This is a genomic window from Pontibacter sp. SGAir0037 (assembly GCF_005491705.1).
Classification (GTDB): domain Bacteria; phylum Bacteroidota; class Bacteroidia; order Cytophagales; family Hymenobacteraceae; genus Pontibacter.
Genome location: NZ_CP028092.1, coordinates 2,248,945 through 2,306,615, shown reverse-complemented (window position 1 = coordinate 2,306,615; position 57,671 = coordinate 2,248,945). Strand labels below are relative to the sequence as shown.

The 57,671-nt window shown below is 46.4% G+C and carries 51 protein-coding genes (2 of these 51 only partly in view); 33 read left to right on the top strand and 18 right to left on the bottom strand.

Annotation, left to right across the window (positions count from 1 at the left end; genetic code table 11):
* Positions 1-199: the end of an alpha/beta hydrolase gene (locus tag C1N53_RS09350; protein WP_137759052.1), read on the top strand. Its footprint begins 596 nt before the window's first position; 199 of the gene's 795 nt are visible here — the last part of the coding sequence; its start codon lies beyond the left edge, outside the window; the stop codon is at positions 197-199.
* Positions 200-309: 110 nt separating this feature from the next.
* On the opposite strand, the gene C1N53_RS09345 is transcribed toward C1N53_RS09350, so the two are convergent.
* Positions 310-648: a hypothetical protein gene (locus C1N53_RS09345; protein WP_137759051.1), complete on the bottom strand. Its 339-nt coding sequence runs from the start codon at positions 646-648 to the stop codon at positions 310-312.
* A gap of 422 nt (positions 649-1,070) precedes the next feature.
* Here C1N53_RS09345 and C1N53_RS09340 point away from each other — a divergent pair, with 422 nt between their 5' ends.
* From C1N53_RS09340 to C1N53_RS09325, 4 genes are all read left to right on the top strand, one after another.
* Positions 1,071-2,819, top strand: coding sequence for an ABC transporter ATP-binding protein (locus C1N53_RS09340; protein WP_137759050.1), 1,749 nt, complete (start codon positions 1,071-1,073; stop codon positions 2,817-2,819).
* 240 nt (positions 2,820-3,059) lie between these two features.
* Positions 3,060-3,368 (top strand): hypothetical protein, encoded by a 309-nt coding sequence (locus C1N53_RS09335; protein WP_137759049.1) that lies wholly within the window; start codon positions 3,060-3,062, stop codon positions 3,366-3,368.
* Between the two features lie 59 nt (positions 3,369-3,427).
* A complete protein-coding gene (locus C1N53_RS09330; protein ID WP_137759048.1) occupies positions 3,428-3,619 on the top strand; it encodes a hypothetical protein in 192 nt (63 codons plus the stop codon).
* A 380-nt stretch (positions 3,620-3,999) separates the two neighbouring features.
* On the top strand, positions 4,000-5,217 hold the full coding sequence (locus tag C1N53_RS09325) for a PQQ-dependent sugar dehydrogenase (protein WP_137759047.1): 1,218 nt from the start codon (positions 4,000-4,002) through the stop codon (positions 5,215-5,217).
* Between the two features lie 100 nt (positions 5,218-5,317).
* Here the strand turns inward: C1N53_RS09325 and C1N53_RS09320 are convergent, their stop codons facing one another.
* On the bottom strand, positions 5,318-5,983 hold the full coding sequence (locus tag C1N53_RS09320; RefSeq protein WP_137759046.1) for a hypothetical protein: 666 nt from the start codon (positions 5,981-5,983) through the stop codon (positions 5,318-5,320).
* A 333-nt stretch (positions 5,984-6,316) separates the two neighbouring features.
* On the opposite strand from C1N53_RS09320, the gene C1N53_RS09315 reads away from it, so the two are divergent.
* Together C1N53_RS09315 and C1N53_RS09310 are read left to right on the top strand one after the other, a co-directional pair.
* On the top strand, positions 6,317-7,015 hold the full coding sequence (locus tag C1N53_RS09315) for a hypothetical protein (protein WP_137759045.1): 699 nt from the start codon (positions 6,317-6,319) through the stop codon (positions 7,013-7,015).
* 257 nt (positions 7,016-7,272) lie between these two features.
* Positions 7,273-7,902, top strand: coding sequence for a DUF4403 family protein (locus C1N53_RS09310; RefSeq protein WP_137759044.1), 630 nt, complete (start codon positions 7,273-7,275; stop codon positions 7,900-7,902).
* 65 nt (positions 7,903-7,967) lie between these two features.
* Here C1N53_RS09310 and C1N53_RS09305 read toward each other — a convergent pair whose 3' ends face one another.
* The 6 genes from C1N53_RS09305 to C1N53_RS09280 form a co-directional block, all read right to left on the bottom strand.
* A complete protein-coding gene (locus tag C1N53_RS09305; protein WP_137759043.1) occupies positions 7,968-8,804 on the bottom strand; it encodes an alpha/beta fold hydrolase in 837 nt (278 codons plus the stop codon).
* Positions 8,805-8,908: 104 nt separating this feature from the next.
* Complete coding sequence (locus C1N53_RS09300; protein ID WP_137759042.1) at positions 8,909-9,814, bottom strand: NmrA/HSCARG family protein; 906 nt, start codon at positions 9,812-9,814, stop codon at positions 8,909-8,911.
* 214 nt (positions 9,815-10,028) lie between these two features.
* On the bottom strand, positions 10,029-10,538 hold the full coding sequence (locus C1N53_RS09295) for an OmpA family protein (protein WP_137759041.1): 510 nt from the start codon (positions 10,536-10,538) through the stop codon (positions 10,029-10,031).
* Between the two features lie 90 nt (positions 10,539-10,628).
* Positions 10,629-12,131, bottom strand: coding sequence for a hypothetical protein (locus tag C1N53_RS09290; RefSeq protein ID WP_137759040.1), 1,503 nt, complete (start codon positions 12,129-12,131; stop codon positions 10,629-10,631).
* Positions 12,132-12,328: 197 nt separating this feature from the next.
* Positions 12,329-12,739, bottom strand: a complete 411-nt coding sequence (locus C1N53_RS09285; RefSeq protein ID WP_206077636.1) for a spore germination protein GerW family protein — start codon at positions 12,737-12,739, stop codon at positions 12,329-12,331.
* Positions 12,740-12,880: 141 nt separating this feature from the next.
* Entirely contained in the window at positions 12,881-13,783 is a 903-nt protein-coding gene (locus C1N53_RS09280; protein WP_137759039.1) for a DUF4393 domain-containing protein, read from the bottom strand.
* 120 nt (positions 13,784-13,903) lie between these two features.
* Between C1N53_RS09280 and C1N53_RS09275 the strand changes: the two genes are divergently transcribed.
* The 4 genes from C1N53_RS09275 to C1N53_RS09260 all read left to right on the top strand — a co-directional run bounded on the left by C1N53_RS09275 (position 13,904) and on the right by C1N53_RS09260 (position 18,289).
* On the top strand, positions 13,904-14,371 hold the full coding sequence (locus C1N53_RS09275; RefSeq protein WP_137759038.1) for a LexA family transcriptional regulator: 468 nt from the start codon (positions 13,904-13,906) through the stop codon (positions 14,369-14,371).
* Positions 14,372-14,462: 91 nt separating this feature from the next.
* A complete protein-coding gene (locus tag C1N53_RS09270) occupies positions 14,463-15,551 on the top strand; it encodes a DUF3616 domain-containing protein (protein ID WP_137759037.1) in 1,089 nt (362 codons plus the stop codon).
* A gap of 155 nt (positions 15,552-15,706) precedes the next feature.
* Positions 15,707-16,921, top strand: coding sequence for a hypothetical protein (locus tag C1N53_RS09265; RefSeq protein WP_137759036.1), 1,215 nt, complete (start codon positions 15,707-15,709; stop codon positions 16,919-16,921).
* Positions 16,922-17,371: 450 nt separating this feature from the next.
* Positions 17,372-18,289 (top strand): DUF5996 family protein, encoded by a 918-nt coding sequence (locus C1N53_RS09260; RefSeq protein WP_137759035.1) that lies wholly within the window; start codon positions 17,372-17,374, stop codon positions 18,287-18,289.
* Positions 18,290-18,480: 191 nt separating this feature from the next.
* On the opposite strand, the gene treF is transcribed toward C1N53_RS09260, so the two are convergent.
* Positions 18,481-20,016 (bottom strand): alpha,alpha-trehalase TreF, encoded by a 1,536-nt coding sequence (gene treF, locus C1N53_RS09255; protein WP_137759034.1) that lies wholly within the window; start codon positions 20,014-20,016, stop codon positions 18,481-18,483.
* Positions 20,017-20,786: 770 nt separating this feature from the next.
* Positions 20,787-21,224 carry a helix-turn-helix domain-containing protein gene (locus C1N53_RS09245; protein ID WP_137759032.1) on the bottom strand — a complete coding sequence of 146 codons (438 nt, stop codon included), beginning with the start codon at positions 21,222-21,224 and terminating at the stop codon, positions 20,787-20,789.
* Positions 21,225-21,353: 129 nt separating this feature from the next.
* Between C1N53_RS09245 and C1N53_RS09240 the strand changes: the two genes are divergently transcribed.
* The 5 genes from C1N53_RS09240 (at position 21,354) to C1N53_RS09220 (ending at position 25,010) form a co-directional block, all read left to right on the top strand.
* Positions 21,354-22,259, top strand: a complete 906-nt coding sequence (locus C1N53_RS09240) for a hypothetical protein (protein WP_137759031.1) — start codon at positions 21,354-21,356, stop codon at positions 22,257-22,259.
* Positions 22,256-22,939: a hypothetical protein gene (locus C1N53_RS09235; protein WP_137759030.1), complete on the top strand. Its 684-nt coding sequence runs from the start codon at positions 22,256-22,258 to the stop codon at positions 22,937-22,939. Before C1N53_RS09240 ends, C1N53_RS09235 begins: the two co-directional genes overlap by 4 nt.
* 503 nt (positions 22,940-23,442) lie before the next feature.
* Positions 23,443-23,655: a helix-turn-helix domain-containing protein gene (locus C1N53_RS09230; RefSeq protein WP_137759029.1), complete on the top strand. Its 213-nt coding sequence runs from the start codon at positions 23,443-23,445 to the stop codon at positions 23,653-23,655.
* Between the two features lie 3 nt (positions 23,656-23,658).
* The gene (locus C1N53_RS09225; protein ID WP_137759028.1) at positions 23,659-23,982 is read left to right on the top strand and encodes a HipA N-terminal domain-containing protein; all 324 of its coding nucleotides are present in this window, start codon (positions 23,659-23,661) and stop codon (positions 23,980-23,982) included.
* A gap of 5 nt (positions 23,983-23,987) precedes the next feature.
* Complete coding sequence (locus C1N53_RS09220; RefSeq protein ID WP_137759027.1) at positions 23,988-25,010, top strand: type II toxin-antitoxin system HipA family toxin; 1,023 nt, start codon at positions 23,988-23,990, stop codon at positions 25,008-25,010.
* 427 nt (positions 25,011-25,437) lie between these two features.
* Here C1N53_RS09220 and C1N53_RS09215 read toward each other — a convergent pair whose 3' ends face one another.
* Positions 25,438-25,995, bottom strand: a complete 558-nt coding sequence (locus tag C1N53_RS09215; protein ID WP_137759026.1) for a transposase — start codon at positions 25,993-25,995, stop codon at positions 25,438-25,440.
* A 649-nt stretch (positions 25,996-26,644) separates the two neighbouring features.
* On the opposite strand from C1N53_RS09215, the gene hrpB reads away from it, so the two are divergent.
* Positions 26,645-29,095, top strand: a complete 2,451-nt coding sequence (hrpB, locus tag C1N53_RS09210) for an ATP-dependent helicase HrpB (RefSeq protein ID WP_137759025.1) — start codon at positions 26,645-26,647, stop codon at positions 29,093-29,095.
* 211 nt (positions 29,096-29,306) lie between these two features.
* On the top strand, positions 29,307-29,675 hold the full coding sequence (locus C1N53_RS09205) for an endonuclease domain-containing protein (RefSeq protein WP_137759024.1): 369 nt from the start codon (positions 29,307-29,309) through the stop codon (positions 29,673-29,675).
* Positions 29,676-30,078: 403 nt separating this feature from the next.
* On the opposite strand, the gene C1N53_RS09200 is transcribed toward C1N53_RS09205, so the two are convergent.
* On the bottom strand, positions 30,079-30,369 hold the full coding sequence (locus C1N53_RS09200) for an isoamylase early set domain-containing protein (RefSeq protein ID WP_137759023.1): 291 nt from the start codon (positions 30,367-30,369) through the stop codon (positions 30,079-30,081).
* 273 nt (positions 30,370-30,642) lie between these two features.
* Between C1N53_RS09200 and C1N53_RS09195 the strand changes: the two genes are divergently transcribed.
* Together C1N53_RS09195 and C1N53_RS09190 are read left to right on the top strand one after the other, a co-directional pair.
* Positions 30,643-31,767, top strand: a complete 1,125-nt coding sequence (locus C1N53_RS09195; RefSeq protein ID WP_137759022.1) for a sensor histidine kinase — start codon at positions 30,643-30,645, stop codon at positions 31,765-31,767.
* 52 nt (positions 31,768-31,819) lie between these two features.
* Positions 31,820-32,518: a LytTR family DNA-binding domain-containing protein gene (locus C1N53_RS09190; protein WP_137759021.1), complete on the top strand. Its 699-nt coding sequence runs from the start codon at positions 31,820-31,822 to the stop codon at positions 32,516-32,518.
* A gap of 31 nt (positions 32,519-32,549) precedes the next feature.
* Here C1N53_RS09190 and C1N53_RS09185 read toward each other — a convergent pair whose 3' ends face one another.
* From C1N53_RS09185 to C1N53_RS09175, 3 genes are read right to left on the bottom strand one after another with little or no spacing between them, the layout of a single operon-like run.
* A complete protein-coding gene (locus C1N53_RS09185; RefSeq protein ID WP_137759020.1) occupies positions 32,550-33,245 on the bottom strand; it encodes a hypothetical protein in 696 nt (231 codons plus the stop codon).
* Complete coding sequence (locus tag C1N53_RS09180) at positions 33,242-33,745, bottom strand: hypothetical protein (protein ID WP_137759019.1); 504 nt, start codon at positions 33,743-33,745, stop codon at positions 33,242-33,244. Before C1N53_RS09180 ends, C1N53_RS09185 begins: the two co-directional genes overlap by 4 nt.
* Before the next feature lie 54 nt (positions 33,746-33,799).
* Entirely contained in the window at positions 33,800-34,531 is a 732-nt protein-coding gene (locus tag C1N53_RS09175) for an intradiol ring-cleavage dioxygenase (RefSeq protein WP_137759018.1), read from the bottom strand.
* A 316-nt stretch (positions 34,532-34,847) separates the two neighbouring features.
* Between C1N53_RS09175 and C1N53_RS09170 the strand changes: the two genes are divergently transcribed.
* The 3 genes from C1N53_RS09170 to C1N53_RS09160 all read left to right on the top strand — a co-directional run bounded on the left by C1N53_RS09170 (position 34,848) and on the right by C1N53_RS09160 (position 38,270).
* Positions 34,848-35,060 carry a twin-arginine translocase TatA/TatE family subunit gene (locus C1N53_RS09170; protein WP_137759017.1) on the top strand — a complete coding sequence of 71 codons (213 nt, stop codon included), beginning with the start codon at positions 34,848-34,850 and terminating at the stop codon, positions 35,058-35,060.
* A gap of 475 nt (positions 35,061-35,535) precedes the next feature.
* A complete protein-coding gene (locus C1N53_RS09165) occupies positions 35,536-37,995 on the top strand; it encodes an outer membrane beta-barrel family protein (RefSeq protein WP_137759016.1) in 2,460 nt (819 codons plus the stop codon).
* Positions 37,996-38,090: 95 nt separating this feature from the next.
* Entirely contained in the window at positions 38,091-38,270 is a 180-nt protein-coding gene (locus C1N53_RS09160) for a hypothetical protein (protein ID WP_137759015.1), read from the top strand.
* Positions 38,271-38,319: 49 nt separating this feature from the next.
* Here C1N53_RS09160 and C1N53_RS09155 read toward each other — a convergent pair whose 3' ends face one another.
* The 3 genes from C1N53_RS09155 to C1N53_RS09145 all read right to left on the bottom strand — a co-directional run bounded on the left by C1N53_RS09155 (position 38,320) and on the right by C1N53_RS09145 (position 43,580).
* Positions 38,320-40,176, bottom strand: a complete 1,857-nt coding sequence (locus C1N53_RS09155) for a response regulator (RefSeq protein ID WP_137759014.1) — start codon at positions 40,174-40,176, stop codon at positions 38,320-38,322.
* Between the two features lie 107 nt (positions 40,177-40,283).
* On the bottom strand, positions 40,284-41,651 hold the full coding sequence (locus tag C1N53_RS09150) for a sigma-54 dependent transcriptional regulator (RefSeq protein ID WP_137759013.1): 1,368 nt from the start codon (positions 41,649-41,651) through the stop codon (positions 40,284-40,286).
* Positions 41,652-41,702: 51 nt separating this feature from the next.
* Positions 41,703-43,580 (bottom strand): ATP-binding protein, encoded by a 1,878-nt coding sequence (locus tag C1N53_RS09145; protein WP_137759012.1) that lies wholly within the window; start codon positions 43,578-43,580, stop codon positions 41,703-41,705.
* Positions 43,581-44,699: 1,119 nt separating this feature from the next.
* Between C1N53_RS09145 and C1N53_RS09140 the strand changes: the two genes are divergently transcribed.
* From C1N53_RS09140 to C1N53_RS09095, 10 genes are all read left to right on the top strand, one after another.
* A complete protein-coding gene (locus C1N53_RS09140; RefSeq protein WP_168193997.1) occupies positions 44,700-46,562 on the top strand; it encodes an ATP-binding protein in 1,863 nt (620 codons plus the stop codon).
* 145 nt (positions 46,563-46,707) lie between these two features.
* On the top strand, positions 46,708-47,481 hold the full coding sequence (locus C1N53_RS09135) for an Hpt domain-containing protein (protein WP_137759010.1): 774 nt from the start codon (positions 46,708-46,710) through the stop codon (positions 47,479-47,481).
* A 606-nt stretch (positions 47,482-48,087) separates the two neighbouring features.
* Positions 48,088-48,471 carry a response regulator transcription factor gene (locus C1N53_RS09130; RefSeq protein WP_137759009.1) on the top strand — a complete coding sequence of 128 codons (384 nt, stop codon included), beginning with the start codon at positions 48,088-48,090 and terminating at the stop codon, positions 48,469-48,471.
* Positions 48,472-48,478: 7 nt separating this feature from the next.
* Positions 48,479-49,657 carry a sugar transferase gene (locus tag C1N53_RS22925; RefSeq protein ID WP_137759008.1) on the top strand — a complete coding sequence of 393 codons (1,179 nt, stop codon included), beginning with the start codon at positions 48,479-48,481 and terminating at the stop codon, positions 49,655-49,657.
* Positions 49,657-50,436, top strand: a complete 780-nt coding sequence (locus C1N53_RS09120) for a TolC family protein (protein WP_137759007.1) — start codon at positions 49,657-49,659, stop codon at positions 50,434-50,436. Before C1N53_RS22925 ends, C1N53_RS09120 begins: the two co-directional genes overlap by 1 nt.
* A gap of 3 nt (positions 50,437-50,439) precedes the next feature.
* Entirely contained in the window at positions 50,440-52,719 is a 2,280-nt protein-coding gene (locus C1N53_RS09115) for a hypothetical protein (RefSeq protein ID WP_137759006.1), read from the top strand.
* A 27-nt stretch (positions 52,720-52,746) separates the two neighbouring features.
* Entirely contained in the window at positions 52,747-54,195 is a 1,449-nt protein-coding gene (locus tag C1N53_RS09110) for an O-antigen ligase (RefSeq protein ID WP_137759005.1), read from the top strand.
* Positions 54,188-55,141, top strand: coding sequence for a glycosyltransferase family 2 protein (locus C1N53_RS09105; RefSeq protein WP_137759004.1), 954 nt, complete (start codon positions 54,188-54,190; stop codon positions 55,139-55,141). Before C1N53_RS09110 ends, C1N53_RS09105 begins: the two co-directional genes overlap by 8 nt.
* Before the next feature lie 20 nt (positions 55,142-55,161).
* Entirely contained in the window at positions 55,162-56,370 is a 1,209-nt protein-coding gene (locus C1N53_RS09100) for a glycosyltransferase family 2 protein (protein ID WP_137759003.1), read from the top strand.
* 231 nt (positions 56,371-56,601) lie between these two features.
* On the top strand, positions 56,602-57,671 hold the 5' portion of the coding sequence (locus C1N53_RS09095; RefSeq protein ID WP_137759002.1) for a glycosyltransferase family 2 protein. Its footprint extends 127 nt past the window's final position; the window shows 1,070 of its 1,197 coding nt (coding positions 1-1,070); its start codon is at positions 56,602-56,604; its stop codon lies beyond the right edge, outside the window.

The window sequence follows — 57,671 nt, the reverse complement described above, 5'->3', positions numbered from 1 at the left end:
CCAGATTATACCAGCTTCTCTAACCGAGAAGAATTACAAGGCTTATTCCGATGCAGGCAGCGTTACAGCTTACAAAATGTTCCCCGACAGAAGCCACTTTATCTGTGGTGAGCCTGGCTGGGAGGCTGTGGCTGCTTATGTATATGACTGGCTGCAGGCAAATGATACACCTGCCGAGCCGGTTACCAGAATGGTATAAATAACTTATATTACCTATTAAAACAGCGAAGCCTGCCGGTTTAGACCGGCAGGCTTCGCTGTTTTATGCGTGGCTGCTCTTGGTAAGCCTTTCTTGCGCTACTACTTAATTTAATCCAGCGAAATCTTCTTGCCCAGCAGGTAGATATCTTTTTTAGATAACACCAGGTACAAAATGACATAGGCAAAATATAAGTGGTACAGTATTTTGGGAAGGAAATTGAATTCATAGGTAACAGATGAATTCATTTGCAGGAAGTCAGGGTAATACAGCAGGATGGCCTCAACCAGCAGATTGCCTACAGTATAAGGCAGCACACATATCAGAACATAGTAGAAGAGAATCTGGAACTCGTTTACGCTCTTCGACTCGAAATACCTCTTATAAAATATCAGGTTAATAAGACTAAAACTGGCTACATGACAGGCAAAGAAAACAATAGGTGTCATAAGACGCTAGGTTTATATATTTCTAAATAATATAAGTACATTCCAAAAATAATATATATGAAAATATAAAGCAATAATCTTTCGCTCTATGTTCATATTTTTAGCAAATATACCCATTTTTAGGTATGCCTTTTCGTTTCAAACTTCAGTAACTGCTTCATGAGTCACCTTATGGTTTAACCAAGAATATATAGCATCTGTTTGCTAACGTATACAGGTATACGTATCGTATGTAAAACCGCTGACCGGGGGAGCCGCTTTTATTTTAACGGTACTTTATAATATCTGGCAGCTATCAGAACTTTTTCAGGAGGATAAAAAAGTGGAGCTAAATTAATTTGTAGTAAATTTCACAGCGCAAGCAGCAAAAGAGCCTTGGCTCTACAACATGATGCACTCAAATTCTTGCTTCCGCTACGCCTATGCCGAAATCAAAAAAGCTTCAGAATGTCACATTAGGGGAGGTTTTTAAAACCATCATCTGGCCCCGAAGAAAATATCTGGTCGTAGGGCTGGTACTGATCGTGATAAGCCGCCTGGCAGGCCTGGTAGTGCCGGGAGCCAGTAAGTACCTGCTCGACGATGTAATTCCGAACCGCGACCTGAACATGCTCTGGTGGCTGCTTGGCGCTGTGGTAGCGGGTATTGTTATACAGGCGGTTACCTCTTTTGCCTTAACGCAGATTCTGAGTGTGGAGGCACAGCACCTGATTTCGCAGCTGCGGGCCAAAGTACAGCGGCATATCATCCAGCTACCTATCCGCTTTTTCGATAATACTAAAACAGGCGAACTGGTATCACGCATCATGACGGATGTGGAAGGTGTGCGAAACCTGGTAGGTACTGGCTTTGCCCAGATGATCGGTGGCGTACTGACTTCGCTTATCTGCCTGGTGCTGCTCATCGTTATCAGTCCGCTCATGACTTTGTATGTGCTGTTCCCGGTGGTTATTTTCGGGCTGATCTCGCTGAAGGCTTTCGGGAAGATACGGCCAATCTTCAGAGAGCGGGGTGTGATTAATGCCGAGGTAACGGGCCGCCTGACTGAAACCTTGGGTGGTGTGCGGGTGATCAAAGGGTTTAATGCGGAGGAGCAGGAGATCAGGACCTTTGAAGATGGTGTAACACGGCTGTTCCTGAACGTGAAAAAGAGCCTGATCACCACCAGCCTGGTTACCTCCTCGGCTACCTTGCTGCTAGGGCTGGCTTCTGCCGGCATTATGGGCATAGGCGCCTATCAAATCATCAGCGACCAGCTTTCTTATGGTGATTTTGTAGCCTTTACGCTATACCTGGGTTTCATGATTGCTCCTATCTTGCAGATGAGCAATATCGGGAGCCAGTTTACCGAAGCCTTTGCCGGCCTTGATCGTACGCAGGAAATCCTTAATACACCTCTGGAAGATGCCACCGGGCAAAGAACGCTGCAACTCAACCATATCCAAGGCGATATTGTTTTTGAAAAAGTTGCCTTTGCCTACGAAACAGGAAAAGACGTGGTGAAAGGCGTAAGCTTTAAAGCACCTGCCGGTTCAGTGACAGCTCTGGTTGGTACCTCTGGCTCGGGTAAAACTACCATTGCCGGTCTGGCTGCTTCTTTTCTGAATCCGGATAGCGGTACTATTACCGTAGACGGACAAGACCTGCAAAGCATCAGTTTGCAGAGCTACCGCAGTCAGCTGGGGGTGGTACTGCAGGACGATTTCCTGTTTGAAGGTACGATCCGCCAGAACATTCTTTTCCCGCGCCCCCGGGCCACCGAAGCACAACTTATGCAGGCGGTAGAGGCAGCGCACGTGCAGGAGTTTACCAATCGCTTTCCGGAAGGGCTGGACACCCTGATCGGGGAGCGGGGTGTGAAGCTTTCGGGAGGGCAGCGGCAGCGCATTGCCATCGCCCGCGCCATCCTGGCCGATCCGCGCATCCTGATCCTGGACGAAGCCACCTCTAACCTCGACACCGAAAGCGAAAGTTTGATACAGGCCAGCCTTAAAACCCTGATGCAGGGCCGCACCACCTTCGTCATTGCCCATCGCTTGAGCACCATCCGTCAGGCCGACCAGATACTGGTAATTGAGCAGGGCCGGATTGTGGAACAGGGCAGGCACGAGGAACTGCTCGGGAAGCAGGGGCGGTATTACCAGTTGTATACGTACCAGGCCAGGATCTGAAGCCTGTGCCCTTTACCGGCCCAGGCTTCACAAGACCTCGCGGCGTGCGTAGCTCCCGCGAGTGTCTGCACTTGTGGCGGCGGCTATAAGTTTGAAAACGAAAAGGGAACGCTACAAATTTAAGGCTTTAACGCTCTTAATAACTCTTTTGCGTATGTTAGTGCAAATGCTAACTACATTGGATTCATGTTTGTCTTACCGCAGCCAGCTACCAGGGCGCGTAATTAAAATTTTATTTCATTGAAAAATGTACACAAGCAGAGGCTTCCCAAACAGCACATCGATAAGAAGCTGATTTTCCGGTTGCGCATGTTTCTGTGCATCCTGATAGTTATGTGCGGTATTGTATTGTATGATGTGGCGACAGAGGTAATTGGCTGGCTGCTGGCATTCGGAGGTGTGGCAGTAGGAGTGGTTACCAGCTATGTGGTGGGGCATCTGTCGGATGTACGCTGGCACGAAGAGACCAGCAAAGTAATGGCGCGCATAGACCGCTTGGGTGGTGTGGTACTGGTGCTATACATCGCTTTCTCTATATCCCGCCGCTAAACAATACATCTATTAAGCTTTAAGAACGTATCTAGAATAAAACATTAAAACATTTAACTATGGAAAACAACAGCGAAAAAACACTTCAAAGCCTTGTGGATGAGCCGGCGCAGGTAAAAGAAATTATGAATGATCCGACCAAAGGGCTTGATTTCTATAAAAAGCTGCCTGTTAAGCAGAAGCAATATTTATTGCTAGCTGCTGCAGCAGGATTAGTAGGCTACAGCATCTACCTCGGTAAAAAAGGCTAACCAGAGAGCAATCTCTGTGGTGTTAGTCCTGTGATGGGCTGATTGCCTGCACAACCAGTGCTAATGCTTTTTTATCAGAATAAGCCTAAAAAGAGTACGAAGCAGGCATTGCTTCCTCTTTAGTCATAAAAACAGCCGCTGCAGTTTGTAGCGGCTGTTCTGTTTAAATAGCAGGATTTGCTACAGGTAGTGCCAGGTCTGGTGCTACCTTTTTTTCAGCAGCTTCTCCTCGCCACAAATAGTTATCTTTGTACGTATTGTTACAGCTATAAAAATGCTATTAAGCCTACATCTTCGTAGTTTTGGAGCTGTTATTCTTTTTATTGATCATTTAATCGGGAATACACACTGCTATTTACGGATATATAATTCTTTTCACTATGATAAAAACCCTTTCAGTTTGCACCACTGCGGTAGCGCTGGTGTTTAGTGCCTGTCCTGTTGCCTTTTCGCAGCACAGTGGCGGATTGCCTGCTGTTGAAACTAAAACTGCTAATTCACCTGAAAACACTCCTTCTTTTGCCGGGCAAACCCGTGTGGCGGGTGTAAAAACTACTGCCAGCTACGAAGGCAAGGTGGTAACCAGCTCGCTGAAACTACCCTGGGGCATTACCAGTTTACCAGACGGACGCCTGATCCTGACTGAAAAAGCCGGAAACCTGCGCATCGTAACCCAGGATGGAAAAGTGAGCGAACCAATTACTGGTTTACCTGCGGTGCACCAATCGGGCCAGGGAGGGTTACTGGGTATTGCCCTTGATCCGAACTTCAGTAAGAACCGGATGGTATATTGGGTATTTTCAGAGCCTGGAAACGATGGTAACCTGACGGCAGTAGCCAAGGGTAAACTTTCTTCCGACGAAAAAAAAGTGGAAGGTGCAACCGTTATTTACCGCGCTACACCTGCCTATAAAGGCAACCTGCACTATGGTGGTCGTATTCTGTTCGATCGCCAGGGCAACCTGCTCGTAAGCACCGGCGAACGCTCCGACCTCGAAACACGGCCACAGGCACAGTCGCTGGAGTCGGGCCTGGGCAAAATTATCCGGATTACAACTGAGGGCAAGCCAGCAGCAAACAATCCATACGCCAAAACACAGGGAGCCCGACCAGAAATTTATTCATACGGACACCGCAATGTGCAAGGGTTGGCTTTTCACCCGGAGACCGGCGATTTATGGGAAAACGAGTTCGGCCCCCGGGGTGGAGATGAACTGAACCGAATTGAGGCTGGCAAGAATTACGGATGGCCGCTGATTACCTATGGGATCGAATATGGCGGCAATAAGATAGGAGAAAACAAACAGCAGCAGCAAGGCCTGGAGCAGCCTGTCTACTATTGGGATCCTTCTGTATCGCCCAGCGGAATGACGTTTTATGCGGGCAACCAGATTCCTGAATGGAAGAACAATCTCTTTATCAGTGCCCTCAGTGGAATGCACATTGTACGGCTGGTGCTGGAAAACAACCGTGTAACAGGCGAAGAACGTTTGCTGACCGAGGAACGCCAGCGCTTCCGCGACATTACTCAGGGCAAAGACGGTGCCTTATATGCTATTACCGACCAGGGCAGGCTATACCGTATTGCTAAAAAATAAACCAGTCTCTGCCTAAGTGCAACAGGCAATCAAAACAGGAAGTCCCGGTTTGCTCCAGAGCAAACCGGGACTTCCTGTTTTGATGTATACCTGGTAGCTATTACACCTGCTGCTTTTTAACGGTAGAAAGTTGTTGCTGCAGTTCTTCCACCAGGTTTCGTTCTGTTTGAAGCTCACGTTTGATTTTCAGTTCCCGCTCCCGGGCATTCTTCATATAGTCGTTCAGCTCCTGGGCTACCTGGTCGTAAGCTTTGCGCTTTTCGGTAGCCACACTTTTGCTGCTCTTGTGCTGCACCGCTATAACGCCCAGCGCAATCAGCAAGGCCAGAATAATGCCACTGTTCAGGATAATGTACAGTTGTTTGGGTACATCTATGCCCAGCACCGAAATATGGGTGATGTCGTGCATGCTCTGCTGAATATCCGCTTCCTTTTGCTTTATCTCATTTTGCATAGTTTGCAGTTGCTGCTGTTGCCCTGCTACATCTTTTCGGGCTTCCTGTAGTTTGGCTTCGGCCTCTGCTTCAAAATTGTTTAGCTTCTGGTCTTTGGCAGCTACTGTTTCCTGTACGCTTTTCCAGAAAGACTCCAGCGTATTAATGTTTACCACCTTATAGCCCTGCCAGGTATTGGAGTTGCTTTTCAGGCTTTCGTATTGCTTTTCTAGCTTGGTATTGGCTGCAGGAGCTTTTTCTGCTTTGTTATTCTGTGCCTGTACAAATGTGGCAGAACACAAAAGAGCGACGGAGAAAAAGAATGCCTTCATAGTTGAAAAATTTAGTTTGTAATCAATTTTAGTGTTTTTGTTACGGATAATCCGGCAGGTACTTACGCTGGTAAAACCACCTTTACTAACCTGTTAAACCCTGCCATTGGTAAATTATTGCTTTTGAAATTTAAAAAGATCTGCTATAGCAGCAAAAGCATCTAACAGTATTATGGTTAAATGAGGTTCATTTCAGGTGTCTTTTTACACTATGAAAGACTAATAGATTATCATGTTGGTCTGTGCGCGCTTATTTGCAGAATTAAACCATGCTGCCTGAGAGTCGTTTATAACATAAAGCGAAACTTATTCTTTGAACAAACCTGATAAACTATGAACAGAAGAGACAGAGATCGCGAAGATTATGGCTACTACGACGGCTATAACAACGACGACCATTACCACAGTGCCAGAAATCTGACCAGCGAGTTTGAGCGCAACTACGAGCGTAGCAGAGGCAATGCAGACTATAGCCGTGACCGGATGCCCAGAAGTTACCACGAAGGGAACGATATGGAAGATACCTATCAGCGATTAAGAAGAGACGAAGACAGCTTCAGAGACCGCTCCGATTATACAGGCAATAACAACGACAGAAGCCGAAGCTATTACAACAACTCCGGCCGAGATAACTACAGGGATAACCAGGGCGATTACCGCGGCAATATGGGCAGGTACAAAAGCGACCGCGACATAGAAAGGCAAGGTAACCAGCGCCAGTATGATGGCTCCGGCTACCAATCCCAAAGCCGTAACGATGGCTTCCGCAGTGGGAGCATGAGCAGGTCGGGCTACAGCCGCGAATATGACCAACCCAACTATTCCGACAGGCGCAACTACGGAAATGACAAGGGCTACGGAGAAAGAAGCTATAGAGACGAGTTCGGCTACAGAACCGGGCAGCAGGGCCAATCCTCCGGCAACTTCGGTGGTTACGGCTCCAGAGACGAGCGCAGCTACGACCGCGATGACAGACGTAGAAATGACTGGCGATCTTCCGACCGATACAGAGGTGATGCAGATGCCTATTAAGCTGCAGTAATCATTCTGAAAGCAGCCGCTGCATGTAGTAGCGGCTGTTTTTGTTTTAGATATCCTTTCTTCTCCTGAAACAAAATAGTGTACTATTCTGAAGTTATGGCGGAATCAGATTTGCCTCGGCATGCTTCTCTGCTTAACTTTAAGCGGCTTGCTGCTGCCATCCCACGCTTCGTGCTTATTTGCCGGCTCCAGCCCTTATGACTGTAACAACAGCAGCTCATACCTGTTTGCTGCCTATACGCTACCTTATGGAAAGTCCGATAAAACTGAATATCCCCCTTTCTGTTTCTTATGCCGCCCTGGAAACCGTGCTACAACAACAGTTGGTGGGAGAGTATATTCCCAAACCTGAAGACGGTACAGCCGCTACTCCTTATGCCCAGGTGTTAGGTGTAGGCATAGCGGGAAGCAGTGCCGGTGCCTATAACCTTCTGCTACGGGTGCAACTGAAAATATTGCGCACGGTGCTAAAGCGGGATAAAGTAGATTTATATGCCTCGGTTGCCTTAGCCTATGATAATGCTTCGCAGCAGGTTTATGTGCGGCAGTTTACCATGGAGTCGCATACATCCAGTGGGTTTTACAATACGGCGCTGCAGGTGCTGGTTAACAAAGTAGCCTATAATCAGATCATCCAGAAGGCGAGAGTGAATTTGAAGGAGATTATCGGGCCGGAACTGGATAAAGTGAATCAGCAACTGGCGCAGGGCCTCGAACTGAAAGGGCTGCGGCTGAAAGGTGCTGTAGAAGCGGTGGGAATACAGGACATAAGCCCGCAGGCCAATGGTCTTTCGCTACGAGTGGAAGCTCAGGCAAACCTGGAAGTAGCCGTATATTACCTGGCTAGCCTTTTACCGCCGAAAGAAGCAACGAATTAGCCGGAGCGACATTAAAATCCCGACGGGTTTCCGGAACCCGCCGGGATTTTGTTACCCGTTGTCTCTTACTGACGCAGGAAATCCAGGAGCGCACTGTTCAGCTTTTCCTTGTGTGTCAGGAACAAGCCATGCGGTGCACCCTCTATTTTAACATACCTGTTGTTCCGGATTGCTTTGGACGATTGTTCGCTGCTGGTTTCGATAGGTACAATCTGGTCCGCGTCTCCATGCACGATCAGGGTAGGCACGTTTACATTGCGCAATTCTGAACGGAAGTCGGTATTAGCCCAGGCTTTTGCTGTTTCAATCGTAGCGCGTGGCGAGGCACCGGAGGCAATACCCCAGTCATACTTCAGTTGCTCTTCACTAACAGTATCTTTGTTGTCGCTGTAGTTGTAGAACTGCTTGCCGAATTCCGCCAGAAAAGTTACCCGTTTGGTCTTGAGCGCTTCCATAATCTCGTTCAGCTTTTCTTCCGGCACACCGTTCGGGTTGTCGTTTGTCTTTTTCACAATAGGAATGATCGAGCTGACAAGTACTGCCTTGGCCACCCGGTCGTTGCCGAACATAGAAAGGTAACGCACCACTTCGCCGCCTCCCATTGAGAAACCCACCAGCACACAATCCCGCAGGTTAAGTTGCTCGATCAGGGTGCGCAGGTCTTGTGCCAGCGAAGTATAATCATAGTTAAGCCAGGGGCGGTCGGAGTCGCCAAAGCCACGGCGGTCGTAGGCAATGCAGCGGAAGCCGGCATCAACGATTGCCTGCACCTGGTTCTCCCACATCTTGTGGCTAAGTGGCCAGCCGTGTATCAGGATTACAGGCTGTCCGTCGCCATAGTCCTGGTAATTCAGGTATACATTTTCTCCTCGCTGGATGTCTTCGGTTTCAATAAAAGGCATAATAAGTTTATTTAGTTGGTTAAAAAATAAAATCAATAAGCTCTATCCTTTACTTGATGTAAAACCTAAATGTTTAGCGAGTGGCAAGGTTAACCATATTGTACTCACGACAATACCTTAGTCGCAAAGCCAGCAGCCTGTAAATGTGCCTGTATTGATATAGTGTCCGGTAAATTTTCTTTGGCTGCATGTAAGGCCTGCGTTACTTCCTGCGGGTATGGTGCCCGGCCGTTCTTTTCGAACAAGACGCGCATCGTATAAAATTCAGGGGCAAAAAGCCGCAGCAATAGTTTAGGCGCCGACTTATATGTAAACTGCTCCCCGGTTCGTAGTTGCCCTAAGAGCTGCGCCAGTTCAGTACCCGAAATAAAGTCGCCTACCAGGTTAATGGTTCTGCTCAGATATTTTTCTGGTTGTGCAAAAGCCAGCGCGATAAATTTTCCTATATCCTGGCACGATACATAAGGCACTTTGGCATCGGCATCTACAAAGCCTTTAACCACTCCTTTTTTTACCGGAAAAAAGTCCGAGCCGATATTTTCCATAAACTGGGAACAGCGGACAATGGTATACGGCAGAGACTGCGTCTTGATATATTGCTCCATTTCCAGTTTGCTATCGGCATGGGAAACGCCTGTGGCAGTATTGGTAAGATTCAGCACAGAACTGAACACCAGGTGCTGAACACCGGCCATTTTGCTTGCCGAGGCAATATTTTTGCCTTGCCTGATTTCTTTGGCCGTATCGCATTTTTTATAATCGGAAGACCAGGGTTGTGTAATCCCGAAAACCCCATCGGCTCCGGTAAAGGCGTGCAGGAGTGACTGTTCGTTCAGCAAATCTGCTTCCTCTATTTCAGCTCCCAGAGAGTGTAACTGTCGGGCTGCCTGCGATTGAGGTTTACGTGTTAAAGCTGTTACCTTAAAATCTGTGTTTTGTAACAAGCTTTTAACCACGGCACTTCCCTGGTTACCAGTAGCACCGCAAACAACGATTCTTTGCTTTTTCATGTTTATTTTGTGTATAAGTAGTTATGATATAATAATTTTGATACACAAAATTAGCATCAGGCCCGGCCCGGCAGGGAACGCAGGCCGGATTATAAGCTACGCGAGACGGATTACTGCATTCCAGCTCGGATTATGAGCTGCAGGGGCAAGCGGAGCAGGAGCTGTGCAATAGGTAAGGTTTATAAAACAACTAGAAAAATTGATTGACCGGCTTCTAGTTAAATTCAATTTCAACGCGCCTGTTTTTTTGCCGCCCCTCTGCTGTTTTATTAGAGGCAATGGGAACCGTATCGCCAAACTCCGTTGCTGCAATACGTGTTTCATCAGCTCCCTTTTTTACCAGATAAGCTTTTACAGCGTCAGCCCTCGACTTAGATAACTTCCAGTTATACACATACTCCCCAATATTATCGGCGTGGCCACCAAGCTTTAAGGCAGCATTATTAGCTATAAGTAATTCGGCCACCCGATCCAGCTCTTCATAAGATTCGGGGCGTATGGTGGATTTATCAAAATCAAAAAGTACGTTTTGTACTTTAACTTCAGATAAGTCTGCCATGGCTGGTGGAGCGACTTCTTTTACAGGAGAAGCAGCATAAGCTACAGGTGTTACAGGATCAGCTTTAACTGTCGGTCCTGTTTGAAAGGCATAGTTGCTGCATGCCAGTATGCCGCCACCCACAAGTAAAAATACTTTTTTCAAATCATGCTTGTTCATTGTCATCAGATTTACATGTTATACAATATGCTCCAGTTAAAATGTACTTGATGGGCATACATACGAATCATTTTATGAGATTGGATTTAGCAGTGATTATTTAGTAACGTATTGTTGATGCATTAACTTTAGCAGCGTGGGATTTGTAATCAGCAGTGGCAGGCTTAGCCCCAGAATGGCAGCTAACAGGTAAATGAAGAAAGCTTTTGCCTTAATTGGTAATACCGATGTTGCAGGCGCTTGTAAAGCTGCCACCTGCTCTTCAAGCGTCGAAATACTGGAAATTATTTCCTCCCGCTTCTCCAGCAAACGGCTGTAAAGGTTTATCTTACTATGTCGCTTTAAATCGGTCAGCAGCCTTTCATTTATATCATTAATTGCTTCAGGTCCAGGTTCTGCCTGCTTTTTATTGTTACCGGATAAGTCTTTTTCGAGGGTGGTTATTTTAGCTGTTAAATCATGTTGCAGCGCGGCTAATCTCTTATTACTGTCTGCCACCAGAGGGGAGTTGGTGTTGTTAGACTTTAGAAGCAGCTGTTTGGCCTCTTGCCTGCTATTGTACTCCAATATCAGGTTTTGCAAGGCCGTATCCTGAAGCCCAAAACCAGCAGGTATAAGCGTGTATTCATGAACCGGCCTTTTGATATAGGGCTTCAGGGCATTCAGAATATGCAGCTGTTTCGTCTGGGGAAGAGATCCTGTTATAACTGCAGCTTCAGTATTCTTTTGCGTGTGGCGCAGGGGTTGATGTATTGCTGTCAGGCTGTCGAGTACCAGAATCTCATGATCTAATTGAGCCAGTTGCGCATCAATTACTTTTACGGCTGTTCTCAAAGGTCTTTCATTTAACCTGGTCTCTTGCAGGTATGCAAAACATAACTTTTCAAGAAAGTCTCTTCCTTTTTCAGGTGAAGTTTCTACCAGGCTTAGCGAAACTTTGTAAGGTTCGTGATCACTGACAGCTACAGATAAATGCTGCCGGAAGTCCTCGGCCAGGGAATTAATATCTTGGTAATCTACCTGAATTAACTGAGCCTGTCCGTTGAAAGCAGGTCCAGGTTTTACTTTCAGCGTTGCAAAGCTTGTAGAAATGCTTTCTCCAAACGTATGGAGAGTCTCTTTTCCGTTTTCCTCCAGTATAAATTTTTGTTGGTCCATTATGCCAACCTGTAGCGACAGATGCCGGATGTTGGCATGGGGCTGTAGAATAATAATACGGATGGGTAAATAGTAGCCATATACTTCTGTGCTTCCCAGCAGCGTATTGGTGGAGTATTTCAGCGGAACCCCCATACTGGCAACTGCTCTCCATATCAGGCTTTTCGATTTTAATAATTCAGCCCTGTTATCCTGTGCATCCGAACTGATTTCAGAAGTTACTCCGGTACCTTTACCAGCTATATCTTCTACATGAGAAAGCACAAGCTCAGTTGTAATCCGGTAGCTTCTACTTGCTCTCTGCTGATACAAAAATGCCAGGAACAAGAATAGTAGAAGAGAGCCCATGAAGAGGTACTTGTAGTTGCTGATCACCTGCAGGTACTTCTTCACGAACTGGCTGTATCCAGATTCATATTTTAAGTGATTTCTTTCAGACATGAAGGCTTGGCTAAGTGATAAGCAATCCAGATGCACCAGCGGGTAAAAGCTCATGTCTACTTACGAAATCAATTACAAACCAGATTGGGGGGAATTAAGCTACTGGTCGTGTTTCTGGTATCCGGAAATTATGGAGCAGGCGGGAAGTGAAGCTTAACCTTATGGCCGCCTGGCTGCTTATCCGGGATAGCAGAATTTCACTTCTTCAAAAGCTTTACGATTTTCTTGTTTTTGAATATTTCCACAATGCTCTTTGTGGTTAGCAATAGCGCCAGACTTCCGATGGCAACTACTTTTACCACCGTTTGCGGGTCGCGGATGGGGCGAAAGCGGGTGCTTCCCTGTTTTATCTCAATATAGCCTACTGGGGTTACTGCCATGCCGCCGCCGCCGCCACTGCCAGCGCCTGCCTCATCTGCTTTGGCGCCACCGCCACCACCCCCGCCAAAACCATACATAGCTTTAGAAACAGGAATAATTGTAATGCCCTCCCGTTCTACCGGCTCCCCATAAATGGTAGAGCTTTCAGCTGCCATGCCCAGCTTTTCGGCCAGCCGTTCCACAAATGTGGGGGCAGCAGCATTTAAAGGTTTATTGTTGTCTTCCATAGTTGGATATTTGCCAGCATTTAATTTTAAACTATAGGTACGACTGTCTGTAACGGACGTTGCGCACCAGTTTCCGTACACAGGAAAAGCCTCCCTGCGCAGCTGCAAATTGTAACCCTTCGACGGGGGGCTAAGAGAGTACTAACTCTTTTCGCCGGTTTCGTTGAGTTCTTTTATACAGGCTTTCATAAACATTTTGCCATAGGCTGTAAAGTAGTAATATCCTTTTTTAGGATACAGGCTGTAAAGCACGTCCGGGTGTTTCTGGTTAAGGCTATCTACCCACTTCTGGCTTTTCAGAATGTTGGCTTGGTAAATATCCTGCTCCAATTGTTGGAACGTATCCAAGTCCTTTTTCAGTAGTACCTCTGTTTCAAGTGCTATAATGCCGAGCTTTTCCAGGTTCTCCGTGTACACGTCCACATTCTCAGGGAAGTCCAGCTTCACGAAAGTTTCTATACCTGTCAGGTTCCAGGCCACTTTTATGTGCACCTCCTGTGCCAGGTTAACGCTTTGCTCTCCCTCCAGGGGCCTTAGCTCTGCATGAAAAGGAAGAACAGGGTTTTGGCCTGTTAAGCTATGCTTATGAATGTACAGGTCCATTCTGGGTATACTTTCTGCCTGCTTATAATGAAACAGGATCCTGGCTTCGTCGGCACAGAGGTTGCCCAGGGTGTTTATAAAAGAAGGATGCGCCAGGTGAATAGTCGCCTTTGTGGATGCTTTTGTAAGCAAATTGATAAAAGCTTCTGATAGCTCGTGCTGGTCTAAATAAGTGAGTTTGTCTAAAATGGGTAAACCTACATATGGTGGCACTTCGCAGATGTCTTCAGCCTCACTTTCCTCTAACTTTTTAGCAAACCGCTTCAGGTTCGCATCAAACTTCATTCTGGCTTTCTGCTCATGAAGCTTCAAGGGAAGCAGGATCAGGTTTCCCATGCTGAACAGGGTTCCTAAAGCTTCTCCCACATTTTTGAAGCTTGGCTGCAGAAGCTCTTCGTAAATTTTGTCAGTAGGTATCTTATCTAAAAATTTGTCTAACATAGTGGTAGAGGGCTTTGATAATATTGTTTGACTATTTAAAGAAGGAATTGAATTTATATTTGCTAATAAAGTTAGTATTTACTAGTATTGTATACTAAAATTATTAGTAAAAGTTAAGCTATGAAACAAAACACTATTATTTATTTACTTCGTGATGAAGGACATGAGCTGTACCAGATCGAAGCGTTTGACATACTGAAGGTGCCTTACTATGCCTCCAGCATATCGGCTGGTTTTCCTTCGCTGGCCGAAGATTACCTAGACGAGCGTATAAATTTGAATGAGTTCCTGGTGAGGAATCCCGCTGATACATATATGCTGAAGGTGCGTGGAAATTCCATGGAGGATGCAAACATCAAGGATGGCGCTATTCTGTTAATAGATCGGCTGCTGGAACCTGAAAATGGCCGTATTGCTGTCTGCTACCTTGAAAATAATTTTACCGTAAAGACTATCCGCAAAAGAGACGGCAGGTTATTTCTGGAAGCCGCCAACGCTGCCTATCCTGCCATAGAGGTGACGGAATCTATGCGCATGCAGGTTCTCGGAGTTGTTACCTTTATCATTTTAAAGGCTGAAGAGCAATAGCGGGGATAAGAACCTGCTGAATTGGAAAGGATATACTGCAGCAGCTGTTTTAATGATTTTTAGATTTTGTAGGAATAATATAGCATACTGCATGAACGATCAGATTAAACTTTGTTTTTCACCGGATTTGAGCCTGAATGCCGAAGGCAAACATGTGCGTGAAGGCCTTTCTACCGCCATGCTTCTTGGCGATAACCTGTGGTTGAGTTGTGATGAACGCACCACCATTGAGCGTCTTACCCGTTTACCCGACGGCTCTTTTGGCAAACACCACTCTTTTGATGTGCATGCATACCTGGATCTGCCTGCACAGGACAATAGCGAAATCGACATAGAGGCCATGGGAATGGATGATCATTACCTTTGGCTTGTTGGCTCCCACAGCTTAAAACGAAAGAAGCCCAAACGGCATGATTCTGTCACCAAACAAATCAAGTCCCTGGCAAAAGTCAGGAGTGACCCGAATCGCTACCTGCTGGCACGCATTCCTGTTTTACAGGATCGGGCAATAGGGGAGTATACCTTATACAAAGAAGTGGAGCACCCCGACCAGCCCGGAAAAGTGCTGCGTGCTGGCCAGGTGCGGGGCGGCAAAACCAGCAATCTATTAACAGAATTGATGGGACAGGATGAGCATATAGCACCTTTTATGAACATACCCGGCAAAGACAACGGGTTTGACATAGAAGGACTGGCCGCACACGGCAGCCGCCTCTTTATAGGGCTGCGTGGGCCGGTGCTCAGAGGCTGGGCCATTGTGCTGGAAGTAGAGCCTGAGGAAGACGAAACCGGTATTCTGCACCTAAAGCAGCTGACAAATGAGAAACCTTACCGGAAGCATTTTCTGAACCTGCGGGGCAAAGGTATACGGGAGCTGCGCATTTCCGGGAATGACATTTACCTGCTTGCCGGGCCCACCATGGATCTGGACGGTGTGATTGCCATCTACCGCTGGCCCGATGCACTGAGCAAGCAGGGGGAGCAGGTGGTGCATAACAAGGAACTGGAGCGCCTGCGCGAGGTACCGCACGGCACCGGCGAGAACACCGGGAAAGACAAAGCGGAAGGACTTGCCATACTCGATGATCAGCGGGTGCTGGTGGTGTTCGATAGCCCGACGGATGCACGTGTTGTGGGCGAGAACGATGTGCAGGCAGACGTGTTGCGGCTAGGGGAATAGGTATGTTATGAGTGCCAGATGTGCGGATAGTATAGTTGTGTGGAAAAGAGAAGGCACAGTAACATTAAAGATTTTAATATATGCAATAGTGTTGCAAAATTGAATTGAGTGTCTATATTTGCAACATTGTTACATATATAATAATCCACTATTCTATGAATTACAGTGTTACCTTTCGAAAATTAGCTGTGGGTCTTCTTGCGGCACTTGTTTTCACATCCTGTCAGAAAGATGAAGAACCGGAGCCGATTGCTGCGGAATCGGAAAAAGAGTTTAACTATGTACGTGTGCTTGTGACAGACGAGGTGTCGACAAAACTGACACAACTGAATCCCTCTGATGCTGCCATCAGCACATTTGACACTCAATATCCGATGGGCAACCTGTTTGCTACCGCCTCCGGGCGCTATGCCGCTGTAATATATGGCAGCAATAACTTTGTACAGGTTTTTGATACTGGCCTGGAGCACCACGTAGATCATGTGGATGTAAAAGGATCTGCTAAATGGGCAGCCATTACAGCAAACGGATTAACACCGGCCCACTTTAAAAGCAAAGGCACCGAGTCAGTTATTTTTAACGACGGACAAGGCACCTTAAGTGTGGCTAATGAGGCTAGCTTTAACACACCGGGCGCTACTTTTGGAGTAATTAATGCCGGTCTGACACCACATCATGGCGCCATGGCGCAATTTAGCAACGGCACCTATGCCATAACAGAGAGCAGGGGCAGGGTTCGGATTATCAATAGAAGTGGTGGTTTAGTACATGCCTCTCCTATAGAGGTTGCCAACATACACGGTAATGCCACCGATGGCGAAACAGCCGTGTTCGGTAGCTTTACAACACCTCAGGCTACCACAGGTGGCGTACTGGTGGTAAAACAGAACGGGGAGCAGCGCGTGATTGCGAATCCGGACGGATTCGGGGCTGTACGACTTGGAACTATCCTGTATGCCCAGGAAGCCAAAAAGTTTATAGGCTATGGAGCCACAAAAGGAGCATATTTTATTGATCTGGCAGGTAACCGTATCACACCGATCTACGAAGGAAGCGACTCATATCAGTGTAAAGTCGACTATGCTGGCAATAACCTTTTGATACTTACTCTGGATGGTAAACTCAGAATTTATGACCTGGCATCCGGAACGCTGAAGAAGGAAGGTTCTGTCATAAGTTCTGTCGCTTCGAGCGAAACGTTTAAGCCTGTGCTGGAGGCTACCTCAAAGTATGCTTATATCGCGTTACCTGCCACAGGCGAAGTACACCAGGTTAGTCTAAGTGATTTTACAAAAGTAACGAAGCACAAGGTATCAGACAGACCTGTTCGACTTGCTGTACTGGGCTTTGAAACAAACGAAAGCCACTAGTACTCATCAAAATTAGAAATCAGAAATCTAGAATTAGGAATGATCCTCCGGTGTACTTTATCCCTTACAAATCTAAAAATGGTTTAGAAGAGCACTCGTTCACGGTCAGGTTAGAAAATTATAATTAGAATCTGATATTGCTCTAAAAAGGAATAGAGTTTCATGATGCTTAATCTGGGAAAGCACTGGTATAACCTGGTTTTGCAGGTAGAACAGTAGCTGTAAGATATTGCCAATAGAAGAAGGCTGGCGAAAAGAACGGCTGCAGGTTTTGTAACCTTACAGCAGCTCTTTTCGCCAGCTTTGTCTTTTAATTTTCTTCTGCAATTCCTGCTACAGCAAACTATAATTTTTATGCTACAAAAGGATATTGATTTCTTCCAATAAATAACACCATTGTCTGGCTAACATACGTAAACCACTTAATTTCAGTAATTTAATAAGAATATTATGAAATCAAGCTGGCCTGTACTATCCTATGCAGAAGCAAAACCCACTTACGAAACCATACACCTATGGACACAGGTCGTGGGAAAGATAAAACTAAGTAAAATGCCCTGGCTCAACCACTCTTGGCATGTTACGCTGCAGGTAACCCCCACTGGTCTCAGTACCTCCGGCATCACCGATGGTAACAACCATTTTCAGATTGATTTTGATTTTGTGGACCACAAGCTGAAGATTCGGAACCATCTGGGGCAGCATCGGCAGTTTCAGTTGCAGGGCATTTCGGTGGCCGACTTTTACAAAAAGGTGCTGCAGGGCCTGGAGGAATTGCAGATAAAAGCTGAAATTAACAAAACGCCGTGTGAGCTGATAGATTCCATTCCGTTCGACCAAGACTACACCCACAACACTTATCATGCCGAACACGCCGCTGCTCTGCACCGGGCACTGCTGGAAATGCAAAACGTTTTCCAGAAATTCAGGGCCGGGTTTAAGGGCAAGTGCAGCCCGGTGCATTTTTTTTGGGGAGCCGCCGACCTGGCCGTTACCAGGTTTTCGGGCAGAAGAGCTCCCAAACACCCTGGCGGTGTGCCTAACCTGCCGGATTGGGTGGCGCAGGAAGCCTACTCGCACGAGGTGAGCAGCTGCGGTTTCTGGCCGGGCAGTGAGCCTGTAAACTACCCCGCTTTCTACTCCTACGCCTATCCGGAGCCGGCAGGCTTTAAAGAGGCTCCCGTAGAACCCGAAGCTGCCTTTTACCACCCCGAACTGGGCGAGTTCATCCTGCCCTACGATGCCGTTCGACAGGCCGAAGATCCTGAAAAAGCGCTGCTCCAGTTCCTGCACAGCACCTACAGCGCCGCCGCCGATCTGGCGGAGTGGGACCGGGAAGCCCTGGAGCTAGATATGTCGAAGCCGTAGCTGGCTGGCTGCTAAAAATACAGCTAACACTCGGCTATGTTTTTTTGCTTTGCTTGAAAGTATAAGTTATCAGCTCCTTCAGCAGCACGCTCGGGTTTTTTCTCCGTCCCGGAAGATAAAGTGCACTTGGCAAGGCATGATGCGAAGCAATTACCCATGAAGCATTTGTGCTGCTATCCTGTTCTTGATCATTAATTATTTATCATCCAGAGATAGATGCCGTTCGTCCAGCCAAAGCCATCCTGGTTTGGGTATTCTCCTCCTCCGGCTTCCGAGTCGGGGTCTACCACATTGTATTTTTCCATCATCTTGCCGGTTGCTTTAAAAACCTGGTCGTTTAGGGCAATCCATCGCCTTTTTAATTCTTCAGCGGTATCATCAAAGACATAATTTCGAAGCCCCACATATGTCATGTACTGCAGCGGGGCCCAGCCGTTCGGATAATCCCATTGCTGGCCACTCTCGTGGAGAGAAGAAACGACGCCACCCTTTTTCAAGAAACTGCTGACGATCTGTTCGTGCACCTGCTGTGCCTGTTCTTTGCCGGCAATTTTGAAAAACAGCGGAAATACCCCTGCCAGCGATAGGATAGTAGTGGACTTGTTCGATTCTGAATCATAATCCATGTAAAATCCCCTGTCCTCATTCCAGAAGTACTTGAGCATGGCCTTTTTACGCTTCTCTGCCTTTTGGAGGAAATAAGAAGAAGGCTCAGAAAAAGAGCTGTGCGCATACGCTTCCGATAGAGTTACTTCAAGATCGTACAGCAGGCAGTTTAGATCGACAGGTACTATATCGGTTGTGTGAATAGTTTCCATATTGGTCTCTTCTCTGAACCAACGGCAGGTAAAGTCCCAGCCAGATTCACAGGCAGCCCTTATATGCCGGTAAAGTGTTCCGGGCTCCACGCCATCCGAGGCTGCATGATGGGCCATTTCAACATCCTCCACATACGATTCAGGACGAGGGGCCGGAAGGTCGTCCCAGTAACGGTTCAAAATACTGCCATCTGGGAGCCGGATTACTCTGCGAAAACAAGTCTCCTTTTCCGAAAGGCGAAAGTACCCGTCCATCCAGTAATTATATTCTTTTTGCATGTGGGGAAGGTATTGCGTCAATGCATCCGGTCCATCAATTTCAGCAAGCAGCCGTATCATCCGGGCAAAAAACGGAGGCTGTGAACGTGTCAGGTAATAACTTCGGTTTGCATTCGGAATATGGCCATAGGCATCAATTAAATGAGCAAAATTTTCTACCATGTCCCTGATCAGTTCATGCTCCCCGGCACATTGCAGGCCTAAAATGGTAAAGTAGCTGTCCCAGTAATACAAGCCTCTAAACCTTCCGCCAGGAACGATGTAGGATCTGGGGACAGGCAACATAGAGCAATTCGTTTGTGAGGAGCGCGTTAGCAGAGGCCACAGTTGTTTTATATGCTCCGTAACCGGCAGTTGCTGGTTACTTTCATAATCAGTTTTTATAGGAGAGGGAATCTCAAAATACTCATCAACAAAATTCCCCAGATCGAAATCCTTCTTATGCTTTTCGATTTCATATAAACTTAGAATTTCTTCCGGGGCACGCTTGGGAAAACAGTCTGCAAACGTGATGGAATCAGGGAAAACATGATTCATCTGCACATCGTGAAATAGAGGTCCGAATAACTGATCGGGTGGTAAAATGGCCGGAACGACGCTGTAAATCTGTGGGGGCTCTATAGCTCTCATTTATTTTCGTTTTTCATTATTCACGCATTACCAGCTTTTAAGTTAATATATTTTCATTTTTAAAGCTATTGGCGTGGTATAGTGCTCCCTCCGCTAGTGTGAGTTTGCAGCTCGTGCTTTCATGCTTCAGGCAATCAAAGCGTGCCATGTTAGTGCGAGCTAGGAGCGCGTACTGTTACTTTAGCTGAAGGTATAGCTATTTGGTGACGAAAAGGCACGAGCTGCAAGCTCGCGCCAGCAAGGGGATTAGCCCATATTTGTTTAAGCGCATTTTGCCCACAATCACCTTTCCAAAAGCATGTACCCGATCCTGAACACACGACGTTACAAAATACAGCCCTTCGCTGCTATAATCATACCCGCTTAACCTGTTTCGCTTTCGTTCCGGATGCGCCATTCTAAAATATACGAGCCCCACCCGGAATTGTGGATCTAAAAAAGCTCATAATATATTGAAATTACTCCCCCCATTGCACGAATTCATTGCAAGATTCATTGTAGGGACAGGTCGCGACCTGTCCCTACATATTCCCGATTACACAATACGGTGTACATGATACCGAATGCAGGATGCTACGTACGGGATTTCAATCAACATGATACCCGTATAATTTTGTAAATCTGCTTATTGAAACTTTGCAATTATAACCGACAAACCTTGCCCTTCACCCCATTTACCATCTACTTACCCGTTCAGAAAATTATTCCTGCTGTTAGGGAGCACCTGGCGGCGCAGAACAGATGAAAAACCGATAAAACAAACAACAAACTTACTCTTTCTTCAGCAGCCGCTCCATCAATTCCACCTTCTCCCGCTCGAACTGTAATTTCTCCTTTTCACTCTGCAGTAACCGCTCGTAGAGCTTTTTGTTTTCCTCCATTACATCCATTAACTTTTCAATCGGATTGAAAGCTATAGAGCAGTGATTATTGAATGATGGGCCACTAATTGTAGTGTCATTAAACGTATTAAAGAAATTGACAACAGCATCATCGCTATAATTTTTTATAGCTTCGGGATTAACATCCAGCACTTTCGCAATTTTTGCCAAAGTCTCTTCCTCTACCGCCTCGCTTGCCTCAATGCGCGACACCGTTTGCTGGCTCACGCCCAGCTCGTGGGCAAGGCTTTCCTGCTTAATTCCGCGAAGCTCCCGGATGCGGCTGATTTTTTTTCCGATGTGCACCGGTTTCATAGTCGTTTCCATGTATCAAATATAGTGTTTTCACCTGAGTATGAAAAACAATAAGATGAGTAAAGTACGCGGGCTTTGAGTTCGATACACGGACATATTGAAGTAGCTTAGGGTATAGCAAACCTTTATCCTATGGCCAGCATGAAACCAACACCAAAACCTGTCGTAACTTGCCTGTCTTCAAAAGAGCAAAAGGATCCTCTTCTCGCTATCACGGATCTTTTTGAGCAGATTACAATAGATAATTTACAAATAGACCTGCGCCTATATCTGAAAACAGCGACCACAGAACCCGGCTGGTGGATATACGGGCAACCCTGGGAGGTGCATGAACTACAACAAAGGTTGGAAAAACTCATGGAAGCATGCTGGTTGCTGCTGCAACAGCATGAAGAAGTACTTGGAGAAGTGCAGCTTCCGGGTGTGGCAACTTGCTGGAAGCAATGGAAGGATGATACCGATGACCTGCGGCAGGAGTACCAGGCCATACGGCTCATGTACGGCGGGCGCGTCCGCCTGTTACGAGACAGCGAGTTAGATGAGCCTGTTACAGTTTTGAAGCAGTTGTTCCATGTCCTGTCCCTCCCGGATTGGAAAATCGTGCTAACCAAATGGACGGAATATGCCCTGTGTGGTTCAAGTATCCTTCGTGAGGGCGACATTCACTTGTTCCTGCACTACGAGCAACTGGAGAAGCTGTTGGAAGTGGCGTGGGTTATACATTACGATCCGGATGAAGCAGCAGCGCCGGAAAGAGAAGCAACAAGAAGTATAGCAGGGGAGAAGTCGCCAACACCTGATTTGCTGGAAGAATTTTCCTCGTTTCTGCAGGAAGTGCCACCCGAGCGGCTGACCCGTAACCTGTTGCGCATCTATGTAGATTACCTCCAGTATCATGGTCATAATCTCCCTGGGGATTATGAAACAATCCGTACTGATTTTCTGAAGCTATACAATTTGTTTCGCTCGGCAGAACTGGATGCGAAGGGACTTTACAGGGAACTGAAAAAACCGGAACAGGTACAGGCTAAAACGGAGCGCACATGATGGAGAATCTTCTGAATCAATTGCCGCCTGAAGCGCTGGATGAGTTGCAGGGCCTTATTGCCAAACTGGTGCAGCAGTATCAACCTGAAAAAATCATCTGCTTTGGCTGTAACCATCACCATAACCGGTTGCAGAGCTGCTTTACCGAAGCTTCTTCCCAAGCGCAAGCAGATTATTACCTGCTGGTAATCGTCGCCTCTGCCACCCGCCGTGAGCACGACATGCAGGATTTCATAAATGCCTACTATACGGGCGGTGCCGTTACCGTTCTGCCGCACCCGCAGGAAATGATCGTGCGGGCTGTGCAGGAACAGAACACCTTTTTTGTGCAGGTATTGCAAGACGGGCTGCTGTTGTATGCGGCCACAGGCTTTGTGCAGGCACAGGCTTTTCCTGTTATCGACCCGAAGCAGCAGCTAAAAAAAGCGGAGCAGGCTTACCGCTGCCGCCACGAACGCGCCTACGGGTTTCTGTTCGCTGCCAGGAAATGCCTTTCGCAGGGCTACCTTCAGCTGGCAGTATTTCAGTTGCACCAGGCCGTAGAGCAGTCGTGTTGCATGCTGGTGAACGTGTGCATGGGCTACCGCTCCGACATCCATAACATTGGCCGCTTGCTCCGGCTCTGCGGCTGCTTTTACCCCGGGGCAGCCGCCCTTTTCCCGCAGCGCACGCAAGAGTAGGAGCGTTTGTTCCGGCTGCTCTGCAAAAGCTATACCGAGGCCAGGTATAAGTACGAATTTAAGGTAACGGAGAAAGAGACCAAGAGCTGACGCAACAGGCCCATTTGTTTGTGAAAAGGGCCGAAGAGCTGTGCCAGCTCAAATTGCAGCAACTCCAAAAGCAGGCACAGGTGGTGGAAGTAAAAACCGAGGAAAGTTAAAGCATTTAATCTAAACTATATGACGGAAGAAACAAAACGCCCTATGCGCAATGCGCCCTTACTTTTATCTGAAATCGGAGTGGAGAATCCCCATCTGGTGCTGGAATCTATCTTCATCAAAGAAATGCTGACCTAATACAGGATGCTGTTACACAAAGCATTGATAGCAGGTATGGAAGACCAGTATACTTGGGAGTATCTGGATGTAGTAGAGTATTTATTTTATAATAAAACCACATTATAATGTGAAAATGGGTTTAATTCTTTATTTTTGTAAAGCTATACACACCAAATCACATTATAATGTTGGTAAAAGAACTTGGGGAGCAGATTAAGCGCAGGCGCGACATGCTGCACATCACGCAGCCCGACTTGGCAGAACTAGCCGATATCAACGTTAATACCCTGTATCGGATCGAAACAGGCAAAGCCAATCCGACGCTCAAGGTCTTGCACAAGCTGGCAGAAGTGCTTGGTATGGAGCTAAAGCTGGAAGTAAAGAAACCCAACCTGTAAGCGATGCGGCAAGCGGAAATATATAGAAACGGTACTTTAGCCGGAGTGATCACCCAATACCCCGAAAAACGGTACGAATTCAGGTATACAGATGAGTGGTTTCAGAACAATGCGCTACCCGCCATCAGTCTGACCTTGCCCAAAACGCAGCAGGTATACCAGTCCGATCATTTGTTTCCTTTTTTCTTCAACATGCTTTCAGAAGGGGTAAACCGCCAGCTGCAGGCCCGTCAGCTCAGGATAGATGAAAAGGATTATTTCGGCCTGCTCATAGCCACTGCAGGAGCCGATACCATTGGGGCTGTTACCGTAAAACCATTAGTTTAAATTATATGGCTTTCCCTGAAATAACTACTTGTCCGGGTACATTGGCAGCGGGTTTTCATAGCTACAGCCGTACGAGCTTGGTGCGCGTTTTCGACGGCAAAAAGGTAAGTCATGTATTACCCTATAATGCACCGCAGGCAAGCGAAGAAGATGCGGAGAAGTTTATAGAGAACCGCAAGCGCATCTCTATTTCAGGCGTGCAGGAGAAACTCTCGCTCGTGTTGGACAAAAACAAACTGAGGCTGACACAGCCAGATGAGCAGGGTACGTATATTCTAAAACCCATTCCCCGCGACCTCCGGAAGGTGCAGCAGGTGCCTGCCAACGAGCACCTAACCATGCAGATCGCACGGCAGGTATACGGTATACAGACAGCTGAAAATGCGTTAACCTTTTTCCAAAACGGAGAGCCAGCCTACATCACGAAGCGCTTCGATGTGAAGCCGGATGGAAGTAAATATGCCGTAGAAGACTTTGCCTCGCTGGCCGGCAGGACCTCCGAAACAGGCGGGCCCGATTTTAAGTACGACTATACCTACGAAGCACTGGCTGGGCTGGTCAAACGTTACATAGCAGCTTCCGTCGTAGAACTGGAAAAGCTATTTTCATTGATCGTGTTCAATTACCTGTTCTCGAATGGCGATGCGCACCTGAAGAATTTCAGCATCATCGAAACACCCAACGGCGATTATGTGCTAAGTCCTGCCTATGACCTGATTAACACCCGGATTCATGTAGATGATTCGTATCTGGCCCTGAAAGGAGGCCTGTTTGAGGACGATTATGAAACAGAAAGTTTTGCAGCTAACGGCTACTATGCCTACGACGACTTTTATGAGTTCGGACTGCGCATCGGCATTCGGGAATCCAGAGTCATCAAACTATTAAACTTGTATCGGGCAGAGCAGAAAGCCGTAAACGATTTGGTCTCACGGAGCTTTCTGGATAGCGAAACAAAAACCCTATACATGGAGCAGTATCGCACAAACCTCAAGGCGCTTAGCTATTCCTATAGACAATTGATGTAAGGGAGTTCCCGCTTTAATTTTAACTTAAACCCATTTGCCACATACATATCCGTTTAGGAAATTATACCTGCCACTAGCAAGCAGCTATTAATAATGAAAAAGTAGCTCTGGCACTAAGCGTCCAGAACTGCTTTGTTTTAAAGGTATAGCAGTTCTTTGAAGTTACTGCTTAGCTATAGCTGCCAAAACCTTAGCGCTTCCTGCTTTTGTTGAAGAAGCTCCACATAACTTCATTTATATCGATGTCGGCGGTTGTATAAGAAGTACATGACCTGTAGACATGAGAGCAAATAAACAAAATTGTTAGGCTCGAAAGCATTTCGCCTTTGTTTTAAAATTTTTACCTCGTGGATAGTCTGTGCACGATTGTCTGTGCACGATTGGACAGGTCGCGACCTGTCCGTACGGGGGTGTGGGTGAATGTGATTTAAATATGAAATTTATCTTTGTGCCACAGGGATGGGTTGTTCAGAATGTAATCAGCAATATTATTGTAGGCGATGTTGTTTCGAATGATGTGGTCGTGAAAAGAACGTTGCCAGGCGAACTCAGGCATACCTGCCTGTCGAATCAATTTAGAAGAAGTTGTTTTGTAAGCGCCCATAATTCCGGAAATGGATTTAGGCTTACTGCCTGGTGATGTCAGTGTGGTTAGCCCATGCTCCGGCCGTCCTATTGCTCCAGGTGGAACTGGCCCCTTTTCCGAAAGTGGTGTACTTGTTGTGGAGTTATCGAGTTGAATAATGCCATGAATGTGGTTAGGCATCACGACAAACTCATGCAGCACTACATTCGGATAACGCTCATGCAGCCAATACCATTGTTGTTCTGCTATTAGACCAAATCTGTTCAAGCGCATTTCGCCCTCAACCACCTCTCCAAACGCATGTACCCGATCCTGAACACACGACGTTACAAAATACAGCCCTTCGCTGCTATAATCATACCCGCTTAACCTATTTCGCTTTCGTTCCGGATGTGCCATTCCAGGATATACGAGCCCCACCCGGAATTGTGGATCTAAAAAAGCTCATAATAAATTAAAAAATATTCCGCCCACTGCCCCGTACGGACAGGTCGCGACCTGTCCAATCGTTCCCCAATCATGGCTGCGATCCAATCGTTCCCCAATCATGGCTGCGATCCAATCGTTCCCCAATCATGGCTGCGATCCAATCGTTCCCCAATCATGGCTGCGATCCAATCGTTCCCCAATCATGGCTGCGATCCAATCGTTCCCCAATCATGGCTGCGATCCAATCGTTCCCCAATCATGGCTGCGATCCAATCGTTCCCCAATCATGGCTGCGATCCAATCGTTCCCCAATCATGGCTGCGATCCAATCGTTCCCCAATCATGGCTGCGATCCAATCGTTCCCGAATCGAATTTTTAACAGGCGCTGAACCTGGATTATAATTTTCATCATTTGAAATGGTTTCGGCATTATTGAATCAGCAGGATTGCCGGTGCACGATTGGACAGGTCGCGACCTGTCCCTACACAATACCGATTTCACCATACGGTGCACACGATACCGGATACAGATCATGGGGATAACGGATTTGCACGACTGATACCCGTTTAATTCCGTAAATTTGCCTATTGAAACTTTGCAATTATAACAGACACACCTTGCCTTTCAACCCATTTACCATAGACTTACCCGTTCGGGAAATTATACCTGCAGTTAGGGAGCACCTGGCGGCGCAGAATACCCTCATCGTAAACGCCCCTCCAGGAGCGGGTAAAAGTACCCTGCTGCCGCTGGCTTTACTCAACGAGGCTTGGCTGCAGAACCAGAAGATCGTGATGCTGGAGCCGCGGCGTTTGGCGGCCAAAACCATTGCCGAGCGACTGGCGCAGCTGCTGGGCGAGGAGGTGGGCCAGACCGTCGGGTACCGCATCCGTTTCGAGAACCGCACCTCCGCCGCTACCCGCATCGAGGTCGTAACCGAGGGCATCCTCACCCGCATGATCCACAGCGACCGTGGGCTGCAGGGGGTGGGCCTGGTGATCTTCGACGAGTTTCATGAGCGCAGCATCCATGCCGATGTCGCTATGGCTCTGAGCCGCGAGGCTCAAAACACATTGCGCCCCGATCTGCGCCTGATGGTGATGTCGGCCACCCTGGATATGCCCCAACTCACGAAAATGCTCAACGCCCCCGTGGCGCAAAGCATGGGGCGGCAGTACCCCGTAGAAACCTTTTACATGGGTGATGCCGATGAGCGCATGCTGCCCGAAATGACGGCCAAAGTAGTGCGGCAGGCCGTGGAGGAAAAAGACGGCGACGTGCTGGTGTTTCTGCCTGGCGAAAACGATATCCGAAAGGTAGAGGAGCTCCTGCGCAGGCAGCTGCGGGAGTTTAAGATTCACCCGCTGTTTGGTATGCTGCCTTTTAACAAACAGCTGGCCGCCATCTTGCCCGACCGCAGCGGCAAGCGCAAAGTAGTGCTGTCCACCAGCATTGCCGAAACCAGCTTAACCATAGAGGGCATTTCGATTGTAGTGGATACGGGCTTCGGCAAAACCTCCCGCTTCGATCCGAAGTCGGGCTTATCCAGGCTCGAAACGGTGCGCATCTCCAAAGACGCAGCCGACCAGCGCGCAGGCCGTGCGGGTCGGCTGGGCCCCGGCACCGCCTACCGTATGTGGAGCAAAACCACCCACGAGCGCATGGCCCCGCACCGCACCCCCGAGATCATGGAAGCCGACCTGTCGAACCTGGTGCTCGACATGGCGCAGTGGGGCATTACCGATATCCGGGGCCTTACCTGGCTGAACCCGCCACCGCGCGCAGCCCTGGCCTACGCCACCGACATGCTGCACCAGCTGCAGGCCTTGGAGCATGGCCGCATCACCGAGCACGGCAAAAAGATGCACACGCTGCCTTGCCACCCGCGCATTGCGCACATGCTGCTCAAAGCCGAGGAAACCGACCAGGTGGCGCTGGCCTCCGACATTGCCGCCGTGCTGGAAGAGCGCGACCCGCTGGACCGCAACGCAGGAATCGATATTAATTTAAGGGTAGAAGCCCTGCGTCGCTACCGCAAAGAAAAAGGCCAGGGCAAGCGTTTCGGCAAGATTGAGAAAATTGCCCGATCTTACCGCCAGCTGTTCGAGGTAGAAGCCGAAAACAGCTCCTTCGACGACTACGAAACAGGCGTGCTGCTGGCGCACTGCTACCCCGAGCGTATCGCCTACGCCCGCCCTGGCAACAACGCGCAGTTTCAGCTGGCCAGTGGGCAATATGCCTCCGCTGGTCACCGCGATGATCTGGCCCATGAGCCCTGGCTGGCCATCGCGCACCTGCACGCGGGTACAGGCGATAACCAAGGCCGCATATTCCTGGCCTCGCCGCTCAACCCCCGCGACCTGGCTCCGCTCGTAAAGCAGCAGGAAAGCTACCATTGGGATTTGAACGACGGAGAACTTACGGCCTCTATGGACACGCGCATCGGCAGTATTATACTGCAAAGCAAGCCGCTGCCAGCGCCGGACGAAAAGCACCGTGTACCTGCCATCTCCGAAGCCATCAAACTGGAGGGCGAACACCTGCTGGACTTTAACGAGGAGCTTACGCAGTGGCAGAACCGCGTGGGGAGCCTGCGCAAATGGCGCCCCGCCGAAGGCTGGCCCGACGTCAGCACCAGCACTTTGCTCCTAACGAACCGGGACTGGCTGTGGCCTCATTTGTTCGACATAGAGCACCCCGACGAACTGATGGAACTGGAACTGCTGCCGATACTGGAAAAGAAGTATTTAACAGCAGAACAGCGTGCAAGGCTGGAGATATTGGCTCCGGCAAGTATAGCTTTACCCGATGGCTCCGGTATAGAATTGGAATATCGGGCAAATGGTGAGCAACCGAAATTAGAGATACGACTGCAGGATGTGCTGGGCTGGGAGAGTAGCCCGACTGTGGATGATGGAGAGATGACGGTGGAGCTGGCCCTGCTTACCCCGGAGCTAAAGTCTATTACCACCGTATCAGATCTGGCTGCTTTCTGGAAAGGCAATTATCGCGTCATCAAACGGCAGCTGGAAGTAGTGTTTCCGGAGGTAGATTGGGAGCGTAGATAAGTAAAGATTGCCTGCTAACGATTACACCCCTATAATCCCCTCCAGGGGATAGTCTGCTATGGATTGTTCAAATTAATCAGTTCTATAGCTATGTGAAGCTATAAATAGAAGTTGATTATTATAAAATCTGTAAAAGTAGCAGGAAAATGTCCCCTTGAGGGGACTAGAGGGGGGTATTATTCGTTCAGCAAACTAACAAAGGTAGCGCAAAGTGGGCAAGAACAACATTATACCTTACAGAGAAGATTTGAAAGCAAAAGCCACGGAGCTACGCAAAACTAGCACGCTCTCTGAAGTTCTGCTTTGGAAGGAGATAAAAGAGAGAAAAATCCTTGGTTATCAGTTTCATCGGCAGGTGCCTATGCTGGATTATATTGTAGACTTTTATTGTCACGAACTTCGGCTTGCTATTGAAGTTGATGGCGATAGCCATAATTACAAGTATAAAGAAGACATGGCAAGGCAACAGGCGCTGGAAAAATTTAGCGTTACATTTCTTCGCTTCGATGATAAGGAAGTAAAACGGAGTTTGCCTAATGTCATAAGAGATATAGTATATTGGATAGAGGAGAGGCAATAGATCTGGAACAGGTTTTATAGCGTTTCTCTGCTAACGATTACACCCCTATAGTCCCCTCCAGGGGACAATGCTGCTGCTGAATTTTAAATCCACGTGCTCTGTAGCTACGCCTTAGAAATTAATTTAATAGTATGAAGTGGCCAGAAAGAGCTGCAGGGGCCTTCTTCAAAAGACAAGGAGGGGCAGAAACTCCTCTTTTCAGACAAGCTAAAACGTGAGTCACCTTGTTACACGCCTGGCTCCAAGAAGTTGGAATTGTTGAGTGATACCAGCTACAAAACAAACATGTGAGGTAAACCTATTACACTTTACGCAAAAGCAAAAAAAACCTGGACTAGAGCAATTGGCTGCTTTAGTTCAGGCTTTTGTACTATATATTTAACCAGTATTGCTGTGCTATAGGCTACAGCACAAGCACACTGTTGGTGCCACCGTATTCGTTCGGGTTTTCGCTGTCAGCTTCTGGTTCGTTCATCCATTCGCTGCCGTTGACACGGTACTTGAACTCGTGCTGGCTTTCTTTTGGCAACGAAGTTTCGTACGTAAAGCTACCGCCCTTTTTCTTGCTCATAGGTACAGGATTATCCCAGTCACCGTTTAAGCCCAGTATTTCTACAGATTCGGCATTTTCAGGATTAACGGAGAATTTCACCTTACAATGATCCTTTGTTTTGTAGTATGTCTTCTGTATCATTTTGTTGCCTCTTTAGAGAAAGTAAAACATGAAAGTTCTGATATATAGAATTTAAAGCCTCTTACAGCTTTATAAGTCTAAAGGTTACATAAATTTACACATAAAAAGTAGCAATTAAAATTGCACAGAAAGGCAGTAATTCACATCTTCAGGTAAACCACAATACTTCAGGATAAAGGCAGCTTATAAACGGGCAATACCTTTTCATCCAGACACCTACCCGTTTTATCGGTTCTTGCCTCTTATTGTAGCCGGAAACATGTTACTTTGTGTATGAATCGTTTCCAAAGAACAGCAGTAGTTTCACATGCTGTCGGGTGGCTTTTACTTTTAAGTCTGCCCTTGCTTTTCCTGATGCAGCAACCTGATAACCAGAGTGCCTGGCAACTGTTAGGTTACCCTGCCTACTGGATATTCAGTTTATCGTTTATACTGCTTTTTTACCTGCATACTTACTGGCTTATTCCGCAACAGTATGAAAAGAAAAAGTATGTGCTGTATGCTGCCACGCTGGCCCTTTTGTTTGCAGGCATTTCTTACCTGCGGCCCTACGACAGAATTATATGGCACAACCAGGAGATGCGGCCCAATGGTGTAGGAAGAAATGCAATGCCCCAGCCTTCAGAATTCAGGAGACCCGACAGGCCGGGAATGCCACTACCACCACCTGATCCGGGGCGGTTTGGCAGGAGGGGGATGCCCGGCAGGCCATTCGACCTGGTTTCTGTTTTCCTGTTTTTTACGCTGCTGGCCCTCGGCACAACCATCCGGAGTACAGAGCGCCTCAGGAAAACCGAGAAAAGAGCCCTGCAGGCCGAAACCGAGAAGGCAAATGCCGAATTGTCTTTTCTGAAAGCGCAGATCAACCCGCATTTTCTTTTTAACACCTTGAATAATATTTACTCGCTGGCCGTTACGCAAAATGAACATACGCCGGATGCAATTCTGAAACTATCCAATATCATGCGCTATGTTACCGATGATGTTACCGAAGATATGGTGCCCGTAGAAAAAGAAGCCGCCTGTATCCGCGACTTTATAGACCTGCAGCGACTGCGGCTGAACAAACAGGTGCAGGTAGAGTTTAGCATGCAAGGTGATCTGAGAGGAAAGTACCTGCCGCCGATGGTGCTGATGACCTTTGTGGAAAACGTATTTAAGTACGGTGTGAGCAACCATGAACCGGCCAGCATTATTATTCGGCTGGTATCGGAAGCCAATACCATCTTCTTCTACTGCCGGAATAAATTGTTTGAGGTGCCGCGCCATGTGGTGAGTACAGGAATCGGTATTGCCAACACCAAACAGCGGCTGCAGCACTTGTACCCCGACAGGCATCTGCTAAGTATTAAGCAGGAAGATGGCTTTTTTACGGTGGAGCTTACGATTCAGCTGTAAGCAGGGCTCCCTTTCCTGTTATAATTATTTTTTGCTTTTAACCGAACTGCCTATGCCACTCCGATGCATTGCGATAGATGATGAGCCCCTGGCCCTGACCATAATTAAAACGTATGCGGCGCGTATTCCGGAACTTGAACTGGTGCAAACCTTTGATGATGCCGTTTCGGCAGCTGAGTTCCTGAAAAGCTCGCCGGTGGATCTTTTGTTCCTGGATATCAACATGCCTGATATTACGGGGCTTGACCTGGTGCGTGCGCTGGAGATTAAGCCAATGATCATTTTTACAACAGCTTATAAGCAGTATGCCTACGATGGGTTTGAACTCGAAGCACTCGACTACCTGCTCAAGCCCATCAATATGAATCGTTTTGCGAGGGCAGTACAAAAAGCCCTGGATTACCGTTCCTATCAGCAGCAGTCGCAGGAGTCAGAAAGCGAGGCTCTGTTTGTTTATTCGGAGTACAAGCTGGTGAAAGTAGACCTGCGGGAGGTGGAGTATATTGAAAGCCTGGAAGACTATATTAAAATTCACCTGAAGCATGAGAAGCCTATCCTAACCTTGATGACCATGAAAAAGGTACTGGAAAAGCTGCCTGCAGGGAAATTCAGGCGGATTCACCGGAGTTACATTGTGCCTGTCGCGAAGGTAAAAGCTATTGTAAACCGGAAAGTGCAGCTTTCTTCCGGCAAGGAACTGCCGGTAAGCGATACCTATGCCGATTTTCTGAAGGAGTGGGGAAAGCTGTGAGCAGGCTGTACCGGAGTAGCTGTATCAATGTTTAAATTAGCTCCAGGAACAGGATAAGGGCGTTATGGCTCAGGGCCTCCAGCTCTACCTCTGCGGTATCCCAAAGGGCGATGCCGTCTTTCTCGTGTAGCAGCCTGCCCTCTACTTCGAACACGCCAGATAAGGCATAGGCATAAAGGGCAGAAGTTTTGTTCTGCAATTTATAGACTGCTTCCTGTCTGCCATCAAACCGCCCCATGCTGATACGGAACGGGAATCGGGCATTTGTCACAATATTCGCTAAATTGTTATGCAGGCGGCCAATGGTATAGGTGTAAATATCAGGAGAAGCTATGGCTACAGGCGCGGTTGCTTTCATCCAGAGCTGCAAAAAAGTGATGTTATCGGTTTTGTAAGGGTTAGAGATCTGGTAGGTGTAGCCAGCCGACACATGGTGCACCTGAACTTCCTCCACATCCAGTGTTTCCATATGTCCCTTGCAATCCAGGAAATTAACTTCCCCGGTTATTGGTATCAGTACCAGGTAGGAATCCTGCTTTACCTCCAGGTTTACACTCTGGTAAGCTGCCAGTAATTCTTCGTTCAACAGGTAAAGGCTGCGGAAAGGCTGCCTGTCTTCCTGCCCTGCGGCCTCCGAAGGAAAGGTGCTGCATCTTTTCAGAATAGCGGTTTCGCTAATATAATGCTGATCTGCCAGAAAGATTTTACCAGGCGTTTCCTTTGTCATAGATGATTTGTTTGAAGTGAATAAATGCTTAAAAAAGGTTGTAGCTGTACCAGGTTGGTCAGGGCTTTGTCTCCTGTTGCGGCTGCTTCAGAAACCAGCAGGTAGGTACCAATGGTATGGTGCCAGATAAGGGGCTCAGAGTAAAAATTGAGTGCTACCTGGTGGCGCGTACTGTCCAGTATATCAGAATTTATGATTTCGAACTGGTACTGGTTAAACGGGAGAAAATGCCTGCCCTGGTTGTTCAGGATATCAGGCACAGTATTATGTAGTTGCTGCAGATAGCCTGTTACAGCAGCGCTAACCAGGAAGTGTAGCTGCGAAGCATCGGGTACATGTTGCAGCAGTTCGGCAAAACTACGGTATTTCTTTTCTTGGTTAAAAAGCTGTGCCTGCATTTTAAACTCTTGGTAGCTGTCAGCGAAAACAAGCTTCTCCCAGGCTCCGGTAGTGCCGGCATCAATCACTTTTCTGTAGCAAAGCGTGATAATCTGTGACATAAGAATAAGCGTATAGAGGAGCAGAAATACCATGTCTCTGCTCCCTTATCCTAGTTAAGCGGCTACATTTAACTGAATGGAAAGATAGAAACCATCAGTGGTATTTCCTGTTACAGTTGCAATCTGTATACCCGTGGTATCGTCGTTAAATATACCGTCACGGCTGTTGTAGGTATAGCCAGACATACCTTTGTTATAGCCGTTCACCAATGCCTTGGCACTGCCTGTGCCTTCCGGAAAAGCAATCTGGGTTACTTTAAGGGAGGTGCCGCTGGCTCTGTAAATATGCACATGTATATGGGTAGCTCTGCCATTATACCAGCCGGGGAAGATGGTGGTAAAAGTTACGAGCCCGTTTGCATCGGTTACCTGTCTGCCCCGCAGAAAATGCACCGACTGGTAATTGGTGGATTGCATGCCGGTGTTGCCATACTCGGAATAATTGCCCTCTGCATCGCAATGCCAGATGTCTACAATAGCTCCTTCCAGAGCTGCGCAATTGTTGTTTGTATTGCCAATTGTAATCTTAGCGGTAAGTTTATAGCCTGTTCTGCCGTCGGTGATATCGCTGCGTACATAAGAAGCCGGGCTTTTGGTCGGGTAGGGACCTTCGGTTTCGGTGGGGGCTACCGTGCAGCTACTGGAACTGGTGCCTGGGTTGGTCACAGTGCCACCGGCATTTTCAGATGGAGCAACCAATTCATCCTCTTTGTTGCAGGCTGCCAGCAGAGCAGGAGTAGAGATGGCACCTACCAGTAAACTTTTTAAGAAGCGCTTTCTTTCCATAACCTATTCAATTTGATTTTACAAATTTTTATAAAGCGAAGATGTCGGGTGACGGTTGCTTTGCCAAATGTGTATCGGTAATTAGGTGCTATGTATGGATAAACCGGCGAATGAAAAAGATGGCCGGAAAAGAAACTAAAGTTATAACAATAGCATTTTGTACAGGACAGGCTGCTGTTTACCGATACAAGTAAACTCTTTATCCGGACATTGTTTATAGCAATAAATTTCGCTTACATTTGCGGGGGCAGGAGGGTAATCTAAATGCTCTTTCTTAACTAAATCGATCATTCTTTAACCTTAAAATCAAATAAATATGGCAAGTAATTTTCTTTTTATAGGAGGACTGGGAGGCTCAGAAGTAATGCTTATTCTGTTTGCTGTTCTCCTGCTTTTCGGCGCTAAGCGTATTCCTGAACTTGCCAGGGGCCTGGGCCGCGGCATCAGGGAATTTAAAGATGCCAGCAAAGAAATCAGGAATGAGATCGAAAACACCACAACAGCAGATAAGGAGCAGCCTGTAAAATAAGGCACCGCTTTACCGGAAGTTTAAACCGGGTCAGCAGTGGCAGAATTGATTATTCTGCCACTGCTGACCCGGTTTTGTTTTAGAGTAGCTACCATCTGAATACCAGGTATTTGCCTAAACGGTACGCGTTTCAAGTTCTGATTCGGCCTGGCTGTTTCGGATTGCCCTTCAGCTTGTTAAAAGCTATACTCCACCAGGTTATCCGGAAAAAATTTGTGAAAAGCTGTAACCATTCCCGAAACAGAAGTTTACTTAACTGAAACAAGAACTAAAGCAGCGGCTGCAGGAAAGCAAACAGCTTTGGCCAATACTGATAGGTGGCATTTCTACACTTTTCAGGATGGAGCCTGTAATCTTTCTTTGCTGCAGTCGTCTCTTTAGAAAAGCGAGGGCACATGCAACTATCCATAAAGTGCTGTGTCTTTTAAACATCAGCTGATTCCGGGGAAATAAACAGAACATACGACAAAAGATTATGAAAAAAAGAATACTACTCTTTTTACTGGGACAGCTATGCCTTTTCCTGACGCCAGGTTTTACAGCCTCGGCACAGATTCCTGCCTCAGCCAAAGGTCAGATAGCAGGCACACTGACCGATTCGCTTACAGGCAAACCGGTAGCTTATGCCACGGTGGCGCTGTTGCAGCAGGGGAAAGATCAGGCTATCCAAAGTACTTTAAGTGACGGGCAGGGGCAGTTCTCTTTTGGGGAGGTAAGTGAGGGGGAGTACGAACTGGCAATTCGCTTCCTGGGCTATAAAAATAAAAGCATCCGGCAAATAGCCATCTCAGCAACTAGGCAGCAGCAGCAGGTAGGTACTATTGCCCTGGCGCCACAAACGACACAGCTGAAAGAGGTAGAAGTGCAGGCGCTGCGGCCAACCATTACCCACGAAGCAGATAAAATGGTGGTAAGCATAGAAGGTACTGCACTGGCGGCCGGAAGAACTGCCTATGATGTGTTATCGAGGGTACCGGGCGTGTTTGTAGATCAGGATGGCAACATTCAGCTGAATGGCAGGAGTGGCGTAACGGTAATGCTGAACGGCAAACTTACGTATTTATCGGCCAGCGATCTGCGTACCATGCTGGAAGGAATGTCGGCTGAGAATATCAGGAACATTGAGATTATCACCAATCCGTCGGCCAAGTATGATGCCGAAGGCTCTTCCGGTATTCTGAACATCAACTTAAAGAAAAACGACCTGCGCGGCATAAACGGCAGCGTGTATGTTAATTCTACCTACAACTTTAAGCAGGCCGGCTATGCAACGGGCGGAAACATCAACTACAAAAGCGGCAGGTTTAACTCTTTCCTCAGCCTTGACCAGATGAAACGGATTGGGAACCGTGAAGGCACTTTTACGCGTGAATTTTACGGGGAACAAACCACTTATTTCGACCAGGTTGCTGCAGGCAATCACAAGAACCTGGGGCCGCCTACTTTTCGTGCAGGTACCGATTTCGAACTGAATGATAAGCACAGCATCGGGGGTATGGCCAGCCTGAACGACATTACCCTCTGGATGAACTTTAACACCGATACCTATATCGGGGCCGGGCCAGCCCAACCGGAAACGTTTATCGAAGCCGACAATTTTACCAATAACCGCTTTGTGAACCTGACAACCAACCTGCATTATGTGGGTAAGCTCGATACCGCCGGCACCACCCTTTCGGCAGATCTGGATCTTGTGAAAATAGCTAACCGGGGATATTCAGAGTTTAACAACTATACAAGGTACCTGCTTGATCAGCAGCCGGAGAAGCAGGAATTTCTTTACACTGATACCGATAATGGGTTTACCATCTACGCAGCCAAAATAGATTTTACCAGGCCTTTATCGAAGGAGGCTAAATTGGAAGCCGGAGTTAAGGCCAGCCAGGTGGTTTCGGATAACGACTCCCGCTTTTACATTAAAAACGATGACGCACTTACGCTGGACCGGAGCCGAACCAATCATTTTCTTTATGATGAGCGGATTTACGCCGCCTATCTTAATGTGAACGGGAAGCTGGGGGAACGCTATACGGTACAGGCCGGGCTAAGGGCAGAGCAGACAGCTTCCGAAGGAAAATCGCTGACGACAGGGCAGGTAACGGATCGTGAGTATCTGAATTTCTTTCCGAGCATTTTTGTGCAGCAAAAGATCGATGAAAATTACCAGATCAGCTACAGTTACAGCCGGCGCATCCAGCGCCCGAACTATGGCAACCTGAATCCTTTTATCATTTACCGCGATCCGTATACCTATGTACAGGGCAACCCGCAGCTGAGGCCACAGTACACGCAGGCCATCGGGATCACCCAAACCTTTAAAAAAGTGTATAGCCTGGTGTTTAACTACCAGTATGTGCAGGATGTAATGGCCGAACTGCCTGTGCTGGATGTCGAAAATGCCACTACCATTTATACGACCGGCAACGTAGACAACCTGCAGAACATTAGCCTGGCGGCCATTGCTCCGTTTAAAATTTTAAAAAACTGGGATACCAACAATACCCTTACGCTTAACTATAGTGAGTACAGTATGCCGGTGAACGAAGAAAGGGTGGTAAATGCGCAACTGCTTTACATGCTGCAATCGACACACAACATACTGCTGCCAAAAGGTATACAGGTAGAGGCAACGTCGGTGTTCCGTGGTCCGGTAGTATCGGGCCTGTATAAAATTGCACCAATGTGGTGGGTACACCTGGGGCTGCGCAAAAGCTTCCTGGATAAAAAGCTGGACCTGAGCATAAACATGAACGATGTGTTCAGAACGTACAGGATCAGGTTCGATACCCGCATTGGCCGCAACATAAACGATTTCGACCAGTACTTCTATGCCAGGAACCTGGGAATAACCTTGCGCTACAACTTTAGCCGAGGGCAGAAATTTGATTCGAAGCGCCGGAACTCCAATTTAGATGAGGTGAACAGGGCGGGGTAGCGCCGCTGCCATATTAGGTAAGCTTTAGGAAAACCCGGCATTCCTGCAATGATTTGTAGTAAAGTTTTGTTAGAAATTAGCTAGCTTTACTACCTATGGAAATGACAGAAGAAGAGTTTGATCAACAGTTTGCTGCTACCCTGGATACTATTCTGGAAGCCATGGCGGAAAACGCGGAAATAGACGTGCAGAAATTTTACAGCATGACCTGTGTGCTGGAGAACCTGCGCTTCTTCAGCCCGGTGCTCTATGGTGCTATCCGCAAGCAGAAATAAGAAGAATATTAGTGCCTGTTATCTGCTTTACCTTAGCAGCCAACAGGCACTAATATTCTTCTTTGGTCAGTTCAAGCAAAAAAGCATTTAGGATTTGATCCGTTACATCCATTACTTTAAAAAGCAGGTTTTCAATTTTATCTGTAGAAGATCTTGCGTTCGCAAAGCGTTCTATGTTCTTTAAATTCTCTGTTGCTTCCTTTACTTTTATATTGCTGTAGGTAGATTTGAGCCGATGTGCCATTTGAGCTACTGCATCCCATTTCTCCTGCTTAATAGCTGCCCTTATTTCAGATAGCTGATCCGGCACTGTCTCAATAAAGAGCCGCTGCATTTTCTGAATAAACTGAAAATCGTCGGCCAGGCTGCCTAAGCCACTGAAGTCGTACAGTTTATTTCCTTTACCATGAGAAGCCGTGGCAATTGAGGTATAGGCCCTGTTCCTGCCGGTGTTGTCGGCTATAATCTTATGCAGGTCGTTTGTCTGGTAAGGCTTAAAAATACTATAGTTGAAGCCTAAAGACCGAAACTTCTCTGGTTCTTGTTGTATGGTGTTGGCTGTGAAAGCGATAATAGGCGTTTCCTGGTTTGGATTGGGCTCAGACCTCAGGTAGTTGGTAACTTCAATTCCGTCCATCTTGGGCAGTTGAATATCCATCAGAATCAGGTCGTACTTTTTGTCAGTTGCTTTTTTTAGGGCTTCTTCTCCGTCAAAAGCCAGCTCTACCAGCACATCCCAGGCCTCTAAATGAGAGATGGCAATAAGTTGATTCACATGATTGTCTTCGGCCAGCAGCAGGTTTAACCCCTTCAGATCATTCTGGCTTAATACAGCTTCCGGCTGATGCTTCTCTGTATACTGGTTAGAAGTTATATAGGGAATGGTAAAATAGAAGCGGCTGCCTAAGCCGGGCACACTGTCGAACCACAACATTCCCCCCTGTGACTCGATCAGGCGCTTGCATATTTTTAAACCGAATCCGGGGCTGTCGCCGGTATTAGGCGGCTCTTCCTGCAGAAAAAGCGTAGCTGCTTTTTCTTCGTTCATGCCAATGCCGGTGTCCTCCACACAAAATTCTATATAAACGCTGCTTTCGCTTTTCTCTTTGGTTTTAAGGCTTACCGTTATGTTTCCTTCGTAGGTATACTTAATGGCATTATTAATAAGTATGAGCAGAATCTGGCTAAGCCGGAACGGGTCTCCCTGTACCAACAGTTCTTTCGTGTGATTTAGTCTGAACTCCAGCCTGATGCCTTGTTCTTTTGCTTTCGAAATCAGGGCGTTCACTGTGTCGCGAAGAATGGTGACCGGACTGAAGCTGATGAACTCCAGCTCCACCTCATTACTTTTCTCGAGCTCATTGTATTCAAGCGCCTGATTAAGGGTTGCCAGAATATTATCGGTGACAGTTAAAACGGAATTGAGCTTTTCTTCCTGGTATTTTGAGAGATTTGTGTGGCGAATTTGCTTGGCTAGTTCAATGATGGAATAGACGGGAGTTCGAATTTCCCTGCACAAATCAACAAATATCTGCTCTTTCTCCTCCGACAGATCCGAATCGTTCAGGATCTTTTCTTTAAAGTCGGTTATATCGGAAGAAATGGAAAGCAGGTATACAGAACCATCGGTTTGTTGGTAAGCCATTTTTACCGTGTTATACCATTTAAAGCCTCCCGTATCTGACTTATAAAACTCCTGTATGGTAACAGGAACCCCTGACCTGATCACCTCCAGATCCCTTTCATACGAGAAGTCAGATTCACAATAGCCGGTAGTGATTAGTTCGTCAAGCTCAATGGCCTGAACATCGGCATAAGCTTTATTGGCAAAAACAAACTTCCCCTGCTCGTTCTTTAAGTAGATAGGGAATGGATTAACATCAATAAGTTGTCTGAAAAAAATCATGCTAATCTTTGTAATGGGTTAAAGTTAATAAGGGGTAAAGATGTTTGGCATTTAAAGGGAGCAGGTACTATAAAAGGGATCCTCAAAGAGAAGCTCTTTTTGTAGTGTTAGTTATTAATAACAACTTCTTTTTTCCTTATCATGCGATAAATGGTCGACTTACCTATTTTCAGCTTATCCGCAACGCTCAGTACATTGTAGTTGTACTTGTCGAGGTACTTTTGAACCGTATCGGCAATGTATTCGTCCAATGTCTTTTCGTAGGAAAAATTCTGGATCTTTGTTTCTTGTAACTGAATATCCTCCGGTGAGATAGCTTCTTTTTCGCACAGAACGGCTGCCAGTTCCACTATAGCCTTTAATTCACGCACGTTGCCGGGGTAGGAGTGGTTCAGCAGTTTCCGTTGGGCTTCCGGTGAAAGGCGTTTAGGGCTGATGCTGTTCTGGGTATAGTAGTTCTCCAGCAGCTTTTGCGCAATCAGTAAAACATCGTGGCCTCTTTCGCGCAGGGCAGGCAGCTGTATCTTTATACCCAGCAGGCGGTAATATAAGTCCTCTCTGAAATTACCGTTGATCACTTCTTCCATCAGGTTTCGGTGTGTGGCTGTCAGCACCCGTACATCTACAGGAATGGTTGTGTTGGATCCCACCCGTGTAACTTCCCTTTCCTGCAAAACCCTTAAAAGCTTGGCCTGCAGGTTCACGTTCATTTCACCTATCTCATCCAGGAAGATGGTACCACCATTTGCCTCTTCAAACTTTCCGATACGCAAACCTGCGGCCCCTGTAAAGGCTCCCTTTTCGTGGCCGAAGAGTTCACTTTCGAGCAGTTCGTTGGGAATGGCAGAAATGTTTACGGCCACAAAAGGTTTCTTGCACCTGTCAGAATGTTGGTGAATAGCTTTGGCGATCAATTCTTTTCCGGTGCCGGTTTCACCTGTTATTGTTACATTTATAGCGCTTCTGGCTGCTTTCTCTACCAGTTTCGATACTTTCTGCATGGCTTCGGAATTACCGATAATTTCAGTACCTAACGTATACTTTTGCTTTACCTCATTCCGGAGTTCTTCAATTTCCTGCTTTAGCGAAATGTTGTGCTTCACCTTTTCGATGGTGCTCCACAGGCGGCTCTTTGTTTCTTCGTTTTTAACAATATAATCGTAGGCCCCTTCTTTGATCATATTAACGGCTTTGCTGATGTCTTCCTGGCCGGAGATAACCAGCGTATAGGTTTTAGGGCTCAGTTCAACGATTTTACTCAATATCTTTTCCCCTGCGAAGCCCGGTAAGTAATAGTCCAGGGTTACAATATCAGGTAACTCGTGCAGGTTCTTGATAAAGTCTTCAGCCGTGTTAAATACTAATACCTCATGATCGGGATTCAAAGACAGGTGGTAGTGAAGAAACTGGGAGTACCATTGGTCATCTTCTAAAACAAAAATCTTTGTCCGGCATTTAACTGGTGATACTGACATAGGAGAAGTGAAGCTTTATATGATAACTAAACTTTAGTGTTTTAAAACAGATTAATTTATTCTTTTGATTGTTTGTCTGATTCTGGTGTAAAGTTCCTGTGGAATGTAAGGCTTTGTCAGGTAATCGCTGCAACCGTTCATAAGGCAATAGTTTTTCTCTTTTGAGTTTGCATTGCCCGTAAGGGCTATGATTGGTGTTTTGATTTTCAGTTTCTGCATTTCTTTCAGGGCCTGAAAGCCATCCATCACCGGCATTTGTAAGTCTAGCAGAATCAGGTCGTACGATTCGGTTTTTAGCATCTCCAACGCCACATAGCCATTATCTGCTGCTTCAACAGCGGCATTCCATGTGCTGAGAAGCTTGCAGGTGATAACCCTGTTAAAAGCATTATCATCTATCACCAGAATCTTAGAGCCAAATAGATCCGAATGCTGGTCTTCTCTTTGGCTTTGTTCTTCGGTGGAGGCAATGGACAGCTTGGGTCGGTTAAATTTCAGGCGTACCGTAAAAATGGAGCCAAAGCCGGGGCTGCTTTTAAGCTTGATAGTGCCCTTCTGGAGTTTTATAAGTTTATGCGTAATTGCCAGTCCCAGGCCGGTGCCACCATACTGCCTCGAGATGGAGGCATTGGCCTGCGTATAGCTCTCGAAAATATGCTGCTGTAGATGTTCCGGTATACCTATGCCTGTATCGGAAACCACAAACTCCAGCACATAACCCTGATCAGATTGGTAAATAATGTCTACTTTAAGCCTGACGCAACCTCGCGCTGTAAATTTAATGGCATTGCTTAAGAGGTTATTTAATACCTGTGTAAGCTTAGCAGGGTCTCCTTCCAGCAATGCAGGCACTTTATCGTCAATGCACAGATCAAAATTCAGGTGCTTCTCGTTTGCCTGGATAGATAAAGATTGGTGAATCTTCTTTAGCAGGCTCCTGAGCTGGAAGTTTATAGATTCAACCTCAACTTTAGCGGCTTCAATTTTAGAAATATCTAAAATATTATTGATGAGGTTAAGCAGGTTTTGTGAGGAGAAATGAATGGTATTCAGGCTTTCCTTGTGCTCCTGGGGGAGGGTTTCCTCCTGCATCATCAGAAAGCATTGCCCTATAATGGAATTTAAAGGCGTACGCATGTCATGGCTTATAACAGAAAGGCTTTCGGATTTCTGTCTTACGGCCTCTACGGCTTTCACCATTTCAGCTTTTGCCGTTAGTTCAGCTTCTTTTAGTTCTGTTACATTCTGCAGGGTGCCAACTATTTTTACTAATTTGAATTCCTCAAAAACAGGCTTGGCTCTGAACCGGAACCACTTATTAAGTCCGATCGATCCTAGCTCCACCACCTGATCTATTTCATCTGCATCATAAGTCAGAATCTTTTCCCATCGGTTTTGTATCAGGATAGTGTCTTCGGTCTTGAACAAAGAAAACAGCGCTGTTATCCCTTTTAATTCTGTAGCTGCCGTTAAGCCCAGCTGATGGTAAACAGCAGGGCTGCACTTGAATCGCCCTGACACGATCTCCAGTTCCCAGCATCCGATATTAAAAAGTATTTCTGCCTCGCTCCATAAAGAGGGCAGCCCCTCGTTTACAGGAAACTGAGAGGAAGCCGGTAAGCCCCAGGTATCCGTAACGGGCGTCGCAGATACTTTTCCTAAGCCTTTGAAGTAGAGAGGCATTAATTCCTTAGATGTGTAAAACACCGGAATTTTTCTAACCTGTTCTAGGCTTCTGTCAATGATAGAAATAAATGCCTCCTTATTTAGGAGCGGTTTGTACAGGTGCTTCTTTGCAAAAAATGACAGGGCGGAAAGGAAGCGCAGTACAGGTTTTCTGGTTGGCACGTTGCGCTGAGTCAATTCAACCTTGTTTACCAGGTCCGGTGATAGTTCCTGTAGACTGATAGTTGATGTAGAGGTTTTCATGACGTCACTTTCTTTTTCTTTCTTAAATGTTTATAAATGGAGCAGTTTTGTTTCAGCCAAAGTGCAGGTGCTGCTTTCTTAGCGAGTATGCTAATGGCAAACAAGAACCTGAGCTGAGGTACTATAATAGTTTCACTTATTATTTTGTGATTAAAAGAAGGTTTTTATAAGTATATGATATAATGACCCTTAAAATCGCAGTAGCAAAACAAGTATCACCAGTAGCCGCATGTGGGGCGGAATGGGCGTACTTAAAGGAAAGTTATGTTTTCAGGGTAAAGGCTAAAGCCTAAGCAGTATTAGAGGCGTAGCTGGTGTTCAAAGCCAGCATTAAAATCAGTATTTATAACATATATAAGCATTCTTATATAAATTATAACGCTAATATATGGTGTTAATTTATAAAAGCAACTACCTAGTAGTAGGTATTTTTAAAAAAATTATTTATTTAATTCTATATTGAAAAAATAAATATTAAATTAGTGTAAATAAATATTGTATCGATATAAATATAATTTATATATATAGTAATAGCAAGTTAAATTATAATTAATTTTCATCAAGGTTTTACTAAATGTTAGACCTAAAATTATAGCCTCTTCCGTCTGATTTTTAGAATTTAAAACAATATAAAATATATATTGTAAGTTATATATATTATTATTTTAATTATGTATCTGTTTTTGTTGTTGTATTAAGCTTATTTAAAAATAAATTAAAGTAATTTTTAGTCTCTTCTTTTCGTTTGCAGTAACATTTAATTATTATTTAAGTATTCTGAAAGGATTGGTGCCCTAATACGGTTTACTTTAAAGCACTTAAGCATCCTGGTATGCATAGCAATTATAAATATTTTAAAAATATGTGTAATTGGTAGATGTATTTTGTAACAAATAGCGCTATTGTTAGTAATATGGTAAGCTGTTGCATATGCAATCATGTTCATGTGAGTTAAGCCTTCCCAATTAACATCAATAAGCAAAGCCTATGAGAAAGATTTATTCTGAGAGTGTACGGGGAAGTAGTTTTCTCAAATGCTGCCACTATTTTTTTAAAGTGCTAAGGAAGACGGCTTATGTTTATCCTCTTCCCATGACAGAGGAGGGCTCTTTAAATCGAATGGAACAGATTTGGAAGGGCAGTGATAACTCCTTCGCCATGGCGGCCGGTTTCGAGGCCCCATCTTCTAATATGAAAAATCATGCTGCTGCATTGGTAGCGCATCAGAATCATTTAACCCAGGTTAACCCGACCATACAACCAACCGATGCTTTTGTTTCAGGTTCGCTTCCTATCAGTGCGCTGCATTACGTAGGTAAACCTGTACACGCGAAGGCTAACACTTTTACAGATATGCTACCATCGATCCTGGATAATTCTGCAGATATACAATACCTTAAAGTTCATCGTGACACAGCCGGAGCTGCGCCAGCCTTGGAGCAGGGCCATGCATTATGGCTGGAGACAGAGAAAATAGCTAAAATGGGCAGCTGGGGCTTTCGTGTTGATACCCAAACTTTCTCTTGTTCTGAAAACCTCTATGCTATACTGGGTATTTCGGGCGAGAAAGAACTTGAAGGCTTTCATGCCTTGCTGTCAGCAGTAACGGAAATGCATAGAGACCAACTGGTGGAGGCATGGAACACCGTTATAGTAAAGCAGGAAGAACTGGAGCATACGGTGCAGCTAGCCGGCAGCAGAAGCGAAACATGGGTGCGGTTTAAGCTAAAGCCTTGCCACCAGAACGGTACACTCGAGAAAATCATCGGTACGGTGCAGGATGTGTCGGATATAGTTGCAAAAGAAAATAAACTCCTTGCCGAAAAGGAGTATCTAAAGCAGGCGCTACAGGTGAAGTCTGATTTCGTTTCGTTTATGAGCCATGAAATACGCACGCCCCTGAATGCAATAATAGGCTTTTCGCACCTGCTGTTACAGAAAGATCAGACAGAGAGCGAGCACAAGGAAAATCTGCAGGCAATTCATTTCTCTTCTCAAAACCTCCTGGGGCTGATCAATACAACGCTGGAATACTCCAGAATTGAGGCCGGAAAGATAGAACTTGAGCAGGTAAGCTTTAAACTGAAGCATTTGCTTATGGGGGTGCATCGCTCTTTAAGTTTAAGGGCGGCAGAGAAAAACCTCGGCTTTTACCTCAACCTGGATGAAAATATTCCGGAAGAAGTAACAGGCGACCCGACAAGACTTATGCAGATTCTGAATAACCTGTTGAGTAATGCCATTAAATTCACGGAAAGGGGCAAGGTGAGCTTAACGGTGAATGGGGTTTACCAGTCTGATCAGGACTGGGTAATTGAATTCGTGGTTTCTGACACTGGCCCGGGTATACCGGCAGAACGGCAGCAACAGGTGTTCGAAAGCTTTGTACAGGCAAGTGCCTCTACGCACAGGCTGTATGGGGGCACAGGTCTTGGGTTGGCAATTACCAGGAAGCTCGTTGATCTCCATAAAGGGCATATTCAGCTGGAAAGTAATCCCGGCGAAGGTTCCACATTTAAGGTGCTGCTAAAGTATAAGAAATCTTTTGCTATACAGCCCTTGCTACCACAGGAGGCAGAAGAAACAGGTGCAGGACTCTCTGCCTTACGCCATGCGAAAGTACTGCTCGTGGATGACAACATCTCTAATACAACTCTGGCCAGCAAATTACTGACCAGCTGGAAATCTGATGTAGTAATTGCTGAAAATGGCCTGGAAGCCTTAGATAAAGCATCTGCTGCTGATTTTGATCTTGTGCTTATGGATTTGCATATGCCCGTTATGAACGGCTATGATGCCATTAGTGAGCTTAGGCAAAGAGGCTACCAGGGCGCTGTTGTTGCCTTTACAGCTAATTACGATGATGCTGAAAAGGAAAATGTACTGGCTATTGGTGCAAACGATTATCTGACTAAACCTTTTGTTCCGCATGAATTATATAACAGGTTGTCCAGCCTTCTTGCCAGGACGCCTGTAGTATAGATTTCGCCATACTACACGTACAGCAGTCATTCGCTATAGTAATAGAGAATGACTGCTGTACCTCTACGCACCCTAAACCCTGACTTAATTTTCTTTCTACTGAAAACATTCTTTAAAAGTAATTTAAACAGGTAGCAGGTTTCAAATGGAATTTACTAGACAAGTAATAGATGCCAACCCTTATCCTATGTACATCAAGGATAAGGATGGAAATTTAGTGATCGCCAATGCAGCATATATGGCTTTGCACCGGCGTAGCGCTGCCTCGCTTCTGCAGGATGGCAGACCAGTGTTCGATTATGCATCTGACAGAGATCTGGAAATAATTGCAACTGGAAGTGAGGTTGGATTTGAGGAATTTTATAAGCTGCTGGATGGAAGCGAGCTGTGGTTCTACACCGTAAAAAGTCCTTTTAAGAGCACCGATGGCAGCTTTTACCTCTTGTCGGTTTCTTCAGATATAACTTCTCTGAAATCCTGTATAGGTACTTCGGACCAGGCAGGTGCCAGAGAGGCTTCCGGTGGCGAAATGTACAGGCCTGATACTACTGAGCTGAGATTGCTGAGCACTGAAGCCAATCTGTATGATTACACCAATTTAGGAGTACTGGCAGACGACCCTGTTTTTGTGCGGAAGATGCAGCAACTGTTTATAGATACTGTTCCCGGCTTATTGGATGAGCTGAAAAGTGCCTGTGCTGCTAAAGAATGGAGTGTTTTAGCGCATATATCGCACCGCCTTAAATCTACTTTCGGTAATTTAAATATGCTCGAACCCGTAGAGGCCATGAAGGAAATTGAGAAAACAGCCAGAACAAAACAGGAGTCCGGCTTTGAGAGAATCCCTGACCTGATCAGTATTACCTCTGATATCACTGAAAAAGTAATTAATATCTTTAAGAGAAACCTGCAATCATAAAAACTATTTGCCCTTCCGGAACCATAGGGCGACTCTTCCACTACTGCAAAAAGGCGTTTTGTAGAGCGAAAATTCTGTAAAACCGACCAAAACCGACCTAAACGTGTATAGCTGAGATTGACCTTTAATGCACCTTTAAAGTTTTTAAAACTTTTGTAACGCTGTTTACTAGTTAATACTACCTAATTCCAGCGACTTTTTAAAAGTTACTGGAACAGCAAAACCGGTATAACATCCGGCGTTTTTACTGATGCCGCATTGCTTCTTAAGGTTAAAAAGCAAGTAATCACATGAAAAATTATATAACTGTTTTCTTTAACCTTGTATTGTGTGTATTCTTAGTATATATAGGATTTAACATAGTTTGTTAAATAGGAATAACGTGAGTGGTTACTTAGTCTTTTTTAGAAAAGTTCAATTCTGCTGCCTGAGATGCATAATAGGTGCATTTATATGAATACATATTGGAACTGCGTCTTATACCTATTTTTATAATTTATATCATTTTGTTTTTAAAAAAGTATAACAAATATCCAATATAACAAGTATTCATTAAAACTTATAAAATTTATAGTGTTTGTCTAATATAGTTTAATTCCAATTTTTATGAAGAAGAAACTGAAGCTTTTGGTCGTTGACGATGAGCCTTCTATAGGTCTGTTTCTTGAGCACTATTTTTCGAAAGATTATGATGTAGTAGTGAAACTTAACGGATTCGAGGCGATTGCCTGGCTACAACAAGGCAATATCACAGATGGTATTGTAGCAGATTATGAAATGCCGCTTATGAACGGGCTTGATTTTGTAAAGCAGCTAAGGGCCAGTAATCTTTATAAAGACATACCGTTGGTGATGCTGTCTGGTATTGACCAGACGAGCAATAAGATCATGTGCCTGAAAAGCGGTGCCGACGATTATATGGTAAAACCTTTTAATCCGGAGGAACTCGATATCAGAATCAAGAACATGCTGAAGAGGGTAAACATATAAGTTGAGTATGAGGAAGAAAATAGCCTATCTTACACCAGATTCTCAGGAAGCAATGGCTTTTGAGCTGGAGTTTATGAAAGAATTGGAAGTAGAGCATTTCGACAACCCGGCATATTTCCTGTCGTGGCTGGAAGAAGGTGGAAAGTGCGATGCTATCCTAAATTCCTCAAATCCTAATTCACCGCTTGGTCTTAACCTGATCAGGGCTATGAAGGGTGGCACAAGGGGAATGATACCGGTGTATTGGCTTACGCCAAAGCCCTTTTCGCCCCGGGTACAGACATTGTTTCTGCAGGCAGGGGTTTCGGATGTGTTTCTGTTCAGTCCGGAAGACCAGGAAAAACTGTTGATGCGCCTGAAATTCTCATCGCCACAAACAGAGAACCGTGTTGCCCAAAGCCTGGCAATGAGCTACTCCTTTAAGATGCCTACTTCCAAAAGGGTGTTTGATGTAGTGTTTGCTGCCCTGGCTTTAATATGCCTGTTGCCTTTGTTTTTACTGGTGGCCCTGCTGATCAGGCTGGAGTCGAAAGGGCCTGTCTTTTATTATTCTTACAGGGTAGGAGCGGGCTATAAAATTTTTAAGTTCTGGAAGTTCAGGTCTATGCGGCAGGATGCTGATAAGCTTTTGTCGTCTATGAAGAACCTGAACCAGTATCAGAAAAACGCTGGAGGGGGAGAAAGAGTGACTACACGGGCTTCTAGCCTGTGTGCGAGTTGTGCTGCTACCGGCACAGAATGCCAGCGTAAGCTGATCGATAGCAACGGAAGCCCGATTTGCGAAGACCTGTTTCAGCAAACAACCAGGGCAAAAAGTGGTGCTGCCTTTATAAAGATTGCCAATGATCCGCGTATTACCCGTATCGGCTCTTTTATTCGCAATACCAGTATAGATGAGCTTCCGCAGCTTTACAATGTGCTGCGCGGCGATATGTCTTTAGTAGGCAACAGACCTCTTCCGCTTTATGAAGCAGAGAAGATAACAACCGATCAGTTTACTGCCAGGTTTATTGCACCGGCTGGAATAACCGGTTTATGGCAGGTGAGCAAACGTGGCAAAGGCGATATGTCTGAAGAAGAGCGCAAAGCGCTGGATGTACAGTACGCCGAGAGCTTTTCCTTTAAAAAGGACCTGCAAATCATACTTAAAACATTTCCTGCTCTATTTCAAAAAGAAAACGTCTGATGAAGAAAACCCTACTTTACCTGTTATTTATTTTCCACATGCCGTTAGCGTTTGGGCAAACACAGCCTCAAACTCAAACTACATCTCCAACTCAGACAAAGCAAGATCCTAACTGGCAGGTGAGATTATTTACGCAGCATATAGCCCTTCCAAAGCTTATAGATGCTGCCATTAAGCGTTCGGCCGAGGTAAAAGTGCTTGAAACGGAGAAGCAGATTGCTGTGGAAGATCTGAAGCTAACCAAGAAAAACATCTTTAGCGCGGTTTCCCTCGTATCGGGCTACAATTACGGCACGCTTCCCTACTTTGGCACCAATCAGGCAGAAGTAAACCAGATAAACGCCTTTGCCCTGGATGCCCGGGCGCAGTATACGGTTGGCGTTAATATAAATCTCCCGCTGGATGTGGCTTTAGGTAGACGCACTTCGGGAAGCTCGGTGCTCCGGCAGAAGTTAATGTTACAGCAGGCCGAAGCTTCTAAAGGAGTACAGGAAGATAAGATCAGGCAGGACGTCATAAAGCTGTACCAGGAGCTGGTGCTGGCTAAATCTGTTCTGCAACACTACCAGGACGCCCTGCAGTCGGCAGATATCACCAAGAAAATAACAGAGAAGCAATTCAGAGACGGCAATGTGAAGTTTGAAGAACAACTGGCCGCCATTAAGTTCTACAACGAAGCTGTGCTGGAGCAGGAGGAGGCAAAAAACGCTTACCAGACGGCACTGCTTCTGATGGAGGAGATGATAGGAATGACATTGAATGAATTAATGAATCAATAGCAAATGAATTTAAGAGAACTTATCCAGCTTTTGCGCCTTCACTGGCTGCTGCTTTTAACCATTCCGGTGGTAACGGCAGTGTCTGTCTTTCTTTTCGCCCGAAGCCAGGACAAAAAATATACTTCAGACACGGTTTTATATACTGGTATTTCAACCGGCTATAAAATTGACGGCGATAATAACAGTGCCGGAGGTGGCTGGAATGAAACCAATACAGCCTTCGATAACCTGAATGCTTTAATTAATTCGAGAGATACGAAGGTGGAGGTTGCACTCCGCCTGCTGGCTTTTCACCTAACTTCCGGTGAGGTTGATCCGAACAGCTGGAAATATGAATTAGGGGATGCCAACGACAGCTCAAAAGACAAATCGCTCCGAGAGAAGCTTAGCGGCTACTTTAAGTTTAATTTTTCTTCTGCAGATGACTCTACCAGGAAGGTAATTCTTCCGGCTTCCCTTAAAACCAAGCTGAAAGGTGCAACGCTGGAAGAAACCACTCAGAAGGTGATGGCCTACTATAATTCCAGCAACAAAAATGCGCTGTACCGTCTTGTGAACTCCGAGCACCCGGTATATTCCGAAGATGCTTTGTCGACGGTAGCATCCAGCCGCATTAAAGACAGTGACTTGCTACGGATAGAGTATGCTACCGTAGATCCTGTTGTTTGCCGCAAAACCCTGGAGATTTTAACCAATGTGTTCATCAGAAAGCACAAAGAACTGTATGCAGGGCAAAACGAAACTGTAATCGGCTACTTTGATGAGGCTACCCAGAAATCGTACGACAGGCTGCAGGCTGCTGAACAAAAGCTACTCGAGTTTCAGAAGGTAAACAATATTGTAGACTACGATAAGCAGATTGTTGCTTCTACGGAAGACAAGCAGGCTGCCCTCGAGCGATACGATGACCTTGAAATGCGCTATGCCGGTGCGGCATCTGCCTTGCGTTCGCTGGAAAGCCGCTTAAACACCAGGGGAGCATCTAACCTGAAAAGCCAGGAGATTATCCGCCTGCGTAGCAGGTTGTCTGACCTGACCAGCCAGATTACAGAGCTGGAAATGCTGGCAGACAGCAAGTCGAGAGCTGAGAATGCCGGCCGGTTGGCCCGTATGAAGCAGGAAGCCAATAAAGTTTCCGAGGATATAAAAGAAACGATTGATTCTTATTACGCCAGCTCTAACTCCGTTGAAGGAGCCAACAGCAGTAACAGCCTGTTGGATGAGTATGCCAAAAATATGATTCTGGTGGAGGAGCTGAAAGGCCAGCTCAACATCATGCGAAATCAGAAAAACACTTATTTAGGACAGTATAATAAGCTGGTGCCGCTCGGAGCCGAAATCAGGAAGATTAAGCGTGAGATCGAGATTGCAGAACAGGAATATCTGTCGCAGGTTGAGGGTGCAAAGCAAAGCAGGCTTTCAGAGCAAAATGCAGAACTGGCTTCGCTGCTTAAAGTAGTAGACCCGCCTTACCTGCCGATTAAGCCGGAAAGATCGAAACTGCTGTTCCTGATCCTGGGTGGTTTTCTGGGGGCTTTCTTTGTAACGGCCGGTGGGCTGGTAGCAACCGATATGTTGAACACAGCACTGAAAAAGCCTGCTCTGGCATCTAGAATAACGCATTATCCTGTTATAGGTATCATGCCGAAAACAGACGGACTGAAAGAGCAGCAACTGCTCGATGTAAAGCGGGCAGAAGAACAGCTTAGCCGCCAGCTCCTGCTGAAGTCGCGCGAAAAGAAAGAAGAAGGACCGTTTGTGGTAGGCGTGTTGAGCAGCCTGAGCGGGGAAGGTAAAAGTGCCGTATGCAGTTCTTTGGCAAACAGCCTGCACGCAATGGGAGTGCAGTCGCACATTCTGTTCCCGGATACGCATGAGCGACTGATCGAAGAAAAAAACAGGAATGTTTCCTTCTACTCTCCTCTGGTAGGGGTTTCCGATGATATTTCTGTCAATGAACTCATCAACAGGCGCATCAACAGCAAAACGGTTGTGATCATAGAGTTTCCGGCTGTGCTGGAGAATGCGTACCCGGTATCGTTGCTGCAGCAACTGGATTTAGCGCTGGTTACTGCAGATGCCAACCGTACCTGGGAAATGGCCGACCGCAATATTTATAAGAACATGCAGAAGGTGATGACGGCTCCTATTGAAGTGGTGCTTAGCTCTGTTTTGCCGGAATATGTGTCAGAATTTATAGGTACACGTGTAAAAGCATCTGGCAAGAAAAGAGAACTGCTTAACCTTCCGCCGCACCCTGAACAAGCCTTGTTAAATCCTTGATTACATTATTTTCTAACCTGCGTTAGCATGAGATTCACCCTTAGTTCCTCTTACTCACAATACAAGGTATGGTACCTGCTGGCAGGTAGTATAGCTGCTATTGTAATAGGCTGGTCTATCGCTCAGGTTGGCTTTCTGGTACCTGCTTTGCTGGTGGCAATGGCCATTTCCATACCCTTTGTGATCTCTGTTTTCAACCAGCCCAGGCTGGGCTTTATTACCCTGGTAGCGTATTGTTTCCTGTTTTTTATAATTGCGCGGGAAATTCCAAGCTTTCCGTTTGGTATAGTTATCGATTTGCTGCTGGTGACATTATGGGTAGCCGTTATATTTAACCACCATAAGTTTAACTGGAAAAATATCCGCAACGACCTGTGCCTGCTAACGCTGATCTGGTTCGGCTTTAATCTGCTGCAGATAGCGAATCCGGCTGGTGCCAGTATACTGGGCTGGGTGCAGGAATCCAGGAGCAGCGCCTTTTACTGGGCATTTACAGTGCCGCTGGGGTTTCTTTTGTTCAATAAAAAAGCAGACCTGAACCTGTTCCTGTACCTGATTATCGGCTTGTCGGTATTGGGTGCTATAAATGGGCTAAAGCAGCTCCATATTGGCATGACACCCGGTGAGCAGGAGTTCCTGCTGGCGAATGCCAAAACGCACCTGATCTGGGGCAAACTAAGGGTGTTTTCCTTTTACAGCGATGCCGGACAGTTTGGTGCTTCACAGGCGCATATAGCGCTTATAGCCATTATACTGGCCTTCGGACCATTTGCTACCTGGAAAAGAGTGCTACTGCTGATGGCTGCGGGAATTCTAATCACGGGCATGTTTATTTCCGGCACGCGCGGAGCTCTTTTTGCCCTGGCGGTGGGAATAGCCTTTTCCCTGCTGATCAGCAAAAACATCAAGGTGTTTATTTTAGGTTCTGCTATTGCGTTGGGTGGTTTTTTCGTGTTAAAGTATACCCACATCGGCGATAGTAACTACAACATCTACCGCATGCGCACGGCCCTGGATCCGCAGGACGCTTCTTTGAATGTAAGGCTAACGAACCAGAAAATACTGCGGGATTACCTGGCCTCCCGTCCGTTCGGCGGAGGCGTGGGTGTGCTTGGTGCATGGGGTAATAAATATAATAGCGATAAGTTTCTCTCTACCATTCCGCCCGATAGTTACTGGGTAAAAGTGTGGGCCATGTACGGCATTGTAGGATTTATCATCTGGTTTGGAATTATGTTATACATCCTGGGGAAATGCTGTGGCATTGTCTGGAACATACAGGATAAGAGCTTAAAAATAAAGCTCCTGGCACTAACCTCAGGGGCTGCGGGAATACTTTTTTGTAGCTACGGAAATGAGGTGATCAATTTCATGCCCTCTTCAATTGTGGTATATATCTCGTGGGTTTTCGTATACCTCGGCCCGAAATTAGACTCAAAAGTTTCACCTTCAGAATTACCGGAATCTTATGCCTAAACCATTAGTGTCTATTGTATCCATCAACTACAACCAGGCGCAGGTAACCTGTGAAATGGTGTTCTCCTTACGAAAGATCACTTACCCTAACATAGAAATAATTGTGGTGGATAATGCTTCTCCTTCCGAAGCTCCCGATCTAATTGAAGAGCAGTGCCCGGAGGTAAAGCTGATCAGGTCTTCAGTTAACCTGGGCTATGCAGGAGGAAACAATTTAGGGGTGATGCAGGCAAAAGGAGAGTATATTCTTTTCCTGAACAACGATACAGAAGTGGAGCCCGGCTTCCTGGAGCCGTTGGTTGACTTGTTCGAGCATAATGCCAAAGCCGGTGTAGCGTCACCTAAAATCATTTATCACAACACCGATAGCATGATCCAGTATGCCGGTTCGCATGGCATTAACGCCTGGACCGGACGCAGCATAACCATTGGCCAGTTCGAAAAAGACAAAGGGCAGCATAACGTTTCCAGGGCAACAGCGCTTGCCGACGGAGCCGCCATGATGGTGCCTATGCGGGTGATACAGCAGGTAGGCCTGATGCCGGAGCTATACTTTCTGTATTACGAAGAGCTGGACTGGTGCGAGATAATGAAACGTGCCGGTTACAGTTGCCATTACGTAGCCGACTCTACCATATACCATAAAGAATCTGTTTCTGTAGGCAAATTTTCTGTGCTGAAAACTTATTACATGAACAGAAACCGTTTATTGTTCATCCGAAGGAACATGAGTGGCTGGAAACGCTGGAGCAGCGCATTGGTCTTTCTGCTGGCTGCTTTGCCTAAAAAGGTTCTGACCCATGGCGCCCGGCAGGAATGGAAACACCTGAAGGCTTTACAGCAAGGCCTGTGGTGGCACCTGGCCAACAACGCTGCCTGCGAACCCAAAAAACTGAAGCCAACCCAACCCTCTGTTTCAGAAGAGTTGGCACTTAATCAACTGTAAACTTATACGCTGTTAACTATATGCAAATTATAGTATCCATTTTAAATGTAGCCCTTTATGGAGTGGCGGTTTATCTGCTGCTGAACTGCTGTTACCTGTTGTTTTTTGCTTTAGCCGGGCATATTAAAAGAAAGCCCTTTCCTAAACTGGCAGCTGTAACTGCTTATCGTAAATTCTGTATTCTGATACCTGCCTATAAAGAGGATGTGGTGGTGCTGGAGTCTAGCCGCGCCGCCGTGGAACATGCTTATCGTGGAGTGGCGGATGTGTTTGTGATAGCTGACGGGTTAAAGGCTTCCACCATTCAGAAGCTGCAGGAACAGGGGGCCGGCGTTATTGAAGTTAACTTCGAGCGCAGCACCAAAGGCAAGGCTATGTTGCATGCTCTCAGCGTACTGCCTGCCGATGAATATGATGTAGCGCTGGTGCTGGATGTCGACAATATGATGAGCGACCAGCTGCTGGAGGAAATAAACCTGGCCTACGAAGCAGGCTACAAAGTGGTGCAGGCTCACCGTACAGCAAAAAACAAAGACACTGCTTTCGCTTACCTCGACACCTGTAATGAAGAAATCAATAATCACATCTACCGCAAAGGGCATTTTGCGGTGGGGCTGTCATCTGCTTTAATAGGTTCGGGAATGGCTTTCGACTATTCTTACCTGAAAAAGCTGTTAACAGGCATAGGCGAAACAGTTGGAGAAGACAAAGAACTTGATTTCCGGATTGCCCGCGATCAGGTGAAAATCTGCTACCTGAACGAGACGTATGTGTACGATGAGAAAATCGAGAACGCCAAAGTGTTTACCCAGCAACGTACCCGTTGGATAGCCGCGCAACTGGAGTTCATGAAAAAGTATGCAGGAGAGGGTTTTGTACAGCTGTTCAAATTCGGAAACTTTGAGTTCTTTAACAAAGTAATGCAGGCTTTCCTGGTGCCCCGCATGTTGCTGATCGGGGTGTTGGGCATCTTTTTCCTGTTTTCTTTCCTAATCCCTTTTGGCCCCCCGACAAGCTTCTGGTTTAGCTTATTAGCGCTGTTAAGCGCTACACTGTTTATTTCTTTGCCAGCGCGACTATACAGCAAAGACCTGCTAAAGGCAATGGTCCGGCTTCCGTACGCTGTTTTGTGCATGTGCATCGCCTTGTTTAGAATCAATAAAACCAAAGCTTCGTTCTTGCCGACTCCGCATAAAACTAAAACTGTATCACCGTCACTAAATAATTAACAGCCACTATGCCTTTTGAGATCATCCTTTTGCCGGCGGTTGTTTGCTTTGTGTTGGGAATCATGAACGGGCTGAAGGCCGGTAAACAGCAGAAATAATTTTGTGAAGCCAAGCTCACACCATTTGCCAGCGGTAATTGAGTAACCTGATCCGGCCTATCTTTTTCTGATCGGAAAGTCGGGCAGTGCAGACAGGTAACTCAGTCGAATACAAGTATTTTAATTACGAACTATGTACACTTTAAAAATTGCGTTTTGGATTGCCTTTGGAGTAGCATGCTATACCTATGTAGGTTACGCCCTTGTGGTATGGCTGTGGGCCAAAAGTAAGAACAGATTTCGGAAAGAGGTTTCCGTAAAAGGCTTTGAGCCAGATGTTACCCTTGTTGTGCCTGCTTACAACGAAGCCGACATTTTAGAGCAGAAAATTGAGAATTGCCTGATGCTGGATTATCCGGCTGATAAACTGAAAATAGTTTTTATAACAGATGGCTCTACCGATCATTCGGCAAAGGTGCTGGCCCAATATCCGGAGGTGCAGCACTTGCACGTGCAGCAGCGAGGAGGTAAATCCTTGGCTGAAAACCGGGCCATGAGTTTCGTAAAAACACCTTACGTGATCTTTACAGACTGCAACTCCTACCTCAATAAAGAGGCTGTGCGTGAAATTGTAAAGCATTACCAGGATGCCGGGGTAGGTGCAGTTTCCGGTGAGAAAAAAATATTTTCCATGGACTCTGCCTCGGGTTCCGGCGAAGGGCTGTACTGGAAATACGAATCATTTCTGAAGCGCTGCGATTCTGAAATTTATAGTCTGATGGGTGCTGCAGGAGAGTTGGTTTCTTTCCGTTCGGAGCTGTTTCAGCCTTTGGAAGAAGATACCATTCTGGATGATTTTGTGCAATCGCTGCGCATTGTTGAGAAGGGTTACAGGGTAATTTATGAGCCCAAGGCCTATGCCATGGAAGCTCCCTCTGCTTCGCTGGCAGAGGAAATGAAACGAAAAATAAGGATCTGTGCCGGAGGCTGGCAGTCGATGGTTCGGCTGGCTTCGCTGCTCAACCCGCTGAAACAGCCTGTGGTAACTTTCCTGTATGTATCGCATCGTGTGCTGCGCTGGAGCTTAACGCCTTTGTTTCTGGCTCTGATGATTCCGCTCAGCCTGATCTTATCCTGGATGGAAGGGGGCATCTATACACTTGCGTTTCTGCTGCAGGCTTTGCTTTACCTAAGTGCCGCTATTGGGTGGCAGGCAGAAGCTAACGGAAAGAAAATAAAGCTCCTGCTGGTTCCGCTATACTT

Excerpts from the sequence above, each read along its gene's own strand:
- C1N53_RS09345 (WP_137759051.1), bottom strand. The coding sequence starts at position 648 with ATGACACCTATTGTTTTCTTTGCCTGTCATGTAGCCAGTTTTAGTCTT.
- C1N53_RS09340 (WP_137759050.1), top strand. The coding sequence starts at position 1,071 with ATGCCGAAATCAAAAAAGCTTCAGAATGTCACATTAGGGGAGGTTTTT.
- C1N53_RS09330 (WP_137759048.1), top strand. The coding sequence starts at position 3,428 with ATGGAAAACAACAGCGAAAAAACACTTCAAAGCCTTGTGGATGAGCCG.
- C1N53_RS09325 (WP_137759047.1), top strand. The coding sequence starts at position 4,000 with ATGATAAAAACCCTTTCAGTTTGCACCACTGCGGTAGCGCTGGTGTTT.
- C1N53_RS09320 (WP_137759046.1), bottom strand. The coding sequence starts at position 5,983 with ATGAAGGCATTCTTTTTCTCCGTCGCTCTTTTGTGTTCTGCCACATTT.
- C1N53_RS09315 (WP_137759045.1), top strand. The coding sequence starts at position 6,317 with ATGAACAGAAGAGACAGAGATCGCGAAGATTATGGCTACTACGACGGC.
- C1N53_RS09310 (WP_137759044.1), top strand. The coding sequence starts at position 7,273 with ATGGAAAGTCCGATAAAACTGAATATCCCCCTTTCTGTTTCTTATGCC.
- C1N53_RS09305 (WP_137759043.1), bottom strand. The coding sequence starts at position 8,804 with ATGCCTTTTATTGAAACCGAAGACATCCAGCGAGGAGAAAATGTATAC.
- C1N53_RS09300 (WP_137759042.1), bottom strand. The coding sequence starts at position 9,814 with ATGAAAAAGCAAAGAATCGTTGTTTGCGGTGCTACTGGTAACCAGGGA.
- C1N53_RS09295 (WP_137759041.1), bottom strand. The coding sequence starts at position 10,538 with ATGACAATGAACAAGCATGATTTGAAAAAAGTATTTTTACTTGTGGGT.
- C1N53_RS09290 (WP_137759040.1), bottom strand. The coding sequence starts at position 12,131 with ATGTCTGAAAGAAATCACTTAAAATATGAATCTGGATACAGCCAGTTC.
- C1N53_RS09285 (WP_206077636.1), bottom strand. The coding sequence starts at position 12,739 with ATGGAAGACAACAATAAACCTTTAAATGCTGCTGCCCCCACATTTGTG.
- C1N53_RS09280 (WP_137759039.1), bottom strand. The coding sequence starts at position 13,783 with ATGTTAGACAAATTTTTAGATAAGATACCTACTGACAAAATTTACGAA.
- C1N53_RS09275 (WP_137759038.1), top strand. The coding sequence starts at position 13,904 with ATGAAACAAAACACTATTATTTATTTACTTCGTGATGAAGGACATGAG.
- C1N53_RS09270 (WP_137759037.1), top strand. The coding sequence starts at position 14,463 with ATGAACGATCAGATTAAACTTTGTTTTTCACCGGATTTGAGCCTGAAT.
- C1N53_RS09265 (WP_137759036.1), top strand. The coding sequence starts at position 15,707 with ATGAATTACAGTGTTACCTTTCGAAAATTAGCTGTGGGTCTTCTTGCG.
- C1N53_RS09260 (WP_137759035.1), top strand. The coding sequence starts at position 17,372 with ATGAAATCAAGCTGGCCTGTACTATCCTATGCAGAAGCAAAACCCACT.
- treF (WP_137759034.1), bottom strand. The coding sequence starts at position 20,016 with ATGAGAGCTATAGAGCCCCCACAGATTTACAGCGTCGTTCCGGCCATT.
- C1N53_RS09245 (WP_137759032.1), bottom strand. The coding sequence starts at position 21,224 with ATGGAAACGACTATGAAACCGGTGCACATCGGAAAAAAAATCAGCCGC.
- C1N53_RS09240 (WP_137759031.1), top strand. The coding sequence starts at position 21,354 with ATGAAACCAACACCAAAACCTGTCGTAACTTGCCTGTCTTCAAAAGAG.
- C1N53_RS09235 (WP_137759030.1), top strand. The coding sequence starts at position 22,256 with ATGATGGAGAATCTTCTGAATCAATTGCCGCCTGAAGCGCTGGATGAG.
- C1N53_RS09230 (WP_137759029.1), top strand. The coding sequence starts at position 23,443 with ATGTTGGTAAAAGAACTTGGGGAGCAGATTAAGCGCAGGCGCGACATG.
- C1N53_RS09225 (WP_137759028.1), top strand. The coding sequence starts at position 23,659 with ATGCGGCAAGCGGAAATATATAGAAACGGTACTTTAGCCGGAGTGATC.
- C1N53_RS09220 (WP_137759027.1), top strand. The coding sequence starts at position 23,988 with ATGGCTTTCCCTGAAATAACTACTTGTCCGGGTACATTGGCAGCGGGT.
- C1N53_RS09215 (WP_137759026.1), bottom strand. The coding sequence starts at position 25,995 with ATGGCACATCCGGAACGAAAGCGAAATAGGTTAAGCGGGTATGATTAT.
- C1N53_RS09200 (WP_137759023.1), bottom strand. The coding sequence starts at position 30,369 with ATGATACAGAAGACATACTACAAAACAAAGGATCATTGTAAGGTGAAA.
- C1N53_RS09195 (WP_137759022.1), top strand. The coding sequence starts at position 30,643 with ATGAATCGTTTCCAAAGAACAGCAGTAGTTTCACATGCTGTCGGGTGG.
- C1N53_RS09190 (WP_137759021.1), top strand. The coding sequence starts at position 31,820 with ATGCCACTCCGATGCATTGCGATAGATGATGAGCCCCTGGCCCTGACC.
- C1N53_RS09185 (WP_137759020.1), bottom strand. The coding sequence starts at position 33,245 with ATGACAAAGGAAACGCCTGGTAAAATCTTTCTGGCAGATCAGCATTAT.
- C1N53_RS09180 (WP_137759019.1), bottom strand. The coding sequence starts at position 33,745 with ATGTCACAGATTATCACGCTTTGCTACAGAAAAGTGATTGATGCCGGC.
- C1N53_RS09175 (WP_137759018.1), bottom strand. The coding sequence starts at position 34,531 with ATGGAAAGAAAGCGCTTCTTAAAAAGTTTACTGGTAGGTGCCATCTCT.
- C1N53_RS09170 (WP_137759017.1), top strand. The coding sequence starts at position 34,848 with ATGGCAAGTAATTTTCTTTTTATAGGAGGACTGGGAGGCTCAGAAGTA.
- C1N53_RS09165 (WP_137759016.1), top strand. The coding sequence starts at position 35,536 with ATGAAAAAAAGAATACTACTCTTTTTACTGGGACAGCTATGCCTTTTC.
- C1N53_RS09160 (WP_137759015.1), top strand. The coding sequence starts at position 38,091 with ATGGAAATGACAGAAGAAGAGTTTGATCAACAGTTTGCTGCTACCCTG.
- C1N53_RS09155 (WP_137759014.1), bottom strand. The coding sequence starts at position 40,176 with ATGATTTTTTTCAGACAACTTATTGATGTTAATCCATTCCCTATCTAC.
- C1N53_RS09150 (WP_137759013.1), bottom strand. The coding sequence starts at position 41,651 with ATGTCAGTATCACCAGTTAAATGCCGGACAAAGATTTTTGTTTTAGAA.
- C1N53_RS09145 (WP_137759012.1), bottom strand. The coding sequence starts at position 43,580 with ATGAAAACCTCTACATCAACTATCAGTCTACAGGAACTATCACCGGAC.
- C1N53_RS09140 (WP_168193997.1), top strand. The coding sequence starts at position 44,700 with ATGGAACAGATTTGGAAGGGCAGTGATAACTCCTTCGCCATGGCGGCC.
- C1N53_RS09135 (WP_137759010.1), top strand. The coding sequence starts at position 46,708 with ATGGAATTTACTAGACAAGTAATAGATGCCAACCCTTATCCTATGTAC.
- C1N53_RS09130 (WP_137759009.1), top strand. The coding sequence starts at position 48,088 with ATGAAGAAGAAACTGAAGCTTTTGGTCGTTGACGATGAGCCTTCTATA.
- C1N53_RS22925 (WP_137759008.1), top strand. The coding sequence starts at position 48,479 with ATGAGGAAGAAAATAGCCTATCTTACACCAGATTCTCAGGAAGCAATG.
- C1N53_RS09120 (WP_137759007.1), top strand. The coding sequence starts at position 49,657 with ATGAAGAAAACCCTACTTTACCTGTTATTTATTTTCCACATGCCGTTA.
- C1N53_RS09115 (WP_137759006.1), top strand. The coding sequence starts at position 50,440 with ATGAATTTAAGAGAACTTATCCAGCTTTTGCGCCTTCACTGGCTGCTG.
- C1N53_RS09110 (WP_137759005.1), top strand. The coding sequence starts at position 52,747 with ATGAGATTCACCCTTAGTTCCTCTTACTCACAATACAAGGTATGGTAC.
- C1N53_RS09105 (WP_137759004.1), top strand. The coding sequence starts at position 54,188 with ATGCCTAAACCATTAGTGTCTATTGTATCCATCAACTACAACCAGGCG.
- C1N53_RS09100 (WP_137759003.1), top strand. The coding sequence starts at position 55,162 with ATGCAAATTATAGTATCCATTTTAAATGTAGCCCTTTATGGAGTGGCG.